Here is a 55,615-nt window from a genome sequence, read left to right on the forward strand (position 1 = left end):
GGTGGCGCGGGCTTCCTCGGTTCGCATCTTTGCGAAGCATTGTTACGCGATGGCTGGCGTGTGATCTGCGCCGACAATTTTCTTACCGGTCGCATGGAGAACATCAACGCGATCATGGACCAGCCGGGTTTCCGGTTGATCGAGCAGGATATCTGCCGTCCATTGGAGCTTGGCGAGCCGGTGGATCGCATTTTCAACATGGCCTGCGCCGCCTCGCCGCCGCGTTACCAGGCCGATCCGATCCACACCACGCGAACCTGCGTCATCGGAACGTTGAACCTGCTCGAACTCGCCGCCCGCAACGACGCGCGATTGCTGCAGGCCTCCACGAGTGAAGTGTATGGCGATCCGGAGCAACATCCGCAGAGGGAAGATTATGTCGGCCATGTGAACTGCACCGGCCCACGCGCCTGCTACGACGAAGGCAAACGCACCGCCGAAACACTTTGCTTCGACTATCTGCGAGCCGGCAAGGCCGACGTTCGTGTCGCGCGTATCTTCAACACCTACGGGCCGAGAATGGATCCGGCGGACGGCCGCATCGTCTCGAACCTGATCATGCAGGCGCTCGAGAAGCGCCCGCTGACGATTTTCGGCGACGGCATGCAGACGCGATCCTTCTGCTACGTCTCCGATCTGATCGATGGGTTGATGGGCCTTATGGATATCAATCCCAATCCGGGCAAGCCCGTCAATCTGGGCAACCCCGGCGAATTCACCATCGTGCGACTGGCGGCATTGGTGAAGGCCATGACCGGCACCAAATCGGACATGACGTTCCTGCCGCTGCCGCAGGACGATCCTCGACGCCGGCAGCCCGACATCTCGCGCGCAAAAGCGCTGCTCGGCTGGACGCCAAGAGTGCCTCTCAACGAGGGGCTCGCGCGGACGATCAGCTATTTCGCCATGCTTGAAGGCGGCTCGATCGGCGCTCAAATGGCAGGACGGTCCACAAGGGCGAGACCCACGTCAGGCGGGCTGCAGAACCTCCCTGCCTGATGCCGGACCGCGGTCACATCTTCGCATCGATTCCCGCGGGAACATCCAGGCAAGCTTTTGGTTTGACAGGAGGACCACATATGGAGGACCTCCTCATGCACCCCAAGCGATCTCGGACCGATATCGACAAGATGGCGGAACGAGAGACGGCTGCGTATTTGCGGCGAGCCTCAATCACCTATCTGGAGTGCTGTGTCAGCCTGATGATGACGCATCTGCAGCGGGAGGAGGTGGCCAGTATTCTCGAGCAGGAAGCAGACATGCTGCGCAGGCTGGATTGACGCAGACTAATCGGCCCTGGCCTGGCCCAGGAACCGTGTCAGCCCTGCCTCATATCGGTTTGCCGTCTCCTCCAGCCTTGCTCTTTCCCAGCCATTCTCGGATTGGGCGGCCATGCTCCACAGCCCGAGCTGAAACGCCAAATAGCAAGGTTTGAAATAATCGATGAGCCTGGCGTCGATGCGGCTATCCATGCCGCCGATCAACGTCGTCGCCTCGGCTTCGGACAAGTCATGTTCTACGCAGGCGCCGGCAATATCCCATTCTATCGGCTGGCAGCCGATCAGATCGTGTCCTCGGCAATGGTCGACTGCATCCGTCTTAATCAGCGTACCATCGGAACCGACCAGAAACTCCCAGGGGTGAAGCCTGCCGTCGATCTCGACCCGTTCCAACACCTTTGCGGGCGTCTGCTTCGAGAACCAGGTCCGCAGTCTAGCCGCCTGGCTTTCGCCCAAAGCTTCGGAAGCATTGTGAACCGCCATCTCCGCGAGGGCGAGCAATGATGCGCCGGCTTCGCAGGTCCGCAGATTGGTCGCACGCCAGGCCAGATAGCGTGTGAACGCCGCGACAAGTCTCTGCCTGGACAGCGGCAGCTGATCCATCGTGGTTCCGTCGGTCCACCGTTCGACCAGAAAACCGTGGCAGACCCCGATGACTTGCGGTCCGAATCCGGCTTGATGCAACATCCTGGCGGCTTGCATCTTGCGCAGCCCGGTTTCGCCGAGGCCGACAAATTTGACAAGCCAGCGGTCTTGACCCGCGGAGGCCAGGAACTTTCGCCGTTCGGTGCCGCGTGTGCTCGGTGGCCAGCGCTTTTCGTCGGCGTAGTGAAGAGAGCGCCACGCGCCCCCGGATATTTCGGTCAAGCGCAATTTCGGACTGCCGACCGCCTCGGCTACCCAATCGCGCAGCGTTGGACTTTGCGAGCTTTCGGGAAAGGTGCGTTCGAACGTTATCGCCACATGTTTGCGGCAGCGCACCCATGTCTCCCGAATATCCGGCGACGCTTCGGCGCCCGGATCGCCCGAATGGCTGGGGAACAGGTGAATGCGGTCCGTATCGATGCCCTGTTTTCTCAGCCACGCGACGACGGCGTGGACCGAACTTCCCGACAGGCCGGGACCTTCGTCGACGACCGCGAAACGAGCCGACGGCTCGTTCCTCCAGGCCGCGACCAAACGCGGATCGGCATTGAGGCGCCGATCGAAAGGATGCCCGATCGGGCGCACGCTAATGGGCGCCGGCGCACCGATCGCGGCCGCCACCATGGCCGCGAGCCCCAGGCCGATGCTGCGGATGCCGATCACGCATGTGTTCGCATCGAGACCTGATACCTGCGCCGCGCCGAGATAACTCTCTGGATAAAGCGCATAATGCGCGTAGCCCTCGGACGAGCCGGTCAAAACCTCTGCCTTGCAATCGAGTGCGGTCAGCATTTGGAGAAGTCGCGGGTCGATGCCACCGTCCACAGCGAACCCGCTTCGCCACGACCTCGCCACCTCTGCCGCAAGCCCGACCAGTAGCCTGGCGCCTTGCCGTTGCGAAGGCGAATTGGTGTCGACGCCCCGGGCCTTGAAGTCGACATCCGCGAGCCCTTGGACCAGTTCCGACACGCTGACGAACAGCCCGACCAATGCGGCATGGCGCCGGATGCCGCAAGGCATGCGATCGAGGCCTTGGGCCATTTCGATCGCCGCCTCCTGAAGCTGTCGTGCATTCTCGGTCCGCTTGTGGTCGCCGTAGACGATCATTGGTCGATTTCCGGTGCTTGCCGTGCGGGCAACGCGGCGCGCGCGGCTTCGATCCATGCTGCTTCGCGCAATTTTTGACCAAGCCAAGGAACATTCCGGCACGGTGGCGGTTCGGCGCAAGGAACTTACCTTTGAACAGCATAGGGCGGCAGTTTCGTGGGATCGAAAAAAGTTCGTGTTGGTATCGTTGGAGTGGGCAATTGCGCGTCCTCCCTGGTGCAGGGCCTCGCCTATTATCGTCATGCCAAAAGCAACGAACCGATCCCGGGGCTCATGCATGCCGATCTCGGTGGCTATCACGTCGACGACATCGAAATTGTCTGTGCGTTCGATGTCGCCAGAAGCAAGGTCGGCCGTGACGTCGCGGATGCGATCTACGCTCCCCCCAACAACACGTTCCGCTTTGCCGACGCGCCGACGACCGGCGTTCTCGTCGAACGCGGGCCGACGCTTGACGGGATCGGCAAATATCTGCGCGACGAAATCGAAGAAGCGCCCGGACCGGTTGCCAATGTCAGCGAGATCCTGCGCGACAGCGGAGCCGATGTGTTGGTCTCCTACCTGCCGGTGGGTTCGGAAGAGGCGACGCACTTCTACGCTGAATGCGCGCTCGAGGCCGGCTGTGCCTTCGTCAATTGCATACCGGTCTTCATCGCCTCGCGTCCGGAATGGCGCCGGCGCTTCGAGCAACGCGGGCTGCCGCTGGTCGGCGACGACATCAAGAGCCAGGTCGGCGCCACCATCGTGCACCGGTTGCTGGCCAATCTCTTTCGCGAGCGCGGCGTGCGCATCGATCGCACCTATCAGCTGAATTTCGGCGGCAACACCGATTTTCTCAACATGCTCGAACGCGAGCGGCTGGAATCGAAGAAGATCTCCAAGACGCAATCGGTAACCAGCCAGCTCGATGTTCCCCTGGAGCCGGGCAACATCCATGTCGGCCCCAGCGACCACGTGCCTTGGCTCACCGACCGCAAATGGGCCTACATCCGCGTCGAAGGCACGACCTTCGGCGGCGTGCCGCTGAATGCCGAGCTCAAGCTGGAAGTGTGGGATTCGCCCAATTCAGCCGGCGTGGTGATCGATGCGGTGCGCTGCGCCAAGCTCGCGCTCGACCGCGGCATTGCCGGGGCGCTGACGGGTCCTTGCAGCTATTTCATGAAATCGCCACCCGAACAGTTCACCGACGCCGAAGCGCGCCAGCGCACGCTCGCTTTCATCGCCGGCAAGGACGAGCCATTGCTGGATGCCGCGGAATGACGACGACGTTCTTTTTGATCCGCCATGCGGCGCACGACAATGTCGGCTCGTACCTTGCGGGCCGCATGGCCGGTGTATGTCTCGGCGAGGCCGGCAAGGCTCAAGCCGAGCAGCTTGGCGGCCGCATGGCCCGTGAGACGATTGCAGCCATTCTATGCAGCCCGCGCGAGCGCACGCAGGAGACGGCTGTGCCGATCGCTCTCGCTTGCGGTGTGGGCGAAATCGCGATCCGCGCCGAACTCGACGAGATCGACTTCGGCGACTGGTCGGGGAAGACTTTCGACGAATTGAACGGCGATGCCAGTTGGCGCGCGTGGAACGATCAGCGGCAGGAGGCCAGGACACCGAGCGGCGAAACCATGCTGGATGTCCAGGAGCGCATCGTCTCGCTGATGAACGGCGTCCGCGAGCTGCATCAGAACCAATGTGTCGCCCTGATCAGCCACGCCGATGTGATTAAGGCCGCCGTCTGCAAGGTGCTTGGCTTGCCGGTAGGCGACTGCTTTCGCTTCGACATCGATCCCGCCTCGATCACGACGATCGTATCGGGCGACTGGGGCTCGAAGCTCCTGCGATTGAACGAAGCTGCCTGACGAGGAAATTCCCCATGCGGATGGTCATTTTCGGTCTTACCGTCACGTCTTCATGGGGAAACGGCCATGCCACGCTGTGGCGGGGGCTGATCCGCGCCCTCGCCCGGCTGGGCTGGTCGATCACCTTTTTCGAACGCGACACCCCCTATTATGCCGGGACCCGCGATCTGGATCAGCTCGACGGAGGCAACGTCGTCATCTATCCGGACTGGGAGGACATCCGCCGCGTCGCGGAACGGGCGATGAAGCAAGCGGATGTCGTGGTCGTCACCTCCTATTGTCCCGACGCTGTCGAGGCTTCGCGCCTCGCGCAGCAGGCAAGCCGTGGACTGCGTGTCTTTTACGATCTCGATACTCCAGTCACGCTTGCCCGCGTCGAACAAGGTGAGCGTCCGCCCTATTTCGGACCTGAAGGCCTTGCCGACTACGACCTCGTCCTGAGCTACACCGGCGGCCCGGCGATCGAGGCGCTGAAGACGGTGCTGGGCGCGCGCCAGGTGATGCCGCTCTATGGGCATGTCGATCCGGATCAGCACCGGCCGGCAGAGAAGCGGGCCGAATTCGCCGGTGATCTGTCCTATCTCGGAACCTACGCGGCGGATCGCCAGGCCGGCGTCGAAAAGCTTCTGGTTCGCCCGGCCGCGCGCCTGCCCGACCAGCGCTTTATCATCGGCGGCGCACAATATCCGCAGGAATTCCCATGGAGCGACAACATCTTCTTCGTCAGGCATCTGCCACCCGCCGACCATCCGGCGTTCTTCTCCTCGTCGCGGCTGACACTGAACGTCACCCGCGAAGCGATGGCGCAAAAGGGCTGGTGCCCCTCGGGACGGCTCTTCGAAGCGGCCGCGTGTGGAGCTGCCATCGTCACCGACGCATGGCCAGGCCTCGCGGAATTTTTCGAACCCGGCCGCGAAGTGCTGTTGGCGCGCGATACGGAAGATGTGGTCGCGGCACTGCAATTGCCGGAGTTCGAACTCGACGGCATTCGAAGGCGAGCCCGCGAGCGGGTCTTGGGCGAGCACACTTCCGCCAAACGCGCAGCGGAACTGGACAAAATCCTGGCCGATGCCTTGCGAAACCCAGTCGGCGAACCGATGAAGGAAGCAGTCTGATGTTGGGCATCGTGCCCGCTGCCGGACGCGGCAGCCGCATTCAACCGCTCGGCTTCTCGAAGGAGTTGCTGCCGGTCGGCAGCAGGATCGACGGACAGACCGAACGTCCCTGCGCCGTGAGCGAGTATCTGGTACGGCGCATGGTCCAGGCCGGCGTCGACAAGATTTGCTTCATCATCGGATCGGGCAAATCCGACATCCTCGAATATTATGCCGCCGGCTACGGTGAGGCGGCAGCGCTCTTCGTGGTGCAGCCTCAACCCGTCGGTCTCTGCGATGCGATTTTCCGGGCAGCGCCCCTCGTCGCGCCCGACGAGGTCGTCCTCGTCGGGCTTCCAGATACGATCTGGTTTCCCGAGGACGGCTTCTGTCGCTTGCCTGACGATCAGCTTTCTTTTCTGCTCTTCCCGGTGGATAGCCCGGAATTCTTCGACGCCGTCGTTACCGATGATGAGGAGCGGGTGATCGAAATCCAGGTCAAGCGGCAGGACGCCGCCACGAACTGGGTTTGGGGTGCGTTCAAGATGCCCGGCCATATCCTGCATCGGCTTGCGGCACTCTGGCGCGAGCGGGATGGTCGTGACGAATATATCGGCACGTTGATCAACGCCTACCTTGCGGGCGGGGGTGTGGCCTATGGTGTCAAGGCAGGGTCCGCTTATGTCGATGTCGGTACATTCAATGGGTATCGCACAGCTCTGCGGTTGCTTGAAAACGGCGTCCCGTCAGCTCATCACCAGCCCGCAACGATCATGCCCGGCGCGCATTCGCATGTGCCTGTCGTTCCGGGCGAAGGAGCCTGACCATGTTGCATTCCCATGCTGAAATCCGCCGGCGCATCGACGCGCTCGGCCCGTGGTTCCACAATATGGACCTGGCCGGCGTCGAAACCGCGCCCGACCACTTTCTCGGCAACTACCCGCTGATCAAATGGCGCAAATTCGCCGATGCCATACCCGCTGATCTGACCGGCAAGACCGTGCTGGATATTGGCTGCAATGCCGGCTTCTACTCGATCGAGATGAAACGGCGAGGCGCCGCCCGCGTCCTCGGGATCGATTTCGACGAGGCCTATCTGGCCCAGGCCCGCTTTGCCGCCGAGATCGCGGACTGTGATATCGAATTCCAGAAGCTGTCGGTCTACGACGTCGGTGCCCTGCGCGAGACATTCGATGTCGTGCTCTTCATGGGAGTGCTTTACCATTTGCGCCACCCCTTGCTCGCGCTCGACCTGATCCGTGAGCACGTCGCCGTCGACCTGATGATCTTTCAGTCCATGCAGCGCGGCAGCAAGGACCTGCCCGCGTTGGAAGAAAACTATCATTTCTGGACGCATGATCTGTTCGACCAGCCGGAATTTCCCAAGCTGCATTTCATCGAACACCGCTATGCCGACGATCCGACCAACTGGTGGATACCGAACCGGGCCTGCACCGAAGCGATGCTGCGCAGCGCCGGTTTCGAGATCGTTCTGCATCCCGAGCAGGAGGTCTATTTCTGCCGCGCTGCCGGCGATCCGGCCGGCGGTGGCGCGATATATCCGTCGAAAGGAAAGCTCCATGATTGAAGCCGCGATGATCTGGAACGAGCCCAACAACAAATCGCATTGGGACCCCGAGCTCGACCCCGATTGGAGCCGCTTTGCCAGGATGGCAGTCCTGTCGGCGGACGCGATCGCATCCGAGAACCCGGCTCTGACAAAAGTGCTTGGCGGCATCTCGCCGATAGATCCCGGCTTTATCACGCGCATGAAGGAATTCGGCGTGCTGGACCATGTTGACGCCGTCGCTGTTCACGGCTTTCCCCTCGACTGGAACCTGTGGCAAATTCAGGAATGGCCGCAGAAGATCGGTGAGATCGCGACCGTCACCGACCTCCCCATCTGGGTCAGCGAGGTCGGCGTATCGACCTTCGGGGCCGAGGAAATACAGGTCTGGGGGCTCAAGCGCACCGCCGAATTGCTGCTCGGCAACGCACCGCGAATCCAGTGGTACAGCCTCTATGACCTTCCGCGCGAATGGGAAGCAACGACGCGGCATCGCGAGGCGGAGGGATCTTCCTATTACCGCCATTTCCACATGGGGCTGCTGCGCCAGGACGGTACGCCAAAACCGGCGTTGGAAGAATTCCTACGCTACACACCCGCAATGGGCCTGGTGCAGTGGTTTCATTTCGAGGACCCGCGGCTGGACGATGCCGTCGCCTGGATGAAGCGGCTCGGCGTGACCAATATGCGCACGGGGCTTTCCTGGGCCGATAGCTTCAGGCCGAATGCGTTGGACTGGTTCGACCGACAGATGGAAGCACTCGCCGCTTTCGACGTCACGGTCACCTTCTGCTTCACGCCCGAGCATCGCGGAATGATGCCTCACCACACCAGCCCTCCGCTGGTGCCCGAGGAATTCGCCGAGTTCTGTGCAACGATGATCCGCCGCTACGCGCCCGGCACGATGTCCGCCTCGCTCCCGACGCAGCGGGCCTCGGCTGCGTGAGGCTCTCATGCGACCCGGTCCGCGATCATTGGATGCACTGACCGAAGTCAAGGCTCTCGGCCCCTTCGAGATCGGCGCCAGGTCGTGCGCAACCGCCCTCGTCCATCCCGCACCATGGCTCGGCCGGCCATGACGCTCACCGTCCTCAATGTCGCCTATCCCCTCGCGCCTGTCGGACCGGATGCGGTCGGGGGTGCCGAACAGGTCCTGTCGATGCTCGATCGGGCACTGGTCGGCGCGGGTCATCGGTCTATCGTCGTCGGCTGCCGGGGCTCCAGCGCGAGCGGCACGCTTGTGGAAATTCCGGCGGAAGGCGGCGTACTCGACGAGGTGGCGAAGAGCCGCGCGCAGCAGGCTCATCGAACCGCGATCGCCGCTGCCCGCGCCAGGTGGCCGATCGATGTGGTTCATCTGCATGGCATCGATTTCGATGCCTATCTGCCCGACGATGGCCCGACCTTGGTGACCCTTCACCTGCCGCTGGACTGGTATCCGGCCGGGGCCTTGCAGCCGACGCGCGACGACCTGTGGCTTCATGCAGTCTCGGCCGCCCAGCAGAAAACCGCGCCACCTGGCGCCAAACTGGCGCCGCCAATTCCGAATGGAGTAGACATAGAGGCGCTCAGCCTGCCGCAGCCGAAGCACGACTTCGCACTGATTCTGAGCCGTATCTGTCCGGAAAAGGGCATCCACCTGGCGCTGGACGCGGCCAAGCAGGCAGGTGTGCCGCTGGTTGTCGGCGGCAAGGTCTATCCCTATGAAACGCACACGCGGTACTTTCGCGACGAGGTCCAACCTCGCCTCGATGGCCGCCGCCGCTTTCTTGGTCCGCTCGGTTTTACCGCCAAGCGACGCTTTCTCAACGCAGCGCGCTGTCTGGTCATCCCGAGCCTTGCCGCCGAGACCAGCTCCCTTGTCGCCATGGAGGCGCTGGCCTGCGGCACACCGGTGATCGCCTTTCCGAATGGTGCGCTTCCCGACGTGATTGAGCACGGCAAGACCGGTTTTCTCGTCAATACGGTCGACGAGATGGCACAAGCCATCGTTGCGGCGTCAAGCCTGGACGTCGAGACATGCCGCGCCGAGGCGCGACGGCGGTTCTCGCTGGAGCGAATGATCTCGTCTTACATGGATGCCTATCAAGCATTGGCACGACTTGGCACCGATGCCGGGCGCCTCGCCGTCACACCGTGAGCAAGTCTGTGTTGCGCGGCGAGATCATCGATGATCCGGCGCAATTCGATACGCTTGCGGCGGATTGGTGGGGACTGTGGGAGCAGAGTTCCTCGGCGACGCCGTTTCAATCTCCTGCGTGGCTGGTGCCATGGTGGCGCACATTCGGGCCCGGCGACCTGGCGACGGTCGCGGTCTGGCGCGGAAGCGAACTGATAGGGCTGGCGCCGCTTTATCTGGAGCACGGGACCGCCGGCTCGAAACTTCTTCCGGTCGGCATTTCGCTCAGCGACTATCTGGATATCCTGTGTGTTCCCGGCGTCGAAAACCAGGTCGCGGCCATTGTTGCCGAAAAGATCCTCTCGGTCGGCTGGTCGCAGTGGATCCTGTCGGATTTGCCGGAAGGCGGCGCCGGTCTTGCGATTGCGCATCCCGATCTGAAGGCGGGGCGGCCAGCCACTCATGGTGCTTGCCCCGTGCTCGCCATCGCCGGAGACGATACCCTTGCAGGCTGTGTACCCTCCCGGCGCCGGCGCCAGTTGCGACGGGCGCGGCAGGCCGCATCCAGACGCGGCCGGATCGCGTTGTCGTCGGCACGAGGCGATCCTCAAACCTTCCTCGATCAGTTGATCCGCCTGCACGACGCGCGCTGGGCCGGACACGGAGGTGGCGTGTTGGCCGACGCGGCTGCAGAGGAATTCCACAGGCGCTCACTTCCCTTGCTCGACGCTCGCGGCCTGGTCCGATGCTGGCTTTTGGCAATCGATGGCAGGACGGTCGGGGCCTATTACGGCTTCCACCATCGCGGTCGTGCCTATGCCTATCTCGGGGGCTTCGACCCCGCCTATGCCGAAGAGAGCCCAGGGGCGATCCTGATTGGCCACGCGATCGCGGAATCGATCCGCGAAGGTGCGCGCGAGTTCGATTTCCTGCGCGGCCAGGAAGCCTACAAATATGGCTGGGGCGCCATCGACAGGTGGACGATGCGCAGGGTCTGGACGCGGAGTTGATACCATGCCTGCAACCAAGCCAAAATCCGCTCCGCGCCGCACTACGATCAGATCGGCTGTTGAAGACTGCATGGCGGATGGTGTCTGCGCCGAAGCAGTCGTCGCCAGGCTGGCGCTTCACCTGCAGACGGGGATCAGGGCGGCGGTACTGGCAAAGATCGTGCTGGATATCGTTCCGTCGAATGCGCGAGACGCGGAACGGCTGCGAGAGATAGCCGGGTTGCTTCGCCGCAAGCCAGATGTTTTTGCAACGTTGCGAGCGACGGGAGCGGCCGTTCGGCACACACGCGACGACGGGGAGACCGGTGCCGCCGTCGTCACGCGGCTGGCCTCGAGCTTCGATGCGGCGGCAGCGATTTCGGAGACAGCAAGTGTCCAGCTCGCATCCCTAGGGGATGAGGAAAGGCTCTCAGCCACGACCGACGAAGTCGTCGCCTGGCTCAAGCAGCAGGACTTCCCCGGGACCCGCCGGGATATTCTGGACATTGGTTGTGGCATCGGCCGTTTCGAGCATGCGCTTTCCAACTCCTTCAACCGCATGATCGGCATCGACATATCCTCGCGGATGATCTCCATCGCCTCCGAGCGGTGCGCCGCGCTGGGCAACGTCGAGTTGCGGCAAACCTCCGGTCTCGATTTGAGCGAATTCGACGACGGCAGTTTCGATTGCGTGCTGGCGGTCGACAGCTTTCCTTATCTGGTTCTGGCCGGCATGGCCGAGCGGCATTTCGATGAGATCGCACGCGTTCTGAAACGGCCTGGCTGGCTCGCCTTGCTGAACTATTCCTATCGCGGATCGCTTTCGTGGGACCGCGCTGATGTCGGCCGCCTGGCGGAAGCTCACCAAATGCGGGTCGTCATCAATGGCGAGAAGCCGTTTCGATCATGGGATGGCGAGGCTTTCCTACTTGCTCGAGGCGGCGGAACATTACTGCGCGCCGCCAGTTCGGACGTCGAACCAGAGGCGCCGAAGATCGGCACCGACCCGAAGGAGGAAAGCATGGCACCCGCGGCAAGAAAGATCGGCCGCGGGAAGCAGCACGGCGATGAGCGCGGGCTGGACGGCGATCGCATCAAGTCCGATCGATATCAGGATCATGCCGCGGACCAGGCGCCGAACGACTGAACGCGGTCGCTCCACGTCCTTTGCCTGCAGCACGTAGGGCCAAGGAAATAAAGCTGTGCAAGGGTTGCCGGCAACCCTGCCGGCGGCGGACATTGCCTTGTAATGTCCGGCGTTTGTCACCACACTAAAGTCAGGGACTGCTGGTTATCAAGAGAATATGGATGTCTCATTCGAGCGACGATACCGCGGACCCGCAATTCGGTCTGGCCATGGATCAGGAGATCACTTCCCTCCTGGACGCCATAGAGCAGGAAAAAATTCCAGACCGGCTAACCAGGCTGGCCATGGAGTTGCAAAACGCGCTGGTTGAGAAACGTCGACGTGACGTGCAGAACTGACTATCTGCGGCTGTCGCCCTCTATATCGAGTTGACCATCCGATAGATGATTTCGTCTCTCGATCAGTGTCTGCAACGAACTCTCCCCAAGCAACTCAAGAATATTGGCGCGGGCACGGTTCAGCCGACTTTTTACCGTCCCCACCGCGCAGCCGCATATCTCGGCCGTTTCTTCATAACTCACCCCCAGAACGCCAATCAGCATCAGAACCTCGCGTTGGTGTTCCGGTAACTTTTGTATGGCGGCGTGGACTTCCTTGCTCTGAACGCTCCATTCCTGGGTGGCTTCCGAAATCGGTCGGGACGATGCGCAGTCGAGCAGGCCTGGCGCTTCCCGGGCAGCGATCTTGACCCGGGTGTAGTACGTGTTGCGCATGATGGTGAAGAGCCACGACTTCATGCGTGTGCCGGGTTCGAACTTGTCGATGTTGGCGAGACCCTTGGTCAGTGTCTCCTGTACCAGATCGTCGGCATCGTCGGGGACGCGGCAGAAGGTACGCGCGAAAGCCCGCATGGCGGGTATGAGCTCAACGATGGAAACTTCATTGGTTTCTTGGTCGGCCAAAATGTAGCCTCCGGATGACAATGGTCCAGCTCCCAGAAGAAGAGTGTATGAACGCAGCCCCTGCTAAATGCATGGAAGTTTGGTTCGTTCCTCGCGCTGAAGACAACTCTTCAGAAATTCCGCGCAGCGGGGGCATCTTACCCAATCGGCCCATGCCGTCGCCGCGATAGGGATGTCGCCTTGGGCGATGCACGCGCGCGCAGCGGTTCTTTCACGGGAACAAAGCCGCGCACCGGCAGTTTGACCTCCTGAGTACTTCCACCCCCCTCCGGCATCAAAACGAGGTATGTCATGGCCAAATCCGCCCGTCGCTCCGCTCGCCAATCGGCAAGTGGACAGGAACCGGATAGCGCGCGCGGAAACGGCGGGGAATTGCACCAGATCGCCGGGGGTGAGACGCCCACTCTGACCACGGCGCTCGGAACACCCGTCTCCGACGATCAAAACACATTGCGGATCGGCGAACGCGGACCAGCGCTGATCGAGGACTCTCATTTTCGGGAGAAGATTTTCCACTTCGACCACGAACGCATTCCCGAAAGGGTCGTCCATGCCCGGGGCTATGGCGCGCATGGTTACTTCGAGACCTACGAGTCTCTGGCCAAATACACACGTGCCGATATTTTCCAGAGGGCCGGCGAAAAGACACCGGCTTTCGTGCGCTTCTCGACGGTTGCCGGCAACAAGGGCTCGTTCGATCTCGCCCGCGACGTCCGCGGCTTCGCGGTCAAGCTCTACACCAGGGAAGGCAATTGGGATCTGGTCGGCAACAATATCCCGGTCTTCTTCATCCAGGACGCGATCAAGTTTCCCGATCTGATCCATGCCGCCAAACAGGAGCCGGACCGGGCCTTTCCTCAAGCCCAGACCGCTCACGATAATTTCTGGGACTTCATCAGCCTGATGCCGGAATCGATGCACATGGTGATGTGGATCATGTCGGATCGCGCGATCCCGCGCTCCTTCCGCTTCATGCAGGGTTTTGGCGTGCACACGTTTCGCCTGGTCAACGCGAAAGACGAATCCACCTTCGTCAAATTCATCTGGAAGCCAAAGCTCGGCATGCAATCGGTGGTCTGGAATGAGGCGGTCAAGATCAATGGCGCCGATCCAGACTTTCACCGTCGCGATCTATGGGACGCCATCCAGTCCGGCAATTTCCCCGAATGGGAGTTGACGGTGCAATTGTTCGATCAGGCGTTTGCCGACAGCTTCGACTTCGACATTCTGGACGCAACCAAGATCATTCCTGAAGAGGTGCTCGAACCGATCCCGGTTGGGCGGCTGGTGCTTGACCGGATGCCGGATAATTTCTTCGCGGAGACCGAGCAGGTTGCCTTCATGACGCAGAATGTGCCGCCCGGAATTGACTTCTCCAACGATCCGCTTCTGCAGGGCCGCAACTTCTCCTATCTCGATACCCAGTTGAAACGGCTGGGCAGCCCGAACTTTACCCATCTCCCGATCAATGCGCCGAAGTGCCCGTTCGCCCATTTCCAACAGGACGGACACATGGCTATGCGCAATCCTGTCGGTCGCGCCAACTATGAACCGAATTCATGGGGGCTGGGACCGCGCGAGGATCCGCAACGCGGCTTTCGTTCCTTCGCCGATGCCGAGGACGGGCAGAAGGTGCGTCTGCGCGCGGAAAGTTTCGCCGACCACTACAGCCAGGCCCGGCAATTCTTCAACAGCCAGACACCGCCGGAGCAGCGCCACATCGCCATGGCGCTGACCTTCGAATTGAGCAAGGTCCAGGCACCGGCGATCCGCGAACGCATGGTTTCGCATCTGCTGAACATCGACGAAACCCTGGCGACCACCGTCGCAGACAAGCTCGGCATTCGGAATATGCCCGACCCCGCGGAGGCAGCCGTTCCGACGCGCGACGACCTGCCGCCTTCGCCGGCGCTCAGCATCATCGAGAACGGGCCTGACAGTTTCAAGGGCCGCAAAGTCGGCGTCTTGCTTAGCAATGGAACCGACACAGGGCTGTTCGAAGAGCTCCGTTCCGCTATCGAAACGGAGGGCGCGGTGATGGAGGTGATCGCGCCCAAGGTGGGCGGCGTCGACGCGGCCGACGGCACTCACATCGAGGCCAGACACATGATCGACGGCGGCCCGTCTGTGTTGTTCGACGCCGTGGTACTGCTCCTCTCCGAGGAGGGTGCCGAGATGCTGCTCGACGAGGCGGCCGCGAGGGACTTCGTGTCAGATGCGTTCGCCCATTGCAAATTCATCGGCTTCACAGCGGCAGCCCAACCTCTCCTGGCCAAGGCGGGCGTAGCTCCCGATGCCGATGAGGGGTTGATCGGGCTTGATAACGCAGGTTCCGTGAAGACGTTTATAGAGGCGTGCCGCAAACTGCGGCTGTGGGCACGCGAGACCGCCGTCAAGCTTTGATGCGGAGAGCCATGCGCTGTCCCGGCGCATGGCTGCAAGGCCGGTATGCAGCCATGCCTAGGCCCTATGGTTGGCGGGCCTCTCTGGCGGCCTGTTCTCGCTGCTGTTTCAGGACCTCGTCGGTCCCGACCAGCTTCTTTGCTCCGCCTGGAATTGCCGTGGACACCACCGCGGGTGGGTCGCTTGCCGGAAAAGAATCCTCCAACCCGGCCTGCAGTTGATCCTCGAGCGTCTGCGGTTCTTCGGAGCGGCCGGGCGTCCTGCGTGTATCCATCTTCTCCAGCGACTGTTTCTTCTTTGGTGACTCATTGGCTTCGCGGATCAAGGCATAAAGCTGCTCGATCGCGAATTCCTTGATCGTTTCGAAATCGGGCCGATCGTCCTTCGTCGCCTCTATCTGATCGACCATGGCCTTCTCGAACCGCCCAAGGCTTTCATCGCCGCAGGCATGGGAAAGGCGCAGCAATGCCTCGTGCAGCATCATCGGGGTGAAGTAAGCAGACGCTTCAAGCCTGAGTTGCCGCAGACGATCCGGAGTGGCAGCCTGGAATTTTGACATGCACGGTGTCCTTTCTCTCACGAGCGTGTCAACGACAGTTGATCGCCGATGTTCCACCACGCCTGAACATACTTCATGTCCAGCGACCTACCGGAACCAGCTTGCCGGCCTGCGGAACCGTCCATGATCTTGCGTGACTGGTCATGATGAGCCGGTTCTCCCGCAAGGCGCCCGGCGGGCGTTTTCCATCATGTCACGATTTCTTGTGATGAAGGAACCAACTCGGGATTGACCGGTCTGGACCTCATCCACCCGAGCAATCCCGACATAGCAAATGCAGCAGAAATTCTCGTCGATACGCTCATCGCCTGGAACGTCGAGGTGGTGTTTAGCTGCCGGGAGACGGCATAAACGGCGTCATGGAGGCACTGCGCACCCGGCAGGACAAGATAGCCTTCGTGCGGGGCACGCGCCCGCCAACGCGATCGAGCGGACGGCGCTTGCCTGACGGCCTGTCGGGTCATCGGCGCACTGGCAGCAAGAACACCGCCCGATCAGTCGCTCCAGGGAGAAGAACGACTTCGGGCGGCGCGCCGAGCCGGTGGCTCATTTGTTGCAGTTCTGCATGTTCGACGTGGTGTTGCCGCTGGCGGTGTTGTTGTCGATGTCGTTGCCCGCGGCATCCTTGCAGCGGTCGGTCATGCCGTTCGACTTGGTTGTCGAATTTGTCGTGCTCGGGTCGGCGGGTGTGGTCGTCGCACCGGAGCCTGTGCCGACGCCAGTGCCGGTCGTGGTCCCATTGCCACCACTGGTGGCGCCGGACGTCGAGCCTGAACCGGTTCCGTTCGACTGTGCCATGGCCGACGTGGCCAGAGCGACCGTAAGCACGGTGGCGGAGAGAAGTTTGGTGATCATTGGAGCATCTCCTTTGGTTGTGTACTGCTTCCACCAAACCTGTCTTTCCCGGATATGTTCCGAGTGAAACGCTCTTCAGCCAAATTCTCATGGATGGGTTCTTGTGCCGATGCGAACGCTTTCGGCGCGCCTGGGTTTGCGTGCAGGGGTCGGCGATGACCGCTTGGTCGCCACTCAGATCGAGCGCGTGATCGCGCCTTAATGCGCCATGCGGCTTCCCTCAAGACGATAGGACATCAGTGGCCGGGCGCAGGCGCCGCTCGACGGAAACGCGGGAGCAGCATTGGGACGCGTTGGGCATATGCCTCATATTCAGGGAAGGTCTGTCGAAGGATACCTTCCTCGTTGCGGGCGCGCCGGTACTGCAGAAGAAACTGAAGCGCGCCCAGGGCCACCATCAGCAATGAAAAATGCGAGAGGATCATCCCGGCAACGAACACCGCCTCGCAGATGTACAGTGGATGCCGTACAATGGAGTACGGGCCAGTGGTAACAAGGCGCCGAGCTGTGGCCATTAGAGAGAAAGAACGACCAAGCCAATAAAGACAGAAGGTCGAACTGACCGTGCCGATGAAGACCAAGCAGAGAGCCGTGACTTGAGCTGCCTCATTTTGCAATGCCGGCGTCAGGTTCAATGCGAGCAGGATCATAAATGTTCCAGCCACCGAGGTTACTCTCGGTTCGATCCCTTGCGCAGTTCCCTTTGGGGGAAGGCGGGCGACTGTCATCACAAGCTGCAACAACAGAAACACTGTCGACGCCAGCTGAGTGACGACTGCGAGCGAACTTGCTGAGGTTCCCTGATGGAAATAAAGGAAAAGAGGTATCGCGCCGGACGTCGCTAACATCGTCATGACAACGACAATGGCGATACGCCCGAAAAAATCCTCGTTGAACATTTCGTCCCCTCCCAAGGATTCATTCAAACATCACTTCCGTCCTCCGACAAGAAGATGGTTTGCAAAGAGTTAACGGCCATGCCGTCTCAACTTTTGATTAATCTGTCCGGCCTATCGTAACCAGATGCCAAACCTTCTTCCCATGCTTCGCGTTCTGGCCCCGACCTCAATTGTGATTTCAGCCATCGCGGTCATCGCGCTCAATCCTCACAGCGCGTCGTTTGCGTTCTGGTTGGCCTTGCCTGTAAATGCAGCGGGATGGCCCGCGCCTCGTCCAGCAGAGCAAACTGCCTCAGTTCAATTGAGCCGATCTAGGATTCCCGAACTGGTTGCAAACACCAGAGTTTTGTAGATTTCGAAGACTGTCGTGCAGATCGCGGCCATCGAAATCGGCACCCCAAACGGCACAACCCCCTTGCGATCCAGATACTGAACGTAAAGGCGGAAAGCGCCTTGCGGCAGCATGAACGGAAGTTTTACGACGGCGGTCGTAGCGACGGCAAAAAGTAGCAGCAGAACCGAGAACATTATTAGGTCGTTTCCGCTGATCAGGAGGGGCACGACCGCCATCAGCTTGACGTCGCCGGCGCCGACCTTGCGCAGCGCCCAGAACGGGAAGAGCACGACAAACAACAGAAGGCCGGCCATGGCGCTCAGCCCCATATCCCACCACCATCCGGACTGAAGCGAGAGCAGCAACAGCGATCCCGCCCCCAGGCAGAGCAGCAGCAGGACATCACGATTGGCGATCTTCTGGGTGGTGAAGTCGAACCACGCAATCCATGCGAGCAGTGGGATGGCGAGCACCTTCAGCAGCAGCGATTCGATGAGCAGCATGCTAGCGCTCGATGTTCTGCACGCTTGACGACAAAAGCTTCAGATTGTTGGCGACCGTCGGATCGTTGGGCGCCAATTCATAGGCCTTGAGGAAATTCGCTCGGGCATCCTGCAGCTTGCCGCGCAGCAGATCGGAATAGCCGACATTGTTGTAATATTCAGGTGACGCGCCGACCAGCTTGAAGGCTCGGCCATAGGCCCTATCGGCGAGATCGAATCGATGGATGCGGTCGCAGGAGGCGGCCAAACCCATCCAGGCGGCGCCGTCATTGGGGGCCAGTTGCGTCGCCTTGAAGAATAGCGCGCCGGCGTTGCCGTAATTTTCGGCACGGAACTGGTTCTTGGCCTCGGCCACGGCTTGGTCCGAAGCGTAATATTCGACGTCGCTGACGGTCTTCAATCCGTCAAAGGCGTCGCCAAAGGACGTCACGTCGCCTTTCGAGGGTTCGTTGGTGCGCACGACCCCACCAGTAGTGTCCACACCATTTGTCTGGCAGCCGGCAAGCGCTGCCATCAACAGACTGGCAGCGACGACAGTTGCGAGGCGCATTGGCCCTGTCATTTTGTCCCCCAAGAGTCCTGCGACTCTATTTTAGAATCAAAGCATATAACCTTTTAGAAGAAAATGCCCTTCATGCGAATGACCACCGGCAGCATCACAACCATCATCACGACCGGAAATATGCAGAGGCCTAACGGGATCATCATCTTGACCGGAAGCGCATTGGCGCGTTCCTCCGCGCGGAGGATTCTCTGACTACGCATTTCGTCGCTGTAAGTGCGCAACGCCTCCGTGAGGCTGGTGCCGAGTTCCTCGGATTGTCGGAACAGCACTGCCAATGCGCGCGCCTCCTCCAGCCCTATGCGGTCCGACAGTTCGCGCAGCGCGTCCCGCAGCGGCTTGCCGGCGCGCAGTTGCAGATTCATGATCGCCAGCTGAATGCCGAGCCACCTGTGTGTACCAGCAAGTTCGGCGCCAACACGCTCAACCGCCGCCTCCAGGCTCATGCCGGCGTCGGCACAGGTGATCATCAGATCCATGAAGTCGGGGAACCCGCGGCGGTAGATTTGTTTCTGCGCATTTTCGAACTTATCTAGGGCTATGCTGGGCATGATGATACACCCAAGGCCTATAAAGGCTGAAACAACAAGCGCGATAAAATCCGGCACTTTAGGCGGCAAGAAGTGCGAAAGTAAGGCGTAGGTCGCAACGAAACCCAAACAGACACCGGCGAAACGACACAGCGTATAGATTACCGGCGCACTTGATTGGTAAAAACCGGCCCGGAACAATTTGGCTTCCAGAGCGTCGGGCTGGCCGCGCTCCTTTTCCAAGGCGCGGAAATAAGCATCGATGGGTTTTTGCGCAGAGATCTTGTTAAGCTCTTGTTGGGCCCCGAGTGACCGACGACTGGGGATACCTTCTGACAGGAGACTTCGAGTCACCAGCTTTTTCGTCTGGAGAGCCGGAAGCAAGATGAGAGCAGCAAACAAAAAAAGCGACGCAGCTGCCATAAAAACTACTATGGATAGCCATGCCCCGACATTGTGGATATCCGCAACCAATTGCCTTTTCTCCTAAAAGTCGAAATTTACCATACGGAACATTACGATCGCTCCAAATAACGCCAAAATCCCGAACGAGGAAAAAACAGGCATTATAATTGGACTACCCCAAACTCCACCATAATAGCTTGGCGCTACAAGCATGAGTATAAGGAACATAATAATTGGAAAAAAAGACAACAGCCAGGCAGATATACGACCCTCTGCTGAAAGTGCTCTAATTTTCAATCTCAGCTTCTGTCTTTCACGCAGCGAAGACGAAAGATTCTTCAATATTTCGGTAAGATTTCCCCCTGTCTTGGCTTGAATGGAGAGGGAAACCGACAGAAGATGTAGCCCTTCGAAGCCCACCCGTCCCGACAATTTCCGGACGGCCTGCTCAAGGCTGAGGCCGAAGGAGATTTCGTCGTAGGCAATTCCGAACTCAGTACCGAGCGGGTCGGGCATTTCGCGAGCAACGAGGGCGATCGCAACTGTCGTCGGATGACCCGCACGCAGCGAGCGCACGATCATGTCCAATGCATCCGGAAGCTGGGCAGCAAATTTCAAGATTCGCTTGTTGCGACCCCGCCGTAGCACCAGAAGTGGCAAGCCGAATCCGACAAAAAAGAAAGTACCCAATGCTGTTATTGCGGAAAAACCAAAAAGTATCGGCAGTCCGAAAGCTAATAGTATGCCAGCGAGCAGGAACATAGAAGCGAACATCAAAGGATTTCCGGTAATGCCGGATTGAGTATAAAGTCGGTTCAGAGTGACTGCTCCAAAAATGAAGTCTCCAGAAGCCGTCAGGCCGCGTTCCTGCAACAATCCTTGGAGGCTCTCTTGCGCTGGCACCTCCTCTCCCAACCTTTTAAGCCGCCGATTAACTACCCCCGCCCGCGCTCGCCGCCCTGCAAAGGACATGTAGAAGGCTTCGCCGGCGAGTATGATCGACGCCGCCGCCAGTACGTAAATAAAGTAGAGCAGGGTCTGGCCGGTCAGCATCAGAGTGGGACCTGCGGATTGAAGGCGTCCTTTGCGAACTGATAGCCGAGCGTCGCCGCTTCCGGGGCAAAACGTGGGCGAACGCCGGTGGCGCGAAATTCCCCGACGACCTGACCGTCAGCCGTCACCTCGCGACGCACGAAAGTGTAGATTTCCTGCATCTGGACGACGTTTCCTTCCATACCGGTAATTTCCGATATTGAGGTCACGCGCCGCCCGCCATCCGCAAGACGCTGCGTCTGCACGATGATGTCAATGGCCGAGGCGATCTGCGCCCTGATGGAATCATTGGTCATCGGCATGCCGGCCATGCCGACCATCTGTTCGAGCCGCGATATCGCGTCGCGTGGCGTGTTGGCATGGATCGTGGTCATCGAGCCTTCATGCCCGGTGTTCATCGCCTGAAGCATGTCGAAGGCTTCCTCGCCGCGCACCTCGCCGACAATGATGCGGTCAGGCCGCATGCGCAGTGCATTCTTCAGCAGTTCGCGTTGTCGAACCTCACCCTTGCCCTCGACATTGGGCGGGCGCGTCTCCAGCCTTCCGACATGCGGCTGCTGCAGTTGCAGTTCAGCCGCATCCTCGATGGTGATCAGGCGCTCCCTCGACGGGATGTAGCTCGACAGCGCGTTGAGCAAGGTCGTCTTGCCGCTGCCGGTGCCGCCGGAAACCAGGATCGATTTGCGTGACTGCACGGCGATCCGCAGCAGATCGACCATCGGCTGCCGGATCGAATTGAATGCCATCAGGCGTTCGAGCGAAAAGGGATTCTTGGAGAATTTGCGGATCGACACCAGCGGGCCATCCACGGAGACCGGCCGCACCGCAATGTTAACGCGTGAGCCGTCCTCCAGCCGTGCGTCGACCATCGGCGCCGATTCGTCGACGCGGCGGCCGATCGCCGAGACGATCTTGTTGATGATACGCAGCAGATGGGCCTCGTCCCGGAACCGGATCGCCGTCTCCTCGATCACGCCGCGACGCTCGATGAAGACGCGTTTGTGGGTGTTGATCAGAATGTCGGCAATAGAGTCGTCCTTGAGCAGCGGTTCGATCGGGCCAAGGCCCAGCATTTCGTCCGCAGTGTCGCGGGTCAATTGGTCGAGCTCCCGCGCATTCAGAGGCACGCCCCGTCCGCGCACAAACTCGCGCACGATCGGTCGGATTTCGTTCAGGATCTCATCCTTGGACGCCGTGTCGAGCGCGGCCAGATTGAACCGATCAATCAAATGACGGTGCAGTTCGACTTTCAGCGTCAGGAAGTCCTCGCCATGGGGTTCAATATCAGCAACGGGAGAAACCGCCGGAACGATGGGCAGTACAGTCAGCGGCTCGGCCTTTGTCGTGGCCTGCTGCTCGCTTGGTCCCTTGATAAACCGCCCCAGCATAATCCCTTATACCCCTCCAGCGCATATTAGCGGAAACTAAACGTTAACCAAGCGACGCACAAGCGCCGGGGCGCCTCACATGCCGCCAATACTTTCAACATAGTTAAGGCGCGCGCCTGAAAAATATCGTTTTTATTTAAGGCCCTCGCGGCACCAAACATGAGAGAGTGACTAAGCTTAGAACGTGCCGTGCCCCTTTCGTGCTCCCGCATCGGAATCCGCTCCATATCTGGCTATAACCCCTTAGATATAAAGGCTTATGCTGTATCGCTAAATTAAGTGTCACTTTATTAGGCTTCATGCATAATTGTGAACGAATGGTTAAGGGCGCTTGAAAAATTAGACGAATCAAGCTCTTGCTGAAATTTAAAGCCGCGCTTAACTCCAAAGTTCATGTATTGGGAAGTTAAGGAACCGTTAATCCCGTTTGACTCTGCAATTTCTCGGGACCTAGGATCGAGGTGACGGGGGATGCTTGGGTATGGAGTTCATCCTTGGCTCTGTCTCGTCGGGTTCCAACCTCCAAAGGGAGAAATTGACATGAAGAAGCTCATGACGATGACCCGGCAGTTCCGCGACGATGAAAACGGCGCTGCTATGGTCGAATACTCGATACTCGTTGGTCTCATCACAGCCGCTGTGATCACGCTCATCATTGGCGTCGGCGCGTATGTGACCAACGCATGGCAAACCCTGTGTACCAACCTGGGAACTGTCTGCACCGCCGCAGCGGGCGCGGCTTGAGCTTGCGTTGATATAAGGTGGCCAGGCGCGGGACAAATCCTGGGCCTGGCCCTTTCCGAAGTAGTATATTTGCGGCAACGACGTCGTCACAAGGGCAGAGGCTATGCGAGCCAACACAGTCATTATGGTGGTCCTTGCTGGGGTGTTCGGCATTCTGGCGGTGGTGCTGGCAAATATCTGGCTGGCTGGCCAACGCAGCGCCATGGCGCAAACAGATGGCGTCCCGCGCGACACTGTGGTGGTGGCAGCGGCAGCCCTAAAGTTTGGCGACCCGCTGAGCGCGGACAAACTCCGCGAGATTGCCTGGCCAGCGGGCGCTGTTCCGGCCGGCGCCTTCAAGACGAAGAAAGAAGCCTTGGCGGGCGATGGCGCCAGGCAGGCTCTGCAAACAATAAGCATCAACGAACCCGTTCTCGCCAGCAAGATCACCGGTCCCGGCCAGCGCGCCACGCTTTCGGCGGTGCTGGGCGAAGGCATGAAAGCCGTTTCCATCCGCGTCAATGACGTGCTTGGCGTCGCCGGCTTCGTTTTCCCGGGCGATCGGGTCGATGTGTTGCTGACGCGCACGGTGCGCGACAGTGATGGGGCGGATAAGAGTTTTGTCGACGTGCTGTTGCAAAGCATGAAGGTGCTCGCCGTCGACCAGGTGGCCGATGAAAGCAAGGATAGCCCGACGGTGGTCAAGTCCGTTACGCTGGAAGCCAGCACGAAAGATGCACAAAAGCTTACTCTGGCAGCCGGCGCCGGGCAGTTGTCGCTGGCGCTGCGCCAGGCCGCGGCCAGCAAGGGCGAGGTCACCGAACGCGTAACGCTTTCCGACCTGACCGGCGAAACCCCCGAGGACGTCGCCAAGCGGCAGGCCGAACTCGAAAAGAAAGCGGCCGAGGACGCATTGGCGGAAGCCGAGCGCAAGCGCGCCGACGACAAGATTGCCGGGCTTGCCCAGGCTGTGGAGCGCGTTGGCAGCCGGCTTGACGAGTTGGGCAAGGCCAAGCCGATTCCCGTGGCGGTCCCGGCCCCACCGGACGTCGTCAAGGAAGTGATCAAATATGTGCAACCGGAGCCGCCTGCACGCGCCACGGTCGGAGTTTTCCGGGGTGTGAAGCTCGAGACCTATGACGTGCCGCGACAGCCATAACTAAGACGCGCGAGTGAAATTGTGCTGCCACCGGCAGCACTAGGGGAGACGGGGAATGAAGGGGTTTTGGTTAGGGATGGCGACGGCCGCGCTGCTGGCGCTGCTGTCGAGCGTCGAGGCCGACGCGGCTGACCGTTTCATTGACGTGTCGAACCCCAGCGTCCATCGTGTTTTCCTGCCGATGTCGCAATCGGTGACAATCCAGGTGAATGCCAATCTCGGCGACATCGTCGTCGGCGACGAGAAGATCGCCGATGCGCAGCCGATGACCGACCGCACGCTCTATGTCATCGGCAAGGGCGCCGGCACAACCACGGTCAATCTGTTCTCCACCGACAAGCGCTCGCTCGGCGTCATCCAGATCGAGGTCGGCGTGGATGTGAGCGACATGGCGGCGGCGATCCGCCAGGTTTCGCCGAGGTCGCGGATAGAGATCGGCTCGGTCAATGGCAGGGTGCGGCTTGGCGGTCATGTCAAGGACGGCGCGACGCTGGCCGCCATCATGGAAGTTGCCCAGCAATACGGGCCCGACGCCATCATCAATGCCGTCACCGTCGATGACAGCCAGCAGGTCAATCTTGAAGTGCGCGTGCTGGAGGCGAAGCGCAACGCAGGCCGTGATCTCGGCGTGTCGATCAAATCCACCAACAGTAGGGGTACAACTCAAGTCGGGACGGGCATTGCCGCCGTCGATAAAGACAAGGTCGTGCTCGGCAGCGGAGACCTGCTGAGCAACCTGCTCTCTAACTCAAGTCCGTTCGGAGCGCTGCTCACTCGCGTCGTCGACAGCAACATCAAAGTCGATCTGTACATCGAAGCGCTCGAAGCCAAGGGCGTGGTGCGCACGCTCGCGAACCCCAATCTCACTACACTTTCCGGCGAACCGGCCAGCTTCAACGCGGGTGGCCAGGTCCCTATCCGCAGTGTCGACAAAAACGGCGAGGTCCAGATCGAGTACAAGCAGTTCGGCGTCAATCTTCTGTTCACGCCGATCGTGCTCGCCGATGACAAGATCCATATCAGCTTGGCGCCCGAGGTTAGCGACCTGACCGGCTTCACCACCGCCGGCGACCCGATCTTCACCAACCGCAAGCTGGAAACCGTCGTTGAGCTGCGCGATGGCCAGAGCTTCGCGGTCGGTGGGCTGCTGTCCAGCAAGACCACCAAGCTGCAGAACCAGGTGCCGTGGCTCGGCCAGGTGCCGGTCATCGGCACGCTGTTCCGCAACTCGAGCAGCCAGAAGGAAGAGACCGAACTCGTCGTCATCGTCACGCCGCATATCGTGCGGCCGGTGAAGCCCGGCGAACAGCTGGCGACGCCTTTCGACAAGACGCGGCCGGCGAACGATCCGGAGTTCTTCGTGCTCGGCCAGCTCGAAGTGAACAAGGACATGATCCGCAAATACGAAACGGGCGACGGCGTCACCGGCCCCTATGGCCACATGCTGGACTTCAAATCGAAGGACAAGATGCTCTATGTCAAGAAATAGCGCCTTGATCCTCATTCTGTGTGCAGGGTCGCTTTCGGGCTGCGCCGCGGACTATCTGAACCACTATGATTCGGTGACCCTGGCCGCCGGCGACACGCAGAAATTCAACTCGTTGCTGCAGACCGTCGACCCGCTCAATCCGGCGTCCAAGAATACGCATATCGAAGGCGACGGCACGCGCGCCGCACTCGTTGCGCATAACTACAAATTTCCGCCGCCGCCGCCGCCGCCGCCGGCGATAACGGTAAACGTCGGTGGTTCGGGTGTGACGACGCCGTGAGCTGAACGGAAGGATGCGGAGGCGCCGGGCATGCGAGGGCCTTGGCGCAAGAAAGCAGAGAGTAAGGTCATGTTGGGGACCATTCGTGGCTTCTGGAACGATCAACGCGGCATAGCGATGATCCTCGTCGCGATCATGCTGCCCGTGATCATCGGCTTTGCTCTGCTTGTCATCGATATGTCCCGAGCCAACAGCCTGCACGACGACCTTCAAAAGGGCGCTGACGCGTTTGCATTGGCTGGTGCAGCGGAACTCGACGGGCGATCGGATGCACTAACTCGCGCTGACCGCGCCATAGGCAATCTTGTTCAGAATACCTATCGCTTTTCCACCCAAACAGGTCAGCGGACATTGACTGCGACCACTGCAATGACCAGCAGCATCACCTGGCGCTATCTAAGCAGCATACCAGCAAATGATAGCGACCCTATTGTGCCAGCGAGTGTGACAACCGATGCGGCCATAGCTCGCTTTGTCCAGGTAACGGTCAAGCCAGTCCAATTCGCCGCCATTTTTCCGGCGTCGTTCCTGACCGGAAGCACTGGCAGCAACAGCATGAGCATCGGATCGACAGCCGTCGCTGGCAACGCCGGCACCACGGTTTGCTCGATGGTGCCTGTGTTCATCTGCAATCCATTCCCCGGCCAAGATCTGAACCAGATCGCGAATTCGGCTAGCCTTCTGAAGAAGAGCCTCAAGCTCGTCGTGGGCGGTTCTACATGGGGGCCGGGCAATTTCGGGTTCCTCCGGCCCAGCGATGGTCATGGCTATGGTGAAAGCGATCTGGCAACTGACGTCGCAATCGGACAGGTGCCGGAATGCGTCAACACCAGGTTGATCTACACCCAAACCGGCAATTTGACCACGAAGGTCACGAATGCATTCAACACGCGGTTCGATCTGTACGCTAACGGCGCCAATAGCTTTCCTTCGAAGAACGACAGCCGATGGCCGCCCGCGCCTAATGTGCGAAAAGGCTACAAAACCACGGGCGGTTGCAACAGCACTTTGCAGACCGATACCACAAAGTTCCGCGCGCTGACCCCAGACCTGCAGTTTAACGGCCAGATCGGCAACGGGCTCTGGGACTATAGTGGCTATGTCACCGCCAACAATCTAACTGCCGGGCTCGCAGGCTTCAAGGATGCCAACGGTAACGCCTATAGCAATGCCAACCCGCCATCTCGTTACGATCTTTATAAATATGAGAACGATCCCTCTCATAACCTTGTAGGCACCGCATCGAAAGGTGGAGAGACGGGCACGCCCTCCTGCGCTTCAACAACGGGGAGCGCCAACCGGCGTTTATTTCAGGCAGCAATCGTGGATTGCAGCTCGCAAGCCGTTCTAAATCAGCTCAACGGACAGAGCGGTGCCGTGCCGGCGATGGGTTTTGCGAGCCTATTTTTGACCCAGCCGATCGACAACGGCGCGGTCATGGCGGAAATCGTAGACATCAACGGCACACTTGGCCGGGGCACCCTATCATCGGTGGTGCGGACCGAAGTACAGCTCTATAGGTGACACGATGCTTGCCGCCTTTAGCCTAATTCTGCGCAGGTTCGGCCTTGAGGAGAAAGGCGCGGTTCTCGTTGAGATGACGCTGATCACTCCGCTCATGATCAGCCTTTCGGCCGGCGTCTTCGAATTTGGCAATCTCCTTCACCAGAAACTCCTGATTGAAGCCGGTCTCAACGATGGGGCTCGCTTCGCCGCACGTTGCAATCAGACACTCAACCCGAACTGCGCCACATACGCTCGCAATATCGCGGCGACAGGAACGTATGATTGCGGCGGCAACTGCAACGTTGCGAGCCGCGTCACGGGTTGGCTACCATCAGCGGTCACCGTCAACCTCAACTATCTTGTCATACCGGTGACAACTGACCCTAACACCGGTTTGCAGAACTACAGCAGCTCGACCTCCAGTGTCCGGGTGGTGCAACTCTCAACTTCTTTCACTTATACCGGTGTTTCGTTGCTCAATTATATCAGGCTAGGGCCGATCACCTTCTCCGCCGCTCATCAAGAACGTTATATCGGGTCCTGAGATGCAGAGTCTCACCACGTTCCGAAAAGACGAAGCCGGGTCGGTAATGGTGGAGTTTACGATCGCGATGACATTGCTGCTGTCGCTTACTCTCGGTTTCGTGGACTTCGGCTATGCATGGTATCAATGGAATGCCGCAACCAAGGCCGTGGAAGTGGGCGCGCGCATGGCGTCCATCTCTGCGCCGGTGGCGCCCGAGATCACCGCCGCCGGGCTCGCGACTTCGCCCGGCGACCCGATCCCTGCTAAGAACTACGACTATACATGCAACGGCGCTACCAGCACGTGCACATGCGCCGGTGCGGGATGTGCGGCCGGAACCTTTACCTTAGCAAACTTCAATCGCATTTTCCGCGGCGATGCGACTGGCACCGGAAACTGTCCGGCGCTTACAGCGGGACAGCGGCCAGGCATGTGCCACTTTTTTTCGACACTGCAACCCGCCAACGTGGTCGTTAAGTACACGGCGACCGGACTCGGCTATTATACACGCGCGGGCGGGTCTGTGCCGACCATCAGTGTCAGCCTGCAGAACGTGAACTTCCAGTTCTTCTTCCTGGGCGGACTGCTTGGGTTCGGCAACATCACCATGCCCTCCATGCTGAGCACGGTCACGGGCGAAGACATGAAGAGCACCTACCCATGAACGCCATCAGCACCAAAGTTACCCCGACCAAGCGCAAGCAGGTCGCGCTGTTTTCCTCCGATCCGAATTTCAAGCGCGATGTGGCGACGCGGCTCGATGCGCTGGCGATCTATGATGTGCGGGTTGCCGAGACGGGCGACTTCCTCAAGGGGCCGCCGGCCGACACGCGCCCGGGCATCGTCATCCTCGATCTCGGCAATGGCGAATTGCTTGGCAATCCAGGCATCGTCGAGGCGCGCGCGCTGTGGGCTGGTGTGCCGCTGATCGCGGTTTCCGACGAATTGACTTCGGAGCAGACACGCGTCCTGGTGCGCATGAATGCCTCGGACTGGCTGCACAAGCCGCTCGACGGCAAGGAACTGCTCAACGCCGTCACCTTCCACGACAGCGGCAACCAGGGCGCCAAGAGCCGCATCATCACCTTCATCGGCGCCAGCGGCGGCGCCGGCGCCACGACGCTGGCGCTGTCGGCGGCCGAATTCCTGGCCTCGAAATCGACCGAGCGCGCGGCCTCGACCTGCCTGGTCGACCTCGATTTCCAGAGCGCCAATTGCGGCGCCTATCTCAACCTGTTCAACCAGTTCGACCTTGCCGGCATCATCGGCCAGCCGGAACGGCTCGATGTCGAATTGATGGATGTCATCAAGCTGTCGCGGCCTTCCGGCCTGACCCTCTATGCCTTCGAGCGGCCGCAGCTGCCGTTCGAGCCGCAGGGCGCCGATTTCGTCTTCCGGCTGCTCGACCTCGTCGCCTACCGTTTCGACGACATCGTCATCGACCTGCCGAACATCGAAACGCCCTGGCACAATTCCGTGCTGTCGACGAGCGACGAGATCTTCATCGTCTTCGAGCTCAATGTCGCTTCGCTGCGGCAAGGCAAACGGCTCTACAAGAAGATCCGCGAGCTGCGCGGCAATGCCGTCTCGATCACGCTGGTGGCCAACAAGCACAAGCGCAAATGGTTCGGCAACCACTTCTCGCGCAGCGAGCTGGAGAAGATCTTCAAGGCGCCCCACATCAAGTCGGTCGGCCTCGACAACGCCCTGCTGGCCGACGCGCTGAACCGCGCCATGCTGCCGTCCGAAGTGGATGGGCGGGCGCGCTTCAACAAGGACCTGAAGAAGATGTTCCGCGAGCGGCTCGACGATGCGGCCCGCTAGCGGCCACCGCTTGCGGCTGACAGCCGCCTGCCTGCTTGGCCTGGCGCTGGCGCCCGCGGCCGGGCAGACCGCGTTGGCGGACAGCCGCCCGCCTCTGCCGGCCATGGGCCCCAGCCTGCGCAAGACGGTGGCGTTTTCCACCCAGGAGAAGACTGGGACCATCATCATCCGCAAGCAGGAAAAAGCGCTCTATCTGGTGACCGGCAAGGGCGAGGCCCTGCGCTACCGGATCAGTGTCGGACGCGATGGATTTGGCTGGACGGGTACGGTCCAGGTGGGAGCCAAGACCGAGTGGCCGGCGTGGCGACCGCCGAGGGAAATGCGCGCCCGCCAGCCGGAATTGCCTGACATGGTGCCTTCGGGGCCGTACAATCCGCTCGGCGCAAGGGCGCTCTATCTGCTTCGCGATGGCCGCGACACGCTCTATCGCATCCATGGCACCAATGACCCTTCGGGCGTGGGTTTCGACGGCACGTCGGGCTGTTTTCGCCTGACCAATACCGATGTCATCGATCTTTTCAGGCGCGTGCCTGTCGGCACCAAGGTGGTGGTCCAATGACGACGATCAGCAATCCCGACGACCTTGTGATAGCGGTCGAACCGCTGTTGCTCGACAGGGAGAAGAGCCGGTCCAGGCTCGCCATTGCCGTCTCTGTCGGCCTGGCGCTGTTTGCCCTGCTGAACGCCACCGCGGCCGTCTATCTCTACCGCGGCATCAACGATCTGCGCGTGATCGAGGCGCGGCTGGAGGACCTCGGCCAGTTCGAGCAGCGCATGAGCGCGCGGCTCGACACCGTCAACAATGGATTTCAAAGCCGGTTCGAGGCGCTGGACGACCGGCTGCGGGCGAGCTTCGGCGAGGTCAACGCCAACATCGCCCGGCAGCCACCGGAGATGTCGGGAAATCACGGTGGCGACGAGCCGCGCGTGGTCGAACTCCCCTCGCCCGCCGAAGACATGGCGGCGGTCGCCAGCGCCGCCGACGCGGAGCCTGCCATCGGGGATATGCCGCGGGTAACGCGAAGGCGGTCGGCACCGGCAGCGCCTCCCGCGCCGAGCTCCAACTACCAGCGGAGCGTATCGCCGGAAGGCAAGGTCACCTATCACAAGATAAACTAGGTCGGGCCTTGGGCGTGGCCGCGTAGCGCTGCGCCAGTCTAGAAATCCCGCTGCAGCGCCATGATCCGGACGCGCCGCGATTCAACGCGCATGCCGAGTTCACGGACATAGGCAAGGTGACAATGGGCGCAGGCGGTGACCCCGATGACCGCCAGCAGGCAATTCAGCCAGGTGAAGTCCATCATCAGCGAGAACCGAAAGCCACTCGGCGCCGTGAACGCGGCAATGGTGCTGGCGGTCTGCGAACGGCCACCGATGAAAATCATCGACGCCGCGAGGACCAAGATGCCGTGGTTGGCAAGAAAGAATGCGGCCGACCTTCTGGCCCGGCTTGCCATCCAGCAGACCACCAGGGCCGCGCCCAGCAGAGCGAAATCCAGGACCATCGACCCTCCCAGATAGACATCGACCTGCTGCCAGACCATGCCCGACGAGGGATGCAAGGCGAGCCAGATCTTCCACATGTCGGGGCTTGCGGGGTAAGTTCCGAGCAGGAGCGTGGCCATTCGCTCCGCCGCCAGGATCAGCAGGACACAGGCAGGAAAGGCGAAAAGCAATAGTGGTTGGCGCTTCATGGTGCCTCGCAATCTGGCAGGCAGATTACGCGCCATGAGTTGCGCAAGGCTTAACGGGGAAAGGTTCGGCTGAGACAGGATCGATCAAGCGGCTCGGATCAGGTCGTACAGCCAAGTGCCCGCTTTTGTATGCCTGGCACCCAAATCCCGGACGCTGTCCATGTGATTGCGCCCCTCGACGATGCCGATCGAGGCCGTCAGGCGCTGCTCCGTCAGGCGATCGGCAAACAATTTGGCCTGCAGGTGAAACGGTTCCGTCTCTCGCTCACCGACCAGCAGCGTGACCTTTGTCCGCGACGAGTGGGATTTGCTCATCGGCGAATACGCCCCGACTTCCGTGTCGGTCAGGCCTATCAAGGGCTCAAGGAAGGATTGCTGGAGGGGCTTCAAATCGTAGAGCCCGCCGAGCAGGAGTGCCGCCGAGGGCGGATGTGCCGACCCCTCGTCAAATAAAAAGGTCGCCAGATGCGCCCCGGCGGAATGACCGCTGACGCTTAGCCGACCGGCATCGCCACCATGGCTGGCAATATTATCCAGCACCCATTGCCTCGCGCGCCGAACCTGGTCGACGATTGCCGCCATCCTGACGGCGGGCATCAGCGCGTAGTCGATCACGACCGCGATTGCCCCGGCGCTCGTCACCGTTTCGGCGATATAGGAATAGTCGCTCTTGGCGAACATGCGCCAATAGCCGCCATGGATGAAGATGTGCACCGGGAGGTCCCTGCGCGGCCCCTCCGGAAAGAACAGGTCGAGGCGTTCGGCCTCGTGCGGGCCATAGGCGATGTCCGCCAGCATCGGCAGCGAAGCCCGCGTCGCGGTGCTGCGGGCGACGATGTCGGCCACGATGTCATCGAAATCGGCAACGTGGTCGCGGGTGCGAAAAGGGTCCTTCGACATGGTGTCCGCTCAGAAGGTTACAGCGATGTATTTGGCCTCCATGAACTCGGCGATGCCGTGATGCTGGCCCCCTTCCCGCCCGAGGCCGCTCTGCTTGACTCCGCCGAAGGGCGCGGCGGGATCCGACATCAGGCCGCGGTTGAGGCCGATCATGCCGGCCTCGATCTCGGCGGCCACCCGCATGCCGCGCGCCACATCGCGGGTGTAGAGATAGGCGGCGAGGCCGTATTCGGTGTTGTTGGCGTGGAGAATGGCCTGCGCCTCGCTCTCGAAGCGGGTGATGGGCGCTACCGGGCCGAAGATCTCCTCATGCGCCATGTCGGCGTCCGGCGAGACTTCGGACAGGACCGTCGGCGGATAGAAAAAGCCATCCCCTTCAGGCACCGAGCCGCCGCACAGTACCTTGGCACCCCGGCTGACCGCGTCCTTGACCAGCCGGTCGATCTTGTCGACCGCCTTCTTGGTGATCATGGGTCCACATTCGGTGTCCGCCTTGGTGCCGGCGCCGATCTTGAGCGCAGCCATGCGCTGCGCAAGACCGTCGGCGAACGCATCGTGGATACCCGACTGGACGTAGATGCGGTTGGCAGCCGTACAGGCTTCGCCGGCATTGCGCATTTTGGCGATCATGGCGCCGTCGAGGGCCGCATCGAGATCGGCATCGTCGAAAACGATGAAGGGTGCATTGCCGCCAAGCTCCATGGAACAGGAAATCACATGTTTGGCGGCCTCGGCGAGCAAGGCCCGGCCGATCCCGGTCGAACCGGTGAAGGAGAGCTTCCTGACGCGCGGATCGGCCAGCATGGCCGACGTCAGGGGGCCGGGTGTCGACGTCGTCAGCACGTTCACGACACCGTCCGGTACGCCGGCGTCGCTGTAGAGCGCGGCCAGCGCATAGGCGGTCAGCGGCGTCTCGCTGGCCGGTTTCAGAATGACCGTGCAGCCTGCCGCCAGTGCCGGTGCAATCTTGCGCGTCGCCATCGCAGCGGGGAAATTCCACGGCGTGATGAGGACGCAGATGCCGATCGGCTGGTAGTCGACGACGATGCGGTTGGTCCCGGATGGAGCGGTGCCGAACTCGCCGGTGATACGAACCGCTTCCTCGGCGTTCCAGCGGAAGAATTCGGCTGCATAGGCGACCTCGCCGCGCGCGTCGCGCAGGGCCTTGCCGTTCTCCAGCGAGATCAGCATGGCAAGCGTCTCCGACCGCTCGACCATCAGCTCGAAACAGCGCCTGAGAATCTCCGAGCGCTTGCGCGGCGCTGTCTCGCGCCACCCCTTGGCCGCCTTGGCCGCAGTCTCGACCGCGGCGGCGGCATCCTCCAGGGTCGCATCGGGGACCGCCGCGATCACCGCGCCGGAGGATGGATCGGTGACCTCGATGAGCCCGCCGTCGGACGACGGCAGCCATTGTCCGCCAATGTAGAGCCGGTGCGGAAAGCCCCGAACGTCGTACGGATCCTGATCGAGAGGGAAGGCATTGTAGGGAAGGTTCATCGTCTTGTTCCTGACGTTCACATAGCGCAGGCGGTGAGATCGCCGTCATAGGCCGCCTGGACAAGGCGGCGCATGGCGGCGAGGTCGAATGGGCGCGGGTTGTTCTTGATCAGGCGATCGATGCCGAGCGCCTGCTCGGCGGTCCAGTCGAGCTTGTCGGCCGGAAGCCCCAGACCGGCCAGCGTCGGGGTGATGCCGATCGCCGCAAATAAGCGCCTGATCTCCTCGATGGTCGCGTCCGCCATTTCGTCGACGCCACGACCGTTCGGCTCCAGGCCAAGAGCAATCCCTATCTCGGCGATCTCAGCCGCGGCCACGCGGCTGTTGTAGCTCATGACGTAAGGCATCATTGTCGCCACTCCCAGCCCATGCGGCGTATGTGTGAGCGCGCCGGCCGGGTATTGCATCGCGTGCGCTGCCGCCGTGCCGGCGGTGCCGAATGCGCAACCCGCAGCCAGCGCTCCCATCATCACGTCGGAGCGCGCCTCGGCGTGGCCGCCGTCAATGCACGCCTTCTCCAGGCTGCGGCCGAGAAGTTTGACGGCCAGCAGCGCGAAATGGTCGGTCAGTGGCGTCTTGCCGATGAACACGTGGCGCTGCGGCAGGCTGAAGTCCCCGTCCCGGCGCATGGCCGTAAACGCCTCGATCGCATGCGTGAGCGCGTCGGCACCGGCAACCGCGGTCAGGCCCGGCGGACAAGTCATTGTCAGTTCGGGGTCGCAGACGGCAACGGCAGCAATGAGATAGGGGCTCGATATGCCGACTTTGAGCGTCCGGTCCGGATCCGATATCACGGCGACGGGCGTCACCTCCGATCCTGTGCCAGCCGTGGTCGGCACGGCGATCAGCGGCAGCATCGGCCCCGGGACCTTGAACTCGCCGTAGTAGTCCCGCAGCTCGCCGCCGTGGCTGATCAGCAAGGCGGCACATTTGGCGAAATCGAGACAGCTGCCGCCGCCGATGCCGATCACCATATCTGGCCGGAAGCCCCTCGCTTCCTCGACGCAGACCGCCACCGAATCGCGCGGCACGTCCGGGAGGACACCGTCGTGAACCAGCACGTCGATTGATGCCGACCGCAGGGATTCCATCATTTCGGCGAACACGCCGGTGCCGGCGAAACGCTCGTCGGTGCAGACCAGGGCGCGGCGGCCATGGCGGCCGGCCACGGCTGGCAGCGCATGACGTTGTCCCTTTCCGAATAGAATTTCGCGTGGGAGCCGGAGGGCTGTGAGAAGGCTCATGACAGGCTGCATCCTTGGGGAGTTTCGGAGAAACGCATTGCAAAAATCCGCACCGAAAATCCTCAATTGAGCGGCGCCGATAAAATCGTATAGGATATAGTATTGCATCGGTCAAACCCTCGTGTTAGCAGTCTCCCCAGTCGAGAGGCGAGAAATGCAATCTGTCAGTTTGAGCAATAATGGTGAAGCGCCCACGGGAGCGGGCCGCATTCAGCGGGCCGGCAGCCTGGCCGAGGACGTCTACGAGGCCATCTTCGCCCAGCTGATGTCGCTGAAGATCGCGCCCGGTTCGCGCATCACCGTCGACAATCTGGTCAAGGAGTTCGACGTTTCCCATACGCCGATCCGCGAGGCGCTGGGGCGTCTCGAAGGCGAAGGACTGGTTCTGAAGACGCACCTGATCGGATATCGCGCCGCGCCGCAGATCACGCGGCGTCGTTTCGACGAATTGTACGAAATGCGTCTCCTGCTCGAACCGCACGGCGCGGCGAAAGCCGCTGCCACGATGGACGAAGCCAAACTCGGCACGCTGCTGGAGGCCGCAGGCGTGATGTCGCGCCGCGAGGGCAAGGACGAGCGCCTGCGTTATTCGAACTTCGCCAGGCAGGACGCGATCTTCCACGACAAGATCATGGAATACGCCGAAAACGAGCTCATCCGCGAGACGCTGGGTTTTCAACACACCCACTTCCACATTTTCCGCCTGATGTACCATTCCCGCGTGACCGAGGAGGCGCTGGACGAGCATGAGGCGATCCTCGCCGCGTTCGGCTCTGCCGATCCGGATGCCGCCGCGAAAGCAATGCGCGCCCACATCGAGCACTCGCGCGATCGCCTGCTGCCGGCCTTCGATTGAGGCCTGAACGAATGTCCGTTACCGCCAATATTGCCGGAGAGGGAGGATGTGCGCTGCCCGGCGGCAGTGCGCCCGGGGCCGTGGAGCCGGTGCTGCGCGCTCAGGGTCTCTCGAAGCAATATGGGCCGGTGACCGTGCTCTCCGACGTCACGCTCGACATCCTGCCGGGCGAAATCCACGCCATCATCGGCGAGAACGGTGCCGGAAAATCCACTTTGATGCGGCTGCTGTCCGGCTATGCCGAGCCAACCCGCGGCACCTTGTCCATGGCCGGTCGGCCGGTGACGTTCGCCAAGCCGGACCAGGCCCAGAAAGCCGGCATCGCCCTCGTGCACCAGGAGATCCTGCTCGCCGAAGCGCTTACGGTGACGGACAACCTATTTCTCGGCCGCGAGCTTTCGCGCCGCCATGTGATGGACGACCGCGCCATGCGGCGCCTTGCAGCCGAGAAGCTGGCACGGATCGGCTGCGCGGTCTCGCCGACCGCGCTGGTGCGCGACATCTCGCTGGCCGACCGCCAGTTGGTCCAGATCGCCCGCGCGCTGCTCGACGACTACAAGGTCGTGATCTTCGACGAGCCGACCGCCGTGCTGACCGGCGAGGAAGTGGATCGGCTCCTCGAAATCGTCCGGCAGCTAAAGGCCCACGGCACGGCCGTCCTCTATATAAGCCATCGGCTGGATGAGGTGCAGCAGCTTGCCGACAAGGTGACCGTGCTGCGCGACGGCAGGATGATCGGCACCTATCCGGGCACGGCCCTGACGCAGATGGACATGGCACGCCTGATGGTCGGCCGCGAGCTTGCAACGCTCTACCCGCAGAAGAGCGCACCGTCCAATGAGCCGATGCTGAGCGTGAAAAACGCCACCGTCCCGGGCTACGCCGAAGACGTCTCTTTCACCGTTCACAGGGGCGAAATTCTTGGCTTTGCCGGCATGATCGGCGCGGGCCGCACGGAATTGTTCGAAGGGCTGGTGGGCCTGCGTCCGGCCCACGCCGTGATCGAACTCGAGGGACGACCCGTCCGGATCCGCTCGCAACGCGAAGCGATCGACGCAGGCATCGGCTACCTGACCGAGGACCGAAAGAGCAAGGGCCTGCTCCTCGAGGAACGGCTGGCGCCCAACCTCACGCTTTCCGCACTTGAACGGTTCCATCCCGCATTGGCTCTCAGCAGACGCCGCGAGTCGGCCGCGCTGACAGAGGCCGTCCGGAGCTACGATATCCGGCTCAAGAGCCCTGGCGTGAAGGCGGGACAGCTTTCCGGCGGCAATCAGCAGAAGCTGCTGCTCGCCAAGGTGCTGCTCACCGACCCCTCGGTGGTCATCATCGACGAACCGACCCGTGGCATCGATATCGCCAACAAGGCTCAGATCTACGCCTTCATCCACGCCATCGTCGGCAGCGGCAAGGCCTGCATTGTCATCTCGTCGGAAATGCAGGAGCTGATCGGCATCTGCGACCGCATCCTCGTCATGCGGGAAGGCCGCCTGACGGGCGAGGTCCAAGGCGCCGAGATGACCGAAAGCAATGTGGCGCTGCTGGCGACAAGCGGCCCGAAACCGAGGCCGAAGGCCGAGGGAGGAACAGAATGGCTGTCATGACCGGATCCCCGTCCACACATCGCGTCGGTGATTTGAACATCACCTGGACCGACGTGGGTCCCTTCCTGGCATTGGCCGCCCTGCTGGTGGTCGGCTTCCTCATCAATCCAGACTTCCTCTCCGCGACCAACCTTGCCAACGTCATCACCCGCAGCGCCTTCATCGCCATCATCGCTGTCGGCGCGACGTTCGTTATCTCGTCGGGAGGGCTCGATCTTTCCGTCGGCTCGATGGCCGCCTTCGTCACCGGCATCACCATCATGTTCATGAACGCGGTGGCGCCGCACGCCGGCCTGTGGGCGATACCGGCTGGAATGCTCGTGGCGACCCTGGTCGGTCTTATGTGTGGCCTCGCCAACGGCCTGATCGTCACCATAGGCCGGATCGAACCGTTCATTGCGACGCTCGGCACAATGGGCATTTTCCGCGCGTTGATCACCTATCTGACCGACGGCGGCACGATACCGATAGACCGGTCGCTGCGCGAAGCGTATCGGCCGGTCTATTTCGGCACCGTCGGCGGTGTCCCGATCCCGATCCTGATATCGGTCACCGTCGCCGCGGTCGCATCGTTCGTCCTCTACAAGATGAAGTATGGGCGCAAATGTGCGGCGGTCGGCGCAAACGAGGACGTCGCGCGTTATTCCGGCATCTCCGTCATCAAGACGCGCACCATTGCTTACGTCGTCCAAGGCGTCTGCGTGGCCATCGCCGCGATCTGCTATGTACCGCGACTGGGTGCCGCAACGCCGACCACCGGGCAGCTCTGGGAACTGCAGGTGATCACCGCCGTGGTGATCGGCGGCACGGCGCTGCGTGGCGGCAAGGGTCATGTCTGGGGAACCGTCGCCGGCGCCGTCATTCTGGAGCTGATCGCCAATCTCATGGTGCTGTCGGACTTCGTCTCCGAGTACCTGGTTGCCGCGGTTCAGGGCGTCATCATCATCATCGCGATGCTCATTCAGAGGTTCTCGAATTCGAAATAGCCCCGTGTCCGGACCACACGGGTGCGTCTTTGCAGGTCCAATCTGGGAGAAGAAAATGTTCAGTAAAAGATGGATGGCTGCGGCCGCGCTCGGCTCGCTGCTGCTGACGGGCCATGCCATGGCCGAGGACAAGAAAGTCATCGCCGTTTCGATACCGGCCGCCGACCACGGCTGGACCGCCGGCGTCGTCTATCACGCGCAGACGGCGGCCAAGGAAATCAACGCGGCTTTCCCCGGCGTCGAGGTCATCGTAAAGACGTCGCCGTCGGCGGCCGATCAGGTGTCGGCGATCGAGGATCTCTCCGCCTCACGCAAGATCGATGCGCTGGTGATCCTGCCTTACTCCTCGGAAGAATTGACCGAACCGGTCAAGGCCATCAAGGAGAAGGGCACCTTCATCACCGTCGTCGACCGTGGCCTGACCGACCCGACCATCCAGGGCCTCTACGTCGCCGGCGACAACATCGCCGTCGGGCGCAACACCGCGAAATACATGATCGACAAGCTTGGCGGCAGGGGCGACCTGGTTGTCCTGCGCGGCATCCCAACGGTGATCGACGATGAGCGCATCAAGGGCTTTCAGGACGCCATCGCCGGGACCGGCCTCAAGGTTCTCGACATTCAGTACGCTCATTGGAACAGCGACGAAGCCTTCAAGCTGATGCAGGACTACCTCGCCAAATATCCGCATATCGACGCGGTGTGGGCGAACGACGACGACATGCTGCTGGGGGTGCTCGAGGCGGTCAAGCAGTCGGGCCGCACCGATATCAAGCTGGCGCTTGGCGGCAACGGCATGAAGGACATCGTCAAGAAGGTCATCGACGGCGACACCATGACCCCCGTCGAGACTCCCTACCCGCCGTCCATGATCAAGACGGCCATATACATGACCATGGCCAATTTGGTTGGCCAGGCCCCGGTTCGCGGCGCCGTCAAGCTGGACGCGCCGCTGATCACCAAGGACAACGCCAAGGAATACTTCTTCCCCGACTCTCCGTTCTGAAGAACGCAATCAATGCGGGGCGCAGCATGACTCGCCCCGCCCCTTTCACACGACAGAGGACATGATCATGTCAGGCAAGAAAATATTGATGCTCACCGGCGAGTTCACCGAGGAGTACGAGATCTTCGTCTACCAGCAAGCAATGGAAGCCGTCGGTCACACGGTCCACGTGGTCTGCCCGGACAAGAAGGCAGGAGACCTCATCAAGACCTCCCTGCACGACTTCGAGGGCGACCAGACCTACACCGAAAAGCTCGGCCATTTTCAGGTGATCAACAAGACGTTTGCCGAGGCGGAAAAGCAGCTCGATCAATACCACGCCGTATATTGCGCCGGCGGCCGCGGCCCGGAATACATCCGCACCGACAAACGGGTGCAAGCCATGGTGCGCCACTTCCACGATACCCAGAAGCCGATCTTCACGATCTGCCATGGGGTCCAGATTCTGATTGCCGTGGACGGTGTCGTGCGCGGCAAGAAGGTCGGCGCGCTCGCCGCTTGCGAACCGGAAGTGACGCTGGCCGGCGGCACCTACATCGACCTGTCGCCGACGGAGGCGTATGTCGACGGAACCATGGTGTCGGCCAAGGGATGGACAGCCCTCGCTGCCTTCATCCGCGAATGCCTGAAGGTGCTCGGGACCGAGATTCGCCATAATTAAACAAGGTCGGCGCGCGTCAACAATGCGCCGGCTTCTGTTGTGATGGGATGTGCATCCACGTGTCTTTGAAGCGGGCCCTCGGTCGGTGAGATCGAGGGCCACCGTCGCCGGTCAATCGAAGAATCCGGCATCCTCCGCCAGCAAATACTTCCTGGCGCTTTCGGCGTCGATATCGAGGCCTAGCCCCGGTGCTTCCAGCAGATCCACCATGCTGTCCCTCACGATCTGCTTGGGCAGGCCGATGACGATGTCGTTCCACCAGGGGTCCGAGGCACTGGGGTATTCGAACGCCACGTAATTGGCGGGCAAGGTGGCGCAGACGTTGATCAGCGCGCCGAGGCCCAGCAGGCCATTCGCCGTGCCATGCGGCGCCATCAGAATCGAGTGCATATAGGCGTGCTCGGCGACCCATTTGAGCTCGGCAATGCCGCCGATGTCGGCAGGATCGGGGCCGATGACGCGCACCGCCTGTGTCTCGATCAGCTCCTTGAAATTGTGCCTGAGGTAAATCTGCTCGCCGGTATGGATCGGCGTCGAGGTGGAGGTGGTCAGTTCCCGGTAGGCCTGCGGATTGACCCACGGCACATAGTCGCCGGTCAGCATGTCCTCCAGCCACATCAAATTGTACCTCTCGACCGCGCGGGCAAACTTGATCGCATCGGGCAGCATCCAGCCCGGGCCGCAGTCGAGTGCCAGGCTGACCTTGTCGCCCAGCACTTCCTTCATCGCGATCACGCAGTCGAGCATGTGGTTGAAACCGCGTTCGCTGATCACGCCCTGATCCATGGCGCCGTGATAGCCGGCCTTCTTCTGCGTCACGCCGTAATGGAAGTCCTCGATGGTGTCCTTCATGTTGGAATGGAACGAGATTCCTTGCTTAACCATGAAGAAGTTCTGCGGCTGCTCCATCATCCATTTGACGTCTGCGGCATAGTCCTCCGGCCGGTCGCCTGTGCGCTTCTGGCGGATCGAGCCGTTATAGACGCGTACCTTGTCGCGCACCTTGCCGCCGAGCAGCTTATAGGCCGGCACGCCCGCGGCCTTGCCGGCAATGTCCCAAAGCGCATGTTCGATAGCGCTGACCGCCGCGCCGTAGGGCTTGAAAGAACCGCGTTGGCGGATCTTCAACATGACCCGCTCGACATCGGTCGGATCCTCGCCGATCAGCGCCTCGCGGAAATGCAGCACAAAGGGCTTGAGGTAGGTCTTGGTGAACTCGACTTCTCCCAGTCCATAGAGGCCCTCGTCGGTCACGACGCGAACGATGGGGTGCTTGCCGATAACGGCACAGCGAAGGTCGGTGATCTTCATCGCGCGGTCCTATCTCACGGACGAGAAAGCTGTCGGCGTGAGCAGCTGGCTGCTGATATTGGCAACGATCTGCCCGTCGCGCTCGGACTCGTCCCGGGCCCTGTGCCATGCCGGATCGGTGACGAAAGCCGTCCATTTCGCCTCACGCTCGGCCAGTGATTCCCAGGCTAGGAAATAGGTGAGGCGGTTGCTGTTTTCGCCGATTGCCGTGGTGAAAAACCCGGCTTGGCGGATGCCATGCCTCTCCCAGATGGCCAGCGTTTGGTCGGAAAAGCGCTTGAGCAAAGCCGGCAGCCTGCCCGGCAGGCAGTCATAGATGCGCAGTTCGTAGATCATGGTTTCGTCCGTTTCCTTCTTCGCCTCTCCCTTGGGAGAGGTCGACACGAATGGTCAGTCGTCGGCCCTGTGAGTCAAGGAGAGTGAGGGCAGGAGTCTGGGCTAACTCCAGGTCCGGTCCCAGCTATATTCATTGTCCCAATGCTCGGTGGATTGCCATATCCCGGTGACACCGGGCTGCAGGTGCTGGCTGATCACCTCGTCGACCACATCGTCTATGCCCAACCCCGGCTTGTCGGGCACGGTGATGAAGCCGTCCTTGACGAGCGGCTTGGGCAGGCCGGTGACGATATCGTCCCACCACTCGACATCGGCGGAGTGGTATTCGAGGGCCATGAAGTTTTCGGTAGCGGTCGCGACATGCGCGGCGGCCATCGCGGCGATCGGGCTTTCGGCCATATGGATGGCCATGGCGACACCGTGATCCTGCGCCATGTCGCCGATCTTCTTGGTCTCGAGAATACCCCCACTGGTGAGCAGGTCCGGGTGCATAACGGAGAGGCCGCCGCTCTTGAGCAACGGCTCGAAGCCTTCCTTGAGGTAGATGTCTTCGCCGGTGCACATCGGCACCGTGGTGGCCCCCTGCAATTGTCGGTACTGCTCGGTGTGTTGCCAGGGGATCACATCCTCCAGCCAGGCCGGTACGTATTTCTCGATGCGACGCGACAGGCGTATGCCGTCCTGCAGCGAGATATGGCCGACATGGTCGATGGCGAGCGGGATCTCGTATCCAATCACCTCGCGAACCTCGTGGATGTACTGCTCGAGCAGGTCGATCCCCTTCTCGGTGAAATGCAGGCCGGTGAACGGGTGCTGCACGTTCTGCGCGTCGTAGGCGAGATTGCGGGCCTTGCGCTCCTCAAGCGTGCCGCCACGGCCGCGCGGATTGGCATGAAACCCTTCGAGCGCGCCGGCGGGCGCGGATACGGCGCCCGGGACATGGGCGATCTGCATCAAGCCCAGGTCCATCTTGAGGAAGGTGAAACCACGGTCCATCCGCTGCTTGAGGCGCTTTCCGGTTTCGGTGCCGCTCGGTTTCTCGGCATCGGTATCGCAATAGACGCGCACCTGATCGCGGAACTTGCCGCCGAGCATCTGGTAGATGGGAACGCCATAGGCCTTGCCGGCGAGATCCCAGAGCGCGATCTCGACCGCCGAGACGCCGCCGCCCTGCCGACCGTGCCCGCCGAATTGCTTGATGCGGCGAAACAGGCGATCGATGTCGCAGGGGTTCTCGCCAAGCAGCCGGCCCTTCAGCATCAGCGCGTAGGTGGCGCTGGCGCCGTCGCGCACCTCGCCAAGCCCGACGATGCCTTGGTTGGTATAGATCTTGAGCAGCGCCGAGGTGAACGGCGCACCGACGATCTCGGCCACCCGCATGTCGGTGATGCGAAGCTCGGACGGCTTCGAGTCGGTGTTGACCCGGTTGAGGGCCTCGTCGGCTCCATCGGTCTTTGGCATGACTTATCCCCGTTCTGATTTGCGGGTTGTCGCCCGCATGCTGCCGATTGCGTTGCTAGCCCAGTTCGATCTCATGGGCTTGCAGGTAATCGCGGTTCATCTCGATGCCGAGACCCGGCCTCAACGAGAGCTTGAGGCTACCGTTCGAAACATCGAGCGGCTTGTCGATAAGATGATCGTACTTGCCCAAATTCCACTCCGACGTTTCGAGCTTGTAGAAGTTCGGAACGGTCATCATCACCTGCGCTCCCGCAACCACGTTGATCGGTCCCGCGGCGTCATGCGGCGAGACTGGGATGTAGTAGGCTTCGCACAGGGCGGAAATCTTCTTGAGTTCGGTAATTCCGCCCGTCCAGGTGACGTCAGGCATGATGTAGTCGGCGAGCTTGTTCTCAAGAACCGGCACGAAATCCCACTTTGTGTGGCCACGCTCGCCCCAAGAGATAGCGGCACTGACCTTTTCGCGAACCTGCTTGAGGGCGTTAAGGCTCTCGGGCGGGCATGGCTCCTCGAACCAGTCGATCTGGCCGGCCTCCTCGAGGCTGCGACAGAGGCGAATGGCGGTCGGAACATCGAAGCGGCCGTGCGCATCGATGAGGATGTCGATGTCGGGGCCTGCCGTTTCGCGGATCAGAGCCGTGAGTTCGGCAGCCTCGCGCTCGTCCTTGCGGGTCATGCCGCCGTCGAGATAGCCGTCCCGCTGTTCGCGCGACACACCGTCGGCATCGCGACCCTGGTGGGGGAAGGGGTCGAACTTGAGAGCAGTATGTCCGGACTCGACGATGTCCAGGATTTCGCGCACCACAGCGTCCTTGCTGGTGAATTTGGCCTGGTTGGGGTGGGTGTAGAGCGCGATCTCATCGCGGACCGGCCCACCCAACAGCTCGTAGATCGGCTTGCCGAGGACTTTGCCCCTGATGTCCCAGAGGGCTATGTCGATCGCGCTCACGCATTCGACCGCGGCGCCACGGCTACCCATATAGGTGAAGCCGCGGAAGATCTTGTGCCAGAGGCATTCGATACGCGCCGGATCTTCGCCTGTCACGGCGGCTCCGATCTGTCGAAGGATCGTGCAGAGGGCGCGGTTGGCGAGCTTCGTGGTGGTGGTGATCTCTCCCCAGCCGCTCACTCCCTCGTCTGTCGTTACCTCGACGAACAGGAATTCCCCCCAATAGGAAGCACCAGACTTGATCAGCCACGGCCGAACGCTCGTGATTTTCATTTCAACTGCCTTTTCACTAGTGGTCAACCACGCTGTTCCAGACCTGACCCCTCGTCCTATCCGGCCCGAGCGGCGTTGCGTGCACGCATCTGTTCGAGAACATGCCGGCCGGAACCCTCGACGTGGCGGGAGATGAGTTCGGCCGCCTTGTCGGCCTCCCCGGCCTTGATGAGCGCAATGAGCTCGCGATGCTCACGAATGATCGCGGCACGCCGCGCGAGCGTGAAATTGAAACGCCGGCTCACCGCTCGCAGCACTTCGCGATGCTTCCACCAGAGCTCGGCGGCATGGCGGTTATAGTGCCGCTGGTACATCACCGTGTGAAATGCGGTATCCAGTTCACTGTGCCTGAACGTGTCGGCGAAATTGTTCTCTTCGATCAGGCCTTGGATGCGTTCGAGTTCGGCGATGTCCTCGCCGGTGGCCATACCTACAAACCATCGCGTCAGGGCTGGCTCGATCAGAACTCCGATCTCGTAGATATCGCGGACGAAATCCTGATCGATGGGCCTTACACGCGCCCCGCGGTTGGGAGAAAAGATGACGAACCCCTCGCCCCGCAACAGTTGCAGGGCCTCGCGCACGGGATTGGTCGACGTGCCGTGGCGGCGGGCGAGATCGGTCACAACAAGCCGTTCGTTGGCGGCGAGCCGTCCCTCGATGATGTCTTCCCTGATCAGTTCGTAAAGCGAGGCACCCTCGCTGGAGGCTCCGGTGGCGTCGATCCCCGGGGGTGGCTTGGCTTTGAAATCGTCTGTTTCGGCCAAGGGCCGGCTCCCCAAATTAATACACAGTCTGTCCGATATCACGCACGGTTCCCATAAACAATGTACGATCTCGTGCGTTGACAGGCAATCCATGTTCTGAAAACGTACCAAGTGGTCGAGAGGATACACCGTACTGCAATAACCATCCTCGCGATCGCAGGGCGGAGAACCAGGGAGGATACCTATGACGAGGATCATGCTCGGCAGTGCGGTCCTGCGCGGCACTGTCGTCGGTATTTTGACGGCATCACTTATGTCCACATCGGCGTTGGGTGCGCCACCGGTCGACCTCAGCAAATGGTCGCCCGAATATGTGCGCTCCATCGCGGGAACACAGGATTTCGACACGGCCGGCGATTGCGCCAAGGTCACGCCGCTGGATTACAAGGGGCGACTGACTTTCTGGTATCAGGGCGTGTTCGAGGGCGATCCCGACCTGCTGCGCCAGTACTACAAGGATTTCTTCGAGACTTTCCGCAAGACCTATCCAAACATCAAGCTCGAGGAACAGGCCCTCACCTATAACGACCTTCTCGACAAGTTCCGCACCGCGCTCCTGGGCAATGCCGCGCCGATGGCGGTGCGCCTGCAAATCCTGGGCGGTACCGAATTCGCCTCGAAAGGCTATCTGCAGCCGCTCAAGCCGGAGGATGTGGGCTATTCGACCGAGGATTTCTGGCCCGGCGCCATGAAGGCCGTGACCTGGGATGGGGTCACATACGGCGTTCCAACGAACAACGAGACGATGGCGTTCATCTGGAATGCCGACATCTTCAAGCGTGCGGGTCTCGATCCGGACAAGGCTCCCGCAACCTGGGACGACGTCGTCAAATATTCCAAGCAGATCCACGACAAGCTCGGCATTGCCGGTTACGGCCTCGTGGCTCGCAAGAATGCCGGCAATACGCCCTATCGCTTCATGCCACAGCTGTGGGCCTATGGCGGCGGCGTCTTCGACGAAGCCACCGCGAACCCGACTTACAAGGAGGTGGAACTCGACAGCCCGCAGAGCAAGGCGGCGCTGCAAGCCTCATACGACATGTATGTCCGCGACAAGTCGGTTCCGGTTTCGGCACTTACCAACCAGCAGGCCGACAACCAGCCTCTGTTCGTCGCCGGCCAGTTGGGCATGATGGTTTCCCACCCGTCCGACTACAACGTCATGCTCGACCTGCAGGCCAAGGCGACCGGGACCGACAAGGACAAGGCGCAGACCGTCATCGACAATATGCGCTACGGCCTGATCCCGACCGGGCCTGACGGCAAGCGCGCCGTCGTGTTCGGCGGCTCGAACATTCACATCCTGAAGCCCGAGTATGTAGAGGGTGGCAAGGTGGACGAGCCGGCCGCGAAGGCGATGATCTGCATGTGGGCGAGCCCCGAATGGTCGCTGAAGATGGCCTATGCCGGCTCGAACCCGGGCAATCTTAACGGCTTCAAGACCAAATGGATGAAGGAACGTCTGGACCATATCAAGTTCCTCGATGTCACGACTTCGATGCTGCCCTATGGCATCCCCTTCCCGGCGCTGCCGGAATCCCCCGAGATCATGAACATCATCGTCCCGGACATGCTGCAGAATGCGCTGACCGGCGCGATGACCGTCGATCAGGCAGCGGACGATGCGGCCAAGAAGGTGAAAGACCTGATGGGCGGGCTCTAGTCCCAACCTGACCTGCGAACCGGCTGCGCCAAGAGCGCAGCCGGTTCTTTCCGAAAAACAAGGGCACGCCACAGTGACGATCGTGACCGGCAAGGCCGAGGCTCGCCGAAAATCGCAACCCGGCGGGTCAGGCGCATTGCGGAACATCTGGGCCCATCGCGCCGACTACGCATACGTGCTCCCGGCGATCGCCGTGATGCTCGTCGTCATCGCCTATCCGATCTACTACACGATCGAGCTGTCGTTCTATAAGACGCCGCCCGGTCTGCAGCTCCGCGACAAGACCTTCATCGGCTTCGACAATTACACCACCATCCTCACCAGCGATGTGTTCTGGAAAGTAACCTGGAACACCCTGATCTGGACATTCGGATCCACTTTCATCTCCTTTGTCCTGGGGTTTGCCACGGCGCTGGCGCTGCACCGAGACTTTGTCGGCCGCGGCGTCCTGCGCGCCATCCTGATCATTCCCTGGGTGATCAGCGCCGTTGCCGCCTCCTATATCTGGAAGTGGATCTACCATTCGGATTTCGGCATCATCGGCGCGGTGCTGGTCGGCCTCGGATTGACTGACCGGCCACCCAATTTCATCGACAACGTCAGCACGGTGCTGCCCTCCCTGATCGTCGTCAATATCTGGCGCGAGTTTCCGTTTGCCATGATCATGATGATGGCCGGCCTGCAGACAGTCCCCGAGCAATTGTTGCGGGCCGCCAAGGTCGACGGGGCCAATGCATGGCAGCGCTTCTGGCACGTCACTTTCCCGCACTTGCGCAACGTCTCGGTGGTGACGATCCTGCTGCTCGCGGTGGCCAACTTCAATTCCTTCATCATCCCCTGGATCATGACCGCAGGCGGGCCGTCGAACGCATCGCATATCTGGATAACCCACATCTATGAGCTCGCGTTCGGCCGCCAGCGCTGGGGCGTGGCATCGGCTTATTCGGTGCTCCTGTTCCTCATCCTGATGACGCTGGGCTATTTCTATGTCCGGGCGCTGAGCGGCAATGAGCGGAAAGAGGGGAGCACATGAGCACGCTTGCAGAGACAGCCTCCCGAGGCCGGCCCCATCGCCGCATGCGCGTCGACGGATGGCGCTGGGCCGGGCGCATCTTCCTCTTGTTCATGCTGATTTACACCGCGGTGCCGATGATCTGGATGCTGATCACCTCGATCAAGTCCGGCTTCGCGGCGACGCAGTTCCCGCCGCAATGGTGGCCAAACGAGCCTACGCTTGCCAGCTACAAGAAGCTGCTCGATCCGCAGAACAGCGTCGGCCAGGACTTCCTGCGCTTCTTCTGGAACAGCCTGTTCGTGTCGACCGTCACGACAATCCTTTCGGTGATCGTTGCCGTCCCCGCGGCCTACGCGTTTTCGCGCTTCACCTTCCCCGGCCGGAACTTCCTGTTCTTCGCCGTGCTGCTGCGCAACATGTTCCCAGCGGTGATCTTTCTCGTGCCGCTCTTCATCCTGATGCGTGCGATCGGGCTGGTGAACACGCATGGCTCGCTGATCCTGACCTATCTCACCTTCGGCCTGCCCCTGGCGATCTGGCTGCTCAAGGGTTTTTACGACAACATCCCGGTGCAGCTCGAGCAGGCGGCGCGTATCGATGGGGCAACACGGTTCCAGGCCTTCATCATGATCGTGATGCCGCTCTCGACGCCGGGGATCATCGCCACCGCGATCTATTCCTTCATCGGCGCGTGGAACGAGTACATCTACGCCTACACGTTCCTCTCCAAAAATGAACAGTTGACCCTGCCTGTCGGCATCCAGCGCTTCTTCTCGGAAAACACGACGGACTTTCCGGGACTGATGGCGGCGAGCTTCATGATGAGCGTGCCTGTCGTGGTGCTGTTCCTCGTCCTGCAGCGATACTTCGTACGCGCCCTGACAGAAGGCGCGGTCAAGCATTAGGGAGTTGCCGATGGCCCACGTGGTCCTCAAAGATCTCGTCAAGACCTATGGCGGCTTCAAGGCCGTCAACGACGTTTCACTGACGGTCAACGACGGCGAGTTCGTTGCGCTTGTCGGCCCTTCAGGCTGCGGAAAGACGACCACGCTCAATCTCGTTGCCGGGCTGACCCCGATCACATCGGGCGACATCCTCATTGGCGACCAGGTGGTCAACGATCTCGACCCCAAGGACCGGGACATCGCAATGGTGTTCCAGAACTACGCACTCTATCCGCAAAAGTCGGTCTACATGAACCTCGCGTTCCCGTTACAGATGCGCAAACTGCCCAGGGACGAGATCGACAAGAAGGTCAAGGAAGCGGCGCGCGTGCTCGACATGACGCACTTGCTCGAGCGCAAGCCGCGCGAACTTTCGGGCGGGCAGCAGCAGCGTGTGGCGCTGGGCCGTGCGCTCGTGCGCGATCCCGCGGTGTTTCTCATGGACGAGCCGCTCTCCAACCTCGACGCGAAACTGCGCGTACAGATGCGGTCGGAGATCAAGCGCTTCCACCAGGACCTCAAGGCGACGATCATCTATGTGACGCACGACCAGCTCGAAGCCGTCACCATGGCCGACAAGATGGCGGTGATGAATGGCGGCTTCCTGCAGCAATACGATTCACCGGCGCAGGTCTTTGCCCATCCGGTGAACATGTTCGTCGCCAGCTTCATCGGCAGCCCGGCAATGAGCCTCATTCCTCTGGAGACATCGACGGCAAACGGCAACACCGTGCTGACCAGCGCGGAGGGCTGGAGCCTCGGGCTCTCGCCGCGCAACGTCCAGAAGGTCACGGGGGCAACGACCAAGAAAATCGTGCTCGGCGCACGCCACTCGACGATCAAGCTGCACAAGAGCGCCGTGCAAGGCGGCATCCCGGCCAAGGTCTACACGGTGGAACCAACCGGAGACGTCACCTTCGTGCAGGCGTTCCTGTCCGGTGCCATCGTCAACGTCAGCGTGCCGCCCAACATTGCCGTCGCGCCCGACGAGCGTATCTGGCTCGAGTTCGACCAGGAGCGGATGCATCTGTTCGACGGTGAAACCGAGATGGCTCTCGAGGCCAACTGAGACAGGGCGGATGCGTGTGGGACATGGGCGTGGATGACTACGAAACTTAAGATCACGGCGATCAAACCCTATCCGGCATGGGTGGGAACGCGCAATCAGATGCTGGTCAAGGTCGAGACCGACCAGGGCATTTTCGGTTGGGGCGAGAGCGGCCTGAGCGGCCGCGAGAAGGCCGTGGCCGGCGCGGTCGAGCACTATCGCGAGTTTCTCATCGGCCGCGATCCCATGCAGATCGGGCGGATCTGGCAGGAGGTTTATCGCAGCCAGTATTTCGAAGGCGGTCGGGTTCTGCAGGCAGCTATTTCGGCCATCGATATCGCCCTCCACGATATCAAGGGCAAGGCGCTGGGGGTGCCGGTCTACGAATTGCTGGGCGGCAAGCAGCGCGACCGGATCCCCACCTTCGCCTCGACCGGAGACGAGGCCGAGGGCGATGTTGCCATCGAGCGGGCCCGCGAACTGCGCGCACAAGGCTGGCAGGCGATCCGCTTCTTTCCCGTCGGGCAAAACAGCAGGGATGTTTTCGAGCCACGCGAGTCGATCGGCGCTACCGCGACCATGCTGAACAAGGCGCGCCGGGCGCTGGGTAACGATGTCGTCCTCGGCATCGACTATCATCATCGGCTGTCGGTGGCGGAGGCGGCGAGCTTCTGCAACAAGCTCGACCGCGGCGTGCTCGATTTTCTCGAGGAGCCGATACGCGACGAGACGCCAGAAGCGTACGAATCCCTCCGCACGATGACCGACATCCCCTTCGCCATTGGCGAGGAATTTGCCAGCAAGTGGCAGTTCCTGCCCTATATCGAGCGCGGCATCCACCAGTTCAACCGGCTCGATATCTGCAATGCCGGCGGGTTCACCGAGGCAATGAAAATCGCTGGCTGGAGCGAGGCACACTATGTGGACCTGATGCCGCACAATCCGCTTGGTCCAGTGTGCACGGCCGCGACCGTGCATCTGGCCGCCGCGGTCCCCAACTTCGCGTGGCTCGAAACCAGGGCCCCCGAAGCAAGGCTCGGCTTCGACAATTCCGAATTTTTCCCGGTGCAACCACGGCTCGACGGCCCCGACTACCCGGTGGGCGATCTGCCGGGGCTCGGCGTCGAGGTCAACGAAGAGGCCGTCCAGGCGCAGAGCTTCCGTTTCTGGGAAGCGCCCCACCTCAAGCGCCGCGATGGTTCTGTCACGAACTGGTAGTTCCCTTTCAATCGGAGTCCACAATGACGCATACTTCCGACATCACGCGGCCGCCGAAGGATCTGATCGACGCGCTAAAGGAGATCGGCGCCGCGACGGTTGCCGGCACGCTTGGCCATATGGGCTTCCGCAATCCGCATATGGTCGGCCCGGTGGCGCAGAACCACGGGAGATCGATCGTCGGGCCGGCGCTGACGCTGCAGTTCCTGCCGCAGCGGCCCGATCTTTTCAACGAGGGAGAATATGCCGATCCGGAAACACAGCTGCACCGGCATGTGCTGTACCACGCACAGGAAGGGGATGTGGTCGTGGTCGATGCGCGCGGCGACATGAGTTCGGGCGTCTTCGGCGATATGATGTCGACGTATTTCAAGGGCAGAGGCGGCGCGGGCATCGTCATCGACGGCTGCATGCGCGACCGGCCCAATGTCGAAAAGCTCGATCTGGCCCTATGGCTGCGCGGCTGGACGCCCAACTACCATGTGCAAACCAGCATTTATCCCAATGCCGTCAACGTTCCGATTGCCTGCGGCGGTGTCACCGTGATCCCCGGCGACATCATCGTCGCCGACGATGATGGGGTGGTGGTGCTACCCCTTGCGATGGCCGCGAAGGTGATCGAAGAATCCCAGAAACATCACGACTGGGAGGAGTTCTCACGCATGAAGCTCATGGAGGGCGGGTCGTTGCAACGCTATTATCCGCTGCACCCAAGTGCGACCGAAGAGTACGAGGCTTGGCGGGCAACCAACCCAAAATTTTGATGGACGATCGAGATCCCGAAATGTCTCATGAACGGCAGGCGAACCGCCAAGTCCCAGACGGGCGTTAGTCACGCGTTACGGACAGTCCTGCGATAAGCGGAGCGTACGCGGCGAGCCTGCGGGATACGAACTCCGTGAAAAGCCGAACGCGCTTCGTCTTGCGTGTCTCCCCCTGCGTGAGAATCCAGAGTGTCCCATGCATGGGCGGGTTGGTGCCCGGCACCCTCACGAGCAGGGGGTCGGCATCTCCGACAAAGCACGGCAGTTTCGTCATCCCGATCCCTTGCTGCGCCGCGATGATCTGCGTCTCGGCATCCGGAGTCCTGAACGGAGCTCCCGTGATGTGAACTTCTCCCTCGCGCGCCCAGTCCGGAATTCCATGATTGTCTATTGCGATCCACCGGAGGGGATCAGGCGTGCCCGCACGCAACGCGGGTAGTCGATCGCGAGACATGTAGACGCCGCTGAACACCTCCGGTCCCTTCAGGCCGTGAAGATTGAGCGGCAGGGTCTTGCGGTCGGCGACAATGCGGATCGCGACGTCGGCCTCTCGGTTAGTCAGATTCGCCACCTCGCCAGTGGTCAAGATTTCCATCTCGATGTCCGGATGCATACGCGCGAAGTCGGCGAGATCCGGCATGAGCAGGTGTGTGGCGAGGAACGGTGGAACTGTCACCCGCAAAAGCCCGCGCGCGCTCTGGTCGCGACCGAAGACACGCGTCTCCAGCTGGTGCGACGACGCTTCCATCTGGTTCGCGAGCTCGAGGACCTCCTCGCCCGCAGCCGTCAGGCGGTACCCCGAAGGCAGCTTTTCGAACATCTGCGCCCCGAGGCGTTCCTCAAGTTGAGCGATGCGTCGCAGCACGGTCGAGTGATACACGCCGAGGCGCTCGGCGGCAGCCCGCACCGAGCCGCCGCGCGCGGCGGCAAGAAAGTAGCGAACGTCATCCCAGTCAATCATGGTGCATTCCCGCGCCGCCAGCTGAGCCTTCCGAAGCCCCTTCTAGCACGCCGAGCTGTAATGCGCGCGACTGTTGCGGCGTTCAATCGTCAGGGTGGATCGTTTTCGCACCACCGATGTGCGCGATTCCGCACTCACCGCCCGACTTCGGCGATCCCATGTTCAGGCTCTCGGGTTGACCCACCGTACAGCCAAAGACCCGAGATGGCGAAACAAAGGACGCACGACATGAACAGACTGAATGGAAAGACCGCCGTGATCACCGGCGGCGCTACCGGCATCGGCCGCGCCGCTGCAAAGCGCTTCATCGAGGAAGGCGCCTTCGTCTTCATCTTCGGCCGCCGGCAGCAAGCGCTCGACGCCGCTGTGGCGGACCTCGGGCCCAATGCCCGCGCGGTGAAAGGCTCGGTCTCGGATGAGGCCGACCTCGACCGGCTCTACGCTGCGGTGAAGGCCGAACGCGGAAGCCTCGACATCGTCTTCGCCAATGCCGGGGCTGGAGGCCCGCTTCCGCTCGGCCAGATCACCGCCGAGCACATTGACGAAACCTTCGGCACCAACGTGAAAGGTACGATCTTCACGGTCCAGAAGGCGCTGCCGCTGATGGGCCCGGGGGGTTCGATCATCGTGACCGGATCGAGCGCCGGCACCACGGGCGCACCGGGGTTCACTGCCTACAGCGCGAGCAAGGCGGCAGTGCGCAACCTCGCGCGGACCTGGGCGGAGGACCTGAAGGGCACCGGTATCCGCGTAAACGTGCTGTCGCCCGGGGCGACCGCGACCGACCTCGCAAAGGAAGCGCTGGGCGAGGAAGGACAGAAGGTCTTCGCCTCGATGACTCCGCTCCAGCGCATGGCCGATCCGGCGGAAATCGGGGCGGTGGCTGCCTTTCTCGCGTCGTCGGACAGCAGCTTCATGACCGCCAGCGAGGTCGCCGTTGATGGCGGCCTGGCGCAACTCTGACGCTGGCGCGTTCCCGCGCCTGGCTCACACAACGAAGGATAGAAGATCATGAAAAAGCTACAAGGTAAGATCGCTGTCATCACCGGCGGAAGCAGCGGGATCGGCTTGGCGACAGCCAAGCGCTTCGTTGAAGAAGGCGCGCACGTCGTGATCACCGGGCGACGAGAGAAAGAACTGAAGGGGGCCGCAGCCTTCATCGAGAGAAACGTTACGACGGTCGCAGGCGATGTGTCGCGCTTGGAGGATCTGGACCGGGTCTATGCCGTCGTGAAAGAGAAACACGGCCGCATCGACATTCTCTTCGCGAACGCAGGCGCGGGGACAATCGCACCGCTCGCGGCAGCGACAGAGGCCCATTTTGACCAGACCTTCGATGTCAACGTGAAGGGGTTGTTTTTCACGGTACAAAAGGCCCTTCCACTATTCAGTGACGGCGGTTCGATCATTCTGACCTCTTCGGTCTCCAACGTGTTGGGGCTGCCAGGGTTCAGCGCCTACGCTGCGAGTAAGGCGGCGGTGCGAAACTTCGCTCGCGCTTGGACACTGGAGCTGAAAGATCGCAAAATTCGCGTGAATTCAATGAGTCCCGGACCAATCGAGACCCCGGCATTGGCGACAACGACGGGCCTTACCCCCGAGCAAGCCGAGCAAGCGGCCGCCCAGTTTGCTTCACAGATCCCAATGGGTCGCAGGGGCAAGCCAGAGGAAATCGCGGCTGCCGTCACATTCCTTGCTTCTGACGAAAGCTCTTACATCACCGGCGTAGATTTCGCCGTCGATGGAGGCATGGCCCAGGTCTGACCTCGGCATCACACAAGATCGGAGAAACATCATGAGCTACGCAATTATCGGCTTCGGCAATATCGGCCGAGCCCTCGCCAAGGCATTTGCTCGCAAGGGCATCGAGGTATCCATCGCAACCACGCGCGACCCGGAAAGCTTTGCCGCGGACGCGGCCGCGATCGGGCCTACGATCATCCCCAAAAAGCTGGCGGACGCGGTCAAGGCGGACATCATCTTTTTGGCAGTCCGTTTCGAGTCCCATCCGGATGTCGCGAAGGCGCTGTCCACCTGGAAGGGGAAGACCATCGTCGATGTGACCAATGCCTACGGCGTGCCCCCTGAGAAGCTGGGAGGACAGCCTTCTTCCAAGTTCATCGCGCAGGCTTTCCCCGGTGGACGACTGGTCAAGGGCTTCAACCATTTGGGCGCTGCCACCCTCGACCAAGATCCAGCAGTGCATGGCGGCAGGAGAGTCGTGTTCCTGGCGAGCGACGATGACGCTGCCGCAGCGGAGATTGGTACGCTCGCGGAAAATCTCGGCTTCTCGCCGATCAAACTTGGCGGGCTTTCGGAAGGTGGGCTGCTGGTCCAGGCGCGCGGAAATAGCTGGGGTCATCTGATCTTTAAGGACCTGGTCAAGTTCGACCGATGAACACGACGTGCCCACCGGCAGGGTCACGATGCACGGACCGGACCGAGCGTGATCCGGTCCGTGCGAAATAGGGAAATTCCCATGACTATCGAGAAGACCATCCAGACCGTGAGGGGCTCCGCGAGGGGAAGGATCAAGGCCACGAACAAGACGTTCGAGGACGACTGGACCTTCGCCATCACGGTCCGGGACGGCAGATTGACCAACATCCGGGAATACGTCGACACACAAGCACTGGCACGTGCCTCGCAGATGGACGCGTCCGGACCGGCGTAGCGCTGGCCATCAGCGGCCATCGGAATGGGGTGGACGGCGGATCAGCCGTGGATCGCCCCCTCGCACGCTGGCGCTCGTCGAA

Annotated in this window: 58 protein-coding genes and 1 pseudogene (1 of these 59 running past the window's edge); 39 read left to right on the forward strand and 20 right to left on the reverse strand. The window is 61.3% G+C overall.

The features are described from left to right. Both LB516_RS13560 and LB516_RS13565 read left to right on the forward strand, forming a co-directional pair. Positions 1 to 999, forward strand: the 3' portion of a protein-coding gene (locus LB516_RS13560; protein ID WP_140715382.1) for a UDP-glucuronic acid decarboxylase family protein. It extends 48 nt beyond the left edge of the window; the window shows 999 of its 1,047 coding nt (coding positions 49-1,047); the start codon falls outside the window, past its left edge; it ends in the stop codon at positions 997 to 999. A gap of 80 nt (positions 1,000 to 1,079) precedes the next feature. Beyond that, the gene (locus LB516_RS13565) at positions 1,080 to 1,280 is read left to right on the forward strand and encodes a hypothetical protein (protein ID WP_015319152.1); all 201 of its coding nucleotides are present in this window, start codon (positions 1,080 to 1,082) and stop codon (positions 1,278 to 1,280) included. 6 nt (positions 1,281 to 1,286) lie between these two features. On the opposite strand, the gene LB516_RS13570 is transcribed toward LB516_RS13565, so the two are convergent. Further along, positions 1,287 to 3,275, reverse strand: coding sequence for a hypothetical protein (locus tag LB516_RS13570; RefSeq protein WP_224719753.1), 1,989 nt, complete (start codon positions 3,273 to 3,275; stop codon positions 1,287 to 1,289). Between LB516_RS13570 and LB516_RS13575 the strand changes: the two genes are divergently transcribed. The 10 genes from LB516_RS13575 (at position 3,189) to LB516_RS13620 (ending at position 12,139) form a co-directional block, all read left to right on the forward strand. Beyond that, positions 3,189 to 4,292, forward strand: coding sequence for an inositol-3-phosphate synthase (locus LB516_RS13575; RefSeq protein WP_140715386.1), 1,104 nt, complete (start codon positions 3,189 to 3,191; stop codon positions 4,290 to 4,292). The genes LB516_RS13570 and LB516_RS13575 overlap by 87 nt on opposite strands. Next, the gene (locus LB516_RS13580; protein ID WP_140617543.1) at positions 4,289 to 4,885 is read left to right on the forward strand and encodes a histidine phosphatase family protein; all 597 of its coding nucleotides are present in this window, start codon (positions 4,289 to 4,291) and stop codon (positions 4,883 to 4,885) included. Before LB516_RS13575 ends, LB516_RS13580 begins: the two co-directional genes overlap by 4 nt. Positions 4,886 to 4,899: 14 nt before the next feature. Further along, positions 4,900 to 6,000: a glycosyltransferase gene (locus tag LB516_RS13585; protein WP_224719715.1), complete on the forward strand. Its 1,101-nt coding sequence runs from the start codon at positions 4,900 to 4,902 to the stop codon at positions 5,998 to 6,000. Continuing rightward, a complete protein-coding gene (locus tag LB516_RS13590; RefSeq protein ID WP_140715389.1) occupies positions 6,000 to 6,803 on the forward strand; it encodes a sugar phosphate nucleotidyltransferase in 804 nt (267 codons plus the stop codon). Before LB516_RS13585 ends, LB516_RS13590 begins: the two co-directional genes overlap by 1 nt. A gap of 2 nt (positions 6,804 to 6,805) precedes the next feature. Beyond that, a complete protein-coding gene (locus tag LB516_RS13595; RefSeq protein ID WP_140715391.1) occupies positions 6,806 to 7,567 on the forward strand; it encodes a TIGR04290 family methyltransferase in 762 nt (253 codons plus the stop codon). Further along, on the forward strand, positions 7,560 to 8,492 hold the full coding sequence (locus tag LB516_RS13600) for a beta-xylosidase (RefSeq protein WP_224719716.1): 933 nt from the start codon (positions 7,560 to 7,562) through the stop codon (positions 8,490 to 8,492). The genes LB516_RS13595 and LB516_RS13600 overlap by 8 nt, the downstream gene beginning before the upstream one ends. 129 nt (positions 8,493 to 8,621) lie before the next feature. Beyond that, positions 8,622 to 9,686: a glycosyltransferase gene (locus tag LB516_RS13605; protein ID WP_224719717.1), complete on the forward strand. Its 1,065-nt coding sequence runs from the start codon at positions 8,622 to 8,624 to the stop codon at positions 9,684 to 9,686. Continuing rightward, entirely contained in the window at positions 9,683 to 10,675 is a 993-nt protein-coding gene (locus tag LB516_RS13610; RefSeq protein WP_224523905.1) for a GNAT family N-acetyltransferase, read from the forward strand. The genes LB516_RS13605 and LB516_RS13610 overlap by 4 nt, the downstream gene beginning before the upstream one ends. A gap of 70 nt (positions 10,676 to 10,745) precedes the next feature. Then, a complete protein-coding gene (locus LB516_RS13615) occupies positions 10,746 to 11,801 on the forward strand; it encodes a class I SAM-dependent methyltransferase (RefSeq protein WP_224719718.1) in 1,056 nt (351 codons plus the stop codon). A 161-nt stretch (positions 11,802 to 11,962) separates the two neighbouring features. Continuing rightward, positions 11,963 to 12,139 (forward strand): hypothetical protein, encoded by a 177-nt coding sequence (locus LB516_RS13620; RefSeq protein WP_015319163.1) that lies wholly within the window; start codon positions 11,963 to 11,965, stop codon positions 12,137 to 12,139. On the opposite strand, the gene LB516_RS13625 is transcribed toward LB516_RS13620, so the two are convergent. Continuing rightward, the gene (locus LB516_RS13625; protein ID WP_140793122.1) at positions 12,140 to 12,703 is read right to left on the reverse strand and encodes a sigma-70 family RNA polymerase sigma factor; all 564 of its coding nucleotides are present in this window, start codon (positions 12,701 to 12,703) and stop codon (positions 12,140 to 12,142) included. 291 nt (positions 12,704 to 12,994) lie between these two features. On the opposite strand from LB516_RS13625, the gene LB516_RS13630 reads away from it, so the two are divergent. After that, the gene (locus LB516_RS13630) at positions 12,995 to 15,106 is read left to right on the forward strand and encodes a catalase (protein WP_224719719.1); all 2,112 of its coding nucleotides are present in this window, start codon (positions 12,995 to 12,997) and stop codon (positions 15,104 to 15,106) included. A 64-nt stretch (positions 15,107 to 15,170) separates the two neighbouring features. Here LB516_RS13630 and LB516_RS13635 read toward each other — a convergent pair whose 3' ends face one another. Then, positions 15,171 to 15,665, reverse strand: coding sequence for a hypothetical protein (locus LB516_RS13635; protein ID WP_224719720.1), 495 nt, complete (start codon positions 15,663 to 15,665; stop codon positions 15,171 to 15,173). A gap of 228 nt (positions 15,666 to 15,893) precedes the next feature. Here LB516_RS13635 and LB516_RS29140 point away from each other — a divergent pair, with 228 nt between their 5' ends. Then, on the forward strand, positions 15,894 to 16,016 hold the full coding sequence (locus LB516_RS29140; protein ID WP_411969390.1) for a hypothetical protein: 123 nt from the start codon (positions 15,894 to 15,896) through the stop codon (positions 16,014 to 16,016). Between the two features lie 195 nt (positions 16,017 to 16,211). Here LB516_RS29140 and LB516_RS13640 read toward each other — a convergent pair whose 3' ends face one another. The 7 genes from LB516_RS13640 to LB516_RS13670 all read right to left on the reverse strand — a co-directional run bounded on the left by LB516_RS13640 (position 16,212) and on the right by LB516_RS13670 (position 22,194). After that, on the reverse strand, positions 16,212 to 16,520 hold the full coding sequence (locus tag LB516_RS13640; protein ID WP_140617552.1) for a hypothetical protein: 309 nt from the start codon (positions 16,518 to 16,520) through the stop codon (positions 16,212 to 16,214). Between the two features lie 236 nt (positions 16,521 to 16,756). After that, positions 16,757 to 17,419, reverse strand: a complete 663-nt coding sequence (locus LB516_RS13645; protein ID WP_224719721.1) for a methyltransferase family protein — start codon at positions 17,417 to 17,419, stop codon at positions 16,757 to 16,759. A 297-nt stretch (positions 17,420 to 17,716) separates the two neighbouring features. Further along, complete coding sequence (locus LB516_RS13650; RefSeq protein WP_224719722.1) at positions 17,717 to 18,256, reverse strand: prepilin peptidase; 540 nt, start codon at positions 18,254 to 18,256, stop codon at positions 17,717 to 17,719. Position 18,257: 1 nt separating this feature from the next. Next, the gene (locus tag LB516_RS13655) at positions 18,258 to 18,818 is read right to left on the reverse strand and encodes a tetratricopeptide repeat protein (protein WP_224719723.1); all 561 of its coding nucleotides are present in this window, start codon (positions 18,816 to 18,818) and stop codon (positions 18,258 to 18,260) included. A 53-nt stretch (positions 18,819 to 18,871) separates the two neighbouring features. Then, positions 18,872 to 19,771 (reverse strand): type II secretion system F family protein, encoded by a 900-nt coding sequence (locus LB516_RS13660; protein ID WP_411969389.1) that lies wholly within the window; start codon positions 19,769 to 19,771, stop codon positions 18,872 to 18,874. 63 nt (positions 19,772 to 19,834) lie between these two features. Continuing rightward, complete coding sequence (locus tag LB516_RS13665; RefSeq protein ID WP_224719725.1) at positions 19,835 to 20,806, reverse strand: type II secretion system F family protein; 972 nt, start codon at positions 20,804 to 20,806, stop codon at positions 19,835 to 19,837. After that, complete coding sequence (locus tag LB516_RS13670; protein WP_224719726.1) at positions 20,806 to 22,194, reverse strand: CpaF family protein; 1,389 nt, start codon at positions 22,192 to 22,194, stop codon at positions 20,806 to 20,808. The genes LB516_RS13665 and LB516_RS13670 overlap by 1 nt, the downstream gene beginning before the upstream one ends. A 540-nt stretch (positions 22,195 to 22,734) precedes the next feature. Here LB516_RS13670 and LB516_RS13675 point away from each other — a divergent pair. The 10 genes from LB516_RS13675 to LB516_RS13720 all read left to right on the forward strand — a co-directional run bounded on the left by LB516_RS13675 (position 22,735) and on the right by LB516_RS13720 (position 30,820). After that, positions 22,735 to 22,938 carry a Flp family type IVb pilin gene (locus tag LB516_RS13675; protein WP_224719727.1) on the forward strand — a complete coding sequence of 68 codons (204 nt, stop codon included), beginning with the start codon at positions 22,735 to 22,737 and terminating at the stop codon, positions 22,936 to 22,938. Positions 22,939 to 23,041: 103 nt separating this feature from the next. Continuing rightward, positions 23,042 to 24,076 carry a Flp pilus assembly protein CpaB gene (gene cpaB / locus LB516_RS13680; protein WP_224719728.1) on the forward strand — a complete coding sequence of 345 codons (1,035 nt, stop codon included), beginning with the start codon at positions 23,042 to 23,044 and terminating at the stop codon, positions 24,074 to 24,076. A 55-nt stretch (positions 24,077 to 24,131) separates the two neighbouring features. Continuing rightward, a complete protein-coding gene (locus tag LB516_RS13685) occupies positions 24,132 to 25,565 on the forward strand; it encodes a type II and III secretion system protein family protein (protein ID WP_224719729.1) in 1,434 nt (477 codons plus the stop codon). Between the two features lie 4 nt (positions 25,566 to 25,569). Next, the gene (locus tag LB516_RS13690; protein ID WP_224719730.1) at positions 25,570 to 25,845 is read left to right on the forward strand and encodes a hypothetical protein; all 276 of its coding nucleotides are present in this window, start codon (positions 25,570 to 25,572) and stop codon (positions 25,843 to 25,845) included. A 69-nt stretch (positions 25,846 to 25,914) separates the two neighbouring features. Further along, positions 25,915 to 27,369: a TadE/TadG family type IV pilus assembly protein gene (locus LB516_RS13695; protein WP_224719731.1), complete on the forward strand. Its 1,455-nt coding sequence runs from the start codon at positions 25,915 to 25,917 to the stop codon at positions 27,367 to 27,369. Positions 27,370 to 27,373: 4 nt separating this feature from the next. After that, positions 27,374 to 27,895 carry a TadE/TadG family type IV pilus assembly protein gene (locus LB516_RS13700; protein ID WP_224719732.1) on the forward strand — a complete coding sequence of 174 codons (522 nt, stop codon included), beginning with the start codon at positions 27,374 to 27,376 and terminating at the stop codon, positions 27,893 to 27,895. A gap of 1 nt (position 27,896) precedes the next feature. Continuing rightward, positions 27,897 to 28,541 carry a TadE/TadG family type IV pilus assembly protein gene (locus LB516_RS13705; protein WP_224719733.1) on the forward strand — a complete coding sequence of 215 codons (645 nt, stop codon included), beginning with the start codon at positions 27,897 to 27,899 and terminating at the stop codon, positions 28,539 to 28,541. Then, complete coding sequence (locus LB516_RS13710) at positions 28,538 to 29,701, forward strand: CpaE family protein (RefSeq protein ID WP_224523943.1); 1,164 nt, start codon at positions 28,538 to 28,540, stop codon at positions 29,699 to 29,701. Before LB516_RS13705 ends, LB516_RS13710 begins: the two co-directional genes overlap by 4 nt. Further along, entirely contained in the window at positions 29,688 to 30,260 is a 573-nt protein-coding gene (locus LB516_RS13715; RefSeq protein WP_015319181.1) for a L,D-transpeptidase, read from the forward strand. Before LB516_RS13710 ends, LB516_RS13715 begins: the two co-directional genes overlap by 14 nt. Beyond that, positions 30,257 to 30,820, forward strand: coding sequence for a hypothetical protein (locus tag LB516_RS13720; protein WP_224719734.1), 564 nt, complete (start codon positions 30,257 to 30,259; stop codon positions 30,818 to 30,820). The genes LB516_RS13715 and LB516_RS13720 overlap by 4 nt, the downstream gene beginning before the upstream one ends. Positions 30,821 to 30,858: 38 nt before the next feature. Here the strand turns inward: LB516_RS13720 and LB516_RS13725 are convergent, their stop codons facing one another. The 4 genes from LB516_RS13725 to LB516_RS13740 form a co-directional block, all read right to left on the reverse strand. Then, positions 30,859 to 31,326 carry a hypothetical protein gene (locus LB516_RS13725; RefSeq protein WP_224719735.1) on the reverse strand — a complete coding sequence of 156 codons (468 nt, stop codon included), beginning with the start codon at positions 31,324 to 31,326 and terminating at the stop codon, positions 30,859 to 30,861. Between the two features lie 153 nt (positions 31,327 to 31,479). After that, complete coding sequence (locus tag LB516_RS13730) at positions 31,480 to 32,295, reverse strand: alpha/beta hydrolase (RefSeq protein WP_224719736.1); 816 nt, start codon at positions 32,293 to 32,295, stop codon at positions 31,480 to 31,482. 9 nt (positions 32,296 to 32,304) lie between these two features. Beyond that, a complete protein-coding gene (locus LB516_RS13735) occupies positions 32,305 to 33,792 on the reverse strand; it encodes an NAD-dependent succinate-semialdehyde dehydrogenase (protein ID WP_224719737.1) in 1,488 nt (495 codons plus the stop codon). Positions 33,793 to 33,809: 17 nt separating this feature from the next. Then, positions 33,810 to 35,036 (reverse strand): iron-containing alcohol dehydrogenase, encoded by a 1,227-nt coding sequence (locus tag LB516_RS13740; RefSeq protein WP_224719738.1) that lies wholly within the window; start codon positions 35,034 to 35,036, stop codon positions 33,810 to 33,812. A gap of 154 nt (positions 35,037 to 35,190) precedes the next feature. Between LB516_RS13740 and LB516_RS13745 the strand changes: the two genes are divergently transcribed. From LB516_RS13745 to LB516_RS13765, 5 genes are all read left to right on the forward strand, one after another. Next, positions 35,191 to 35,892 carry a GntR family transcriptional regulator gene (locus tag LB516_RS13745; RefSeq protein ID WP_015319187.1) on the forward strand — a complete coding sequence of 234 codons (702 nt, stop codon included), beginning with the start codon at positions 35,191 to 35,193 and terminating at the stop codon, positions 35,890 to 35,892. An 11-nt stretch (positions 35,893 to 35,903) separates the two neighbouring features. After that, positions 35,904 to 37,496 carry a sugar ABC transporter ATP-binding protein gene (locus LB516_RS13750; protein WP_224719739.1) on the forward strand — a complete coding sequence of 531 codons (1,593 nt, stop codon included), beginning with the start codon at positions 35,904 to 35,906 and terminating at the stop codon, positions 37,494 to 37,496. Then, positions 37,484 to 38,482 carry an ABC transporter permease gene (locus tag LB516_RS13755; protein WP_411969388.1) on the forward strand — a complete coding sequence of 333 codons (999 nt, stop codon included), beginning with the start codon at positions 37,484 to 37,486 and terminating at the stop codon, positions 38,480 to 38,482. The genes LB516_RS13750 and LB516_RS13755 overlap by 13 nt, the downstream gene beginning before the upstream one ends. A 55-nt stretch (positions 38,483 to 38,537) precedes the next feature. Then, entirely contained in the window at positions 38,538 to 39,488 is a 951-nt protein-coding gene (locus LB516_RS13760; RefSeq protein WP_224719740.1) for a substrate-binding domain-containing protein, read from the forward strand. Positions 39,489 to 39,555: 67 nt separating this feature from the next. Further along, on the forward strand, positions 39,556 to 40,149 hold the full coding sequence (locus LB516_RS13765; protein WP_015319191.1) for a DJ-1/PfpI family protein: 594 nt from the start codon (positions 39,556 to 39,558) through the stop codon (positions 40,147 to 40,149). A gap of 111 nt (positions 40,150 to 40,260) precedes the next feature. Here LB516_RS13765 and LB516_RS13770 read toward each other — a convergent pair whose 3' ends face one another. The 5 genes from LB516_RS13770 to LB516_RS13790 form a co-directional block, all read right to left on the reverse strand. Beyond that, positions 40,261 to 41,460, reverse strand: a complete 1,200-nt coding sequence (locus LB516_RS13770) for a mandelate racemase/muconate lactonizing enzyme family protein (protein ID WP_015319192.1) — start codon at positions 41,458 to 41,460, stop codon at positions 40,261 to 40,263. 9 nt (positions 41,461 to 41,469) lie between these two features. Then, entirely contained in the window at positions 41,470 to 41,796 is a 327-nt protein-coding gene (locus LB516_RS13775) for an NIPSNAP family protein (protein WP_140617572.1), read from the reverse strand. 102 nt (positions 41,797 to 41,898) lie between these two features. Next, positions 41,899 to 43,257 (reverse strand): mandelate racemase/muconate lactonizing enzyme family protein, encoded by a 1,359-nt coding sequence (locus LB516_RS13780; protein ID WP_224719741.1) that lies wholly within the window; start codon positions 43,255 to 43,257, stop codon positions 41,899 to 41,901. 55 nt (positions 43,258 to 43,312) lie between these two features. After that, positions 43,313 to 44,479, reverse strand: a complete 1,167-nt coding sequence (locus LB516_RS13785; protein ID WP_015319195.1) for a mandelate racemase/muconate lactonizing enzyme family protein — start codon at positions 44,477 to 44,479, stop codon at positions 43,313 to 43,315. Between the two features lie 56 nt (positions 44,480 to 44,535). Further along, positions 44,536 to 45,246, reverse strand: a complete 711-nt coding sequence (locus LB516_RS13790) for a GntR family transcriptional regulator (RefSeq protein WP_140665610.1) — start codon at positions 45,244 to 45,246, stop codon at positions 44,536 to 44,538. 184 nt (positions 45,247 to 45,430) lie between these two features. Between LB516_RS13790 and LB516_RS13795 the strand changes: the two genes are divergently transcribed. The 6 genes from LB516_RS13795 (at position 45,431) to LB516_RS13820 (ending at position 51,898) form a co-directional block, all read left to right on the forward strand. Beyond that, positions 45,431 to 46,909, forward strand: a complete 1,479-nt coding sequence (locus tag LB516_RS13795) for an ABC transporter substrate-binding protein (RefSeq protein WP_015319197.1) — start codon at positions 45,431 to 45,433, stop codon at positions 46,907 to 46,909. Positions 46,910 to 46,982: 73 nt separating this feature from the next. Next, the gene (locus LB516_RS13800; protein ID WP_015319198.1) at positions 46,983 to 47,942 is read left to right on the forward strand and encodes a carbohydrate ABC transporter permease; all 960 of its coding nucleotides are present in this window, start codon (positions 46,983 to 46,985) and stop codon (positions 47,940 to 47,942) included. Next, entirely contained in the window at positions 47,939 to 48,829 is an 891-nt protein-coding gene (locus LB516_RS13805) for a carbohydrate ABC transporter permease (protein WP_015319199.1), read from the forward strand. The genes LB516_RS13800 and LB516_RS13805 overlap by 4 nt, the downstream gene beginning before the upstream one ends. Before the next feature lie 10 nt (positions 48,830 to 48,839). Continuing rightward, on the forward strand, positions 48,840 to 49,937 hold the full coding sequence (locus LB516_RS13810) for an ABC transporter ATP-binding protein (protein WP_224644118.1): 1,098 nt from the start codon (positions 48,840 to 48,842) through the stop codon (positions 49,935 to 49,937). Between the two features lie 33 nt (positions 49,938 to 49,970). Beyond that, the gene (locus LB516_RS13815; protein ID WP_140790622.1) at positions 49,971 to 51,134 is read left to right on the forward strand and encodes a mandelate racemase/muconate lactonizing enzyme family protein; all 1,164 of its coding nucleotides are present in this window, start codon (positions 49,971 to 49,973) and stop codon (positions 51,132 to 51,134) included. A 23-nt stretch (positions 51,135 to 51,157) separates the two neighbouring features. Then, positions 51,158 to 51,898: a ribonuclease activity regulator RraA gene (locus LB516_RS13820; protein ID WP_140665598.1), complete on the forward strand. Its 741-nt coding sequence runs from the start codon at positions 51,158 to 51,160 to the stop codon at positions 51,896 to 51,898. A gap of 64 nt (positions 51,899 to 51,962) precedes the next feature. On the opposite strand, the gene LB516_RS13825 is transcribed toward LB516_RS13820, so the two are convergent. Continuing rightward, positions 51,963 to 52,859, reverse strand: coding sequence for a LysR family transcriptional regulator (locus LB516_RS13825; protein ID WP_140617578.1), 897 nt, complete (start codon positions 52,857 to 52,859; stop codon positions 51,963 to 51,965). Between the two features lie 228 nt (positions 52,860 to 53,087). Between LB516_RS13825 and LB516_RS13830 the strand changes: the two genes are divergently transcribed. The 4 genes and pseudogenes from LB516_RS13830 to LB516_RS13845 all read left to right on the forward strand — a co-directional run. Beyond that, positions 53,088 to 53,822: an SDR family NAD(P)-dependent oxidoreductase gene (locus tag LB516_RS13830; protein WP_140665595.1), complete on the forward strand. Its 735-nt coding sequence runs from the start codon at positions 53,088 to 53,090 to the stop codon at positions 53,820 to 53,822. Between the two features lie 48 nt (positions 53,823 to 53,870). Next, positions 53,871 to 54,623 carry an SDR family NAD(P)-dependent oxidoreductase gene (locus LB516_RS13835; RefSeq protein WP_224719742.1) on the forward strand — a complete coding sequence of 251 codons (753 nt, stop codon included), beginning with the start codon at positions 53,871 to 53,873 and terminating at the stop codon, positions 54,621 to 54,623. Positions 54,624 to 54,654: 31 nt separating this feature from the next. Then, positions 54,655 to 55,257 (forward strand): NADPH-dependent F420 reductase, encoded by a 603-nt coding sequence (locus LB516_RS13840; RefSeq protein WP_224719743.1) that lies wholly within the window; start codon positions 54,655 to 54,657, stop codon positions 55,255 to 55,257. 108 nt (positions 55,258 to 55,365) lie between these two features. Then, positions 55,366 to 55,533 (forward strand): annotated as a pseudogene (locus LB516_RS13845) (nuclear transport factor 2 family protein); the annotation flags it as partial. Positions 55,534 to 55,615 lie beyond the last annotated feature (82 nt).

This window comes from Mesorhizobium sp. CO1-1-7 (genome assembly GCF_020164885.1).
Lineage (GTDB): Bacteria > Pseudomonadota > Alphaproteobacteria > Rhizobiales > Rhizobiaceae > Mesorhizobium > Mesorhizobium australicum.

Coding starts and splice junctions, on each gene's coding strand:
- LB516_RS13775 (WP_140617572.1), bottom strand. CDS start 41,796: ATGATCTACGAACTGCGCATCTATGACTGCCTGCCGGGCAGGCTGCCG.
- LB516_RS13720 (WP_224719734.1), top strand. CDS start 30,257: ATGACGACGATCAGCAATCCCGACGACCTTGTGATAGCGGTCGAACCG.
- LB516_RS13615 (WP_224719718.1), top strand. CDS start 10,746: ATGGCGGATGGTGTCTGCGCCGAAGCAGTCGTCGCCAGGCTGGCGCTT.
- LB516_RS13600 (WP_224719716.1), top strand. CDS start 7,560: ATGATTGAAGCCGCGATGATCTGGAACGAGCCCAACAACAAATCGCAT.
- LB516_RS13655 (WP_224719723.1), bottom strand. CDS start 18,818: ATGACAGGGCCAATGCGCCTCGCAACTGTCGTCGCTGCCAGTCTGTTG.
- LB516_RS13830 (WP_140665595.1), top strand. CDS start 53,088: ATGAACAGACTGAATGGAAAGACCGCCGTGATCACCGGCGGCGCTACC.
- LB516_RS13735 (WP_224719737.1), bottom strand. CDS start 33,792: ATGAACCTTCCCTACAATGCCTTCCCTCTCGATCAGGATCCGTACGAC.
- LB516_RS13755 (WP_411969388.1), top strand. CDS start 37,484: ATGGCTGTCATGACCGGATCCCCGTCCACACATCGCGTCGGTGATTTG.
- LB516_RS13585 (WP_224719715.1), top strand. CDS start 4,900: ATGCGGATGGTCATTTTCGGTCTTACCGTCACGTCTTCATGGGGAAAC.
- LB516_RS13695 (WP_224719731.1), top strand. CDS start 25,915: ATGTTGGGGACCATTCGTGGCTTCTGGAACGATCAACGCGGCATAGCG.
- LB516_RS13780 (WP_224719741.1), bottom strand. CDS start 43,257: ATGCCAAAGACCGATGGAGCCGACGAGGCCCTCAACCGGGTCAACACC.
- LB516_RS13645 (WP_224719721.1), bottom strand. CDS start 17,419: ATGTTCAACGAGGATTTTTTCGGGCGTATCGCCATTGTCGTTGTCATG.
- LB516_RS13590 (WP_140715389.1), top strand. CDS start 6,000: ATGTTGGGCATCGTGCCCGCTGCCGGACGCGGCAGCCGCATTCAACCG.
- LB516_RS13710 (WP_224523943.1), top strand. CDS start 28,538: ATGAACGCCATCAGCACCAAAGTTACCCCGACCAAGCGCAAGCAGGTC.
- LB516_RS13745 (WP_015319187.1), top strand. CDS start 35,191: ATGCAATCTGTCAGTTTGAGCAATAATGGTGAAGCGCCCACGGGAGCG.
- LB516_RS13570 (WP_224719753.1), bottom strand. CDS start 3,275: ATGACGATAATAGGCGAGGCCCTGCACCAGGGAGGACGCGCAATTGCC.
- LB516_RS13810 (WP_224644118.1), top strand. CDS start 48,840: ATGGCCCACGTGGTCCTCAAAGATCTCGTCAAGACCTATGGCGGCTTC.
- LB516_RS13630 (WP_224719719.1), top strand. CDS start 12,995: ATGGCCAAATCCGCCCGTCGCTCCGCTCGCCAATCGGCAAGTGGACAG.
- LB516_RS13705 (WP_224719733.1), top strand. CDS start 27,897: ATGCAGAGTCTCACCACGTTCCGAAAAGACGAAGCCGGGTCGGTAATG.
- LB516_RS13750 (WP_224719739.1), top strand. CDS start 35,904: ATGTCCGTTACCGCCAATATTGCCGGAGAGGGAGGATGTGCGCTGCCC.
- LB516_RS13765 (WP_015319191.1), top strand. CDS start 39,556: ATGTCAGGCAAGAAAATATTGATGCTCACCGGCGAGTTCACCGAGGAG.
- LB516_RS13685 (WP_224719729.1), top strand. CDS start 24,132: ATGAAGGGGTTTTGGTTAGGGATGGCGACGGCCGCGCTGCTGGCGCTG.
- LB516_RS13795 (WP_015319197.1), top strand. CDS start 45,431: ATGACGAGGATCATGCTCGGCAGTGCGGTCCTGCGCGGCACTGTCGTC.
- LB516_RS13620 (WP_015319163.1), top strand. CDS start 11,963: ATGTCTCATTCGAGCGACGATACCGCGGACCCGCAATTCGGTCTGGCC.
- LB516_RS13565 (WP_015319152.1), top strand. CDS start 1,080: ATGGAGGACCTCCTCATGCACCCCAAGCGATCTCGGACCGATATCGAC.
- LB516_RS13725 (WP_224719735.1), bottom strand. CDS start 31,326: ATGGCCACGCTCCTGCTCGGAACTTACCCCGCAAGCCCCGACATGTGG.
- LB516_RS13635 (WP_224719720.1), bottom strand. CDS start 15,665: ATGTCAAAATTCCAGGCTGCCACTCCGGATCGTCTGCGGCAACTCAGG.
- LB516_RS13760 (WP_224719740.1), top strand. CDS start 38,538: ATGTTCAGTAAAAGATGGATGGCTGCGGCCGCGCTCGGCTCGCTGCTG.
- LB516_RS13825 (WP_140617578.1), bottom strand. CDS start 52,859: ATGATTGACTGGGATGACGTTCGCTACTTTCTTGCCGCCGCGCGCGGC.
- LB516_RS13835 (WP_224719742.1), top strand. CDS start 53,871: ATGAAAAAGCTACAAGGTAAGATCGCTGTCATCACCGGCGGAAGCAGC.
- LB516_RS13605 (WP_224719717.1), top strand. CDS start 8,622: ATGACGCTCACCGTCCTCAATGTCGCCTATCCCCTCGCGCCTGTCGGA.
- LB516_RS13740 (WP_224719738.1), bottom strand. CDS start 35,036: ATGAGCCTTCTCACAGCCCTCCGGCTCCCACGCGAAATTCTATTCGGA.
- LB516_RS13700 (WP_224719732.1), top strand. CDS start 27,374: ATGCTTGCCGCCTTTAGCCTAATTCTGCGCAGGTTCGGCCTTGAGGAG.
- LB516_RS13840 (WP_224719743.1), top strand. CDS start 54,655: ATGAGCTACGCAATTATCGGCTTCGGCAATATCGGCCGAGCCCTCGCC.
- LB516_RS13580 (WP_140617543.1), top strand. CDS start 4,289: ATGACGACGACGTTCTTTTTGATCCGCCATGCGGCGCACGACAATGTC.
- LB516_RS13665 (WP_224719725.1), bottom strand. CDS start 20,806: ATGCTGACCGGCCAGACCCTGCTCTACTTTATTTACGTACTGGCGGCG.
- LB516_RS13820 (WP_140665598.1), top strand. CDS start 51,158: ATGACGCATACTTCCGACATCACGCGGCCGCCGAAGGATCTGATCGAC.
- LB516_RS13640 (WP_140617552.1), bottom strand. CDS start 16,520: ATGATCACCAAACTTCTCTCCGCCACCGTGCTTACGGTCGCTCTGGCC.
- LB516_RS13715 (WP_015319181.1), top strand. CDS start 29,688: ATGCGGCCCGCTAGCGGCCACCGCTTGCGGCTGACAGCCGCCTGCCTG.
- LB516_RS13815 (WP_140790622.1), top strand. CDS start 49,971: ATGACTACGAAACTTAAGATCACGGCGATCAAACCCTATCCGGCATGG.
- LB516_RS13650 (WP_224719722.1), bottom strand. CDS start 18,256: ATGCTGCTCATCGAATCGCTGCTGCTGAAGGTGCTCGCCATCCCACTG.
- LB516_RS13785 (WP_015319195.1), bottom strand. CDS start 44,479: ATGAAAATCACGAGCGTTCGGCCGTGGCTGATCAAGTCTGGTGCTTCC.
- LB516_RS13595 (WP_140715391.1), top strand. CDS start 6,806: ATGTTGCATTCCCATGCTGAAATCCGCCGGCGCATCGACGCGCTCGGC.
- LB516_RS13770 (WP_015319192.1), bottom strand. CDS start 41,460: ATGAAGATCACCGACCTTCGCTGTGCCGTTATCGGCAAGCACCCCATC.
- cpaB (WP_224719728.1), top strand. CDS start 23,042: ATGCGAGCCAACACAGTCATTATGGTGGTCCTTGCTGGGGTGTTCGGC.
- LB516_RS13660 (WP_411969389.1), bottom strand. CDS start 19,771: ATGGCAGCTGCGTCGCTTTTTTTGTTTGCTGCTCTCATCTTGCTTCCG.
- LB516_RS13670 (WP_224719726.1), bottom strand. CDS start 22,194: ATGCTGGGGCGGTTTATCAAGGGACCAAGCGAGCAGCAGGCCACGACA.
- LB516_RS13675 (WP_224719727.1), top strand. CDS start 22,735: ATGAAGAAGCTCATGACGATGACCCGGCAGTTCCGCGACGATGAAAAC.
- LB516_RS13805 (WP_015319199.1), top strand. CDS start 47,939: ATGAGCACGCTTGCAGAGACAGCCTCCCGAGGCCGGCCCCATCGCCGC.
- LB516_RS13730 (WP_224719736.1), bottom strand. CDS start 32,295: ATGTCGAAGGACCCTTTTCGCACCCGCGACCACGTTGCCGATTTCGAT.